Source organism: Proteus sp. STS61-E (assembly GCF_040932335.1).
In the GTDB taxonomy this organism is placed as follows: Bacteria; Pseudomonadota; Gammaproteobacteria; order Enterobacterales; family Enterobacteriaceae; genus Proteus; species Proteus mirabilis_B.
On sequence record NZ_JBFQGE010000008.1, the window covers coordinates 1 to 57,671 of the forward strand.

Sequence of the window (57,671 nt, forward strand, 5' to 3'; positions counted from 1 at the left end):
GTTAAATAACATTAATTGCGCAAAGAATACGCGGAGCGGTAGTTCAGTTGGTTAGAATACCTGCCTGTCACGCAGGGGGTCGCGGGTTCGAGTCCCGTCCGTTCCGCCAACTATTTAGGGGCGTAGTTCAATTGGTAGAGCACCGGTCTCCAAAACCGGGTGTTGGGAGTTCGAGCCTCTCCGCCCCTGCCAGTTACCAATTAAGTAATAACAAAATTTATACTTCTTTGTAGCCCAGTTAATTAACTGGGCTTTTTGTTATTTGTATATTCTCAATATTTACTACTCTAAACACTCATCAATTAACCTACTAATACACTCTCTTTACCAATATTTATCGGTAATATTCCCTGTTATATATTATGAATTCTAGAGATAAAACTTAAATCCAAAAGTTCTTCGTTAATATTATGAATAACTATAGAGTGAATTTAAGTTTTATTGGTTGTTTATCGGCTGTTTTAATAACTGTTGTATCAATACTTGTTGATCACTCGTATTTAGCCAAACCGCGAATAAAGGTTTTTGAATAATTTCTGTTGTTGCAGGCGCAAGATCTGAATGGAGATCGAGCCAATGTGTAGGTAGAAATGCAACTGCTTGAGTTGTTTTCATTAACTGATAAGCAATCATTGCGGAGTTAGTGGTCAAAATAGGATCAATTTTTTGCGCTGCACCATTAGGAAGAAAAGGCTGAAAATCAGCGCTCCATTCAATTTTGATAAATTGTGCTATTTCTTCTATTTTATTTGATGCTATTTTCATCAGCTGGAAAGTAATATCACCAATAATTTTACTTTCTAATTCATCCATTTTCGGTGCTTCAGTCGTAAAAAGAAGATCAAGCTCTCTTGCATGAAGTTGTTTTACAAGAGATTGCCTTGTAGAGACTCTAGATTCGATTCTGAGCTCTTTTCTTTCTAGATAAGATTCCTGTAACCAAGATGTTAGATATGCTTCCCAGAGTGATGCTGTAGCGCCAATTGATAGCTCTGAATGTTGAGAAGCATGGCTAATCTCTTTTTTAGCGAGAAGCCATGTATTCATTAACGATTCAGCATAAGGAATAAGCCTCTCACCCGCGACAGTTAGACGAATATTATTACGATGGCGAGTAAACAGATTTGTACCTAATTGTGTTTCCAATTGCCGTATTCTAAAACTAACCGCAGACTGGGTTAAATAAAGAGATTCAGCGGCTCGTCCAAAGTGTCTAGTCTTACTGACTTCCAAAAAGGTTTTCAGTAATTCGGTATCCACATCTATCTCCAAAAAAATTTGTCGTTACGATTTAAATATTTTGTTTTACAGAACCGCATGACTATCTAATACTCCGCGCCATAAGTATGACGATAGAGAATTAGGAGTGTGTCAGATGGCAGAAAGTTTTATCACGACTAATCGTTTTTTTGACAATAAACATTATCCGCGTGGTTTTTCTCGTCATGGCGATTTCACTATCAAGGAATCCCAGATATTGGAACGTCATGGTCAAGCCTTTAATGAGCTTGATTTAGGCAAACGAGAGCCTACAACTGAAGCGGAAAAATTATTTGTTGCCATGTGTCGTGGCGAACGAGAAGCAGCAACGGTCGAAGAAAAAATTTGGAAAAAATATACTAGTCGTATAAGTCGTCCAAAACGTTTTCATACATTATCGGGTGGAAAGCCGCAGCTCGATCCATCTGATGACTATACCGACTCTGATGATTAATATCATTAGTTTTAGTTAAAAGGGGCGTATTTTCGCTCCTTTTTATTTACCCATCTAGTTGCTTTTGTAAATAGATCATTAACCTATCCATTGCACGAAAGCTTAATGCTTCAATTAAATGATTTCTTTGTATTTTCTCTTCGTTTGCAAGATCTGCAATAGTCCTCGATACCCTTAAAATCTTATGCCAAGCTCGTATTGATAATCCTAATTTATTTAGAGTGTCTTCAAGAAAAGTTGCATCACTAGTACTCAACGAGCAATAGCATTCAATCTCTTTTCCGGTTAAATAAGTATTCACTTTTCCACATCGTGCAAATTGCTTTTCTCTTGCCTTTAGAACACGTTCTCTAATTGCAGTACTACTTTCCGTGGTAAATGTAGGATGAATAAGCGCGCCTTGAGGAAGCAGTGGCATTTCGACAGATAAATCAAACCTATCTAAAAAAGGTCCAGAAACCTTGCTTAAATAGCGCAGGATCTGTTTTATTGGTACTCGATTGTGATTACCTTGATAGTGCCCTGTTGGGCTTGGATTTAATGCACCGACTAATAATACGTTGGCTGGGTAGCTTATTTTGGCTTTTGCTCGTGAAATAGTAATTTCTCTAGCATCTAGAGGTTCTCGTAATGCATCGAGTACACGTCGTTCGAATTCAGGCAGTTCATCTAAAAATAAAATACCGTGATGTGCTAATGTAATTTCTCCTGGCTTAGGAAGAGAACCTCCTCCCGTTAAAGCAACAGCAGAGGAAGTATGATGCGGGGCTCTAAATGGTCTTGTAGGCCATTTTCTTTCATCAAATGTCACTCCTCTTAAACTACTAATGATTAATACATCAAGTGCTTCTTTAGCAGTTAAAGGTGGAAGAAGTGTACTTATCCTTTGCGCCAACATTGTTTTACCTGTTCCTGGTGGCCCAAGAAATAAAATGTTGTGATTTCCTGCTGCTGTGATTTCTGCTGCCCTTTTTGCATTATTTTGACCAATTATATCGCTCATATCTTTATTATCTTGATTTTCAATTTCATCATTAATAATAAAACTTTCTGTTTCAATTAATGGCGTATTATTTTCTAGGTGGTGGCAAATTTCTAAAAGATGAGAGGCTAATAAAGCCGATTTGTTGGGTAATAATGAAGCTTCAGTTTGATGTTCTGTTGATACAATGCATATTCGATGATCTTTTGAAGCACTAAGAATTGATGGAATAACCGCATTAACGCGTTGTAATTTACCAGAAAGTGCAAGCTCTCCAATAAACTCATAACACTCTAATTTATTTGATGTTAATTGTTCAGATGCAATGAGTATTGCCAGCGCAATAGGTAAATCATAACGCGCACCTTCTTTGGGTAAATCGGCAGGTGATAGATTAATTGTTATTCTTTTTGCAGGATAAGTATATCCGCTATTAATGAGCGCACTTCTTACTCTGTCTTTTGCTTCTTTTACGACAGTCTCTGGTAATCCAACTAATGTTAATCCGGGTAATCCCTGACTAATATGAGCCTCAATAGTAATAAGCGGAGCTGATATTCCTAAAGAGGCACGTGTATATATTATTGCTAATGCCATTTTTTATTCTCCATTATTTTTCTCTTTTTAAATTATTTTTTCTTTTGTGTTAAATGGAGAGTTAAATAAATGCGAAGCATCTCGAAAATAACGTAACATGTTGAAATATAGTAATTAATTATAATGATAAATAATTTAATAAATTAATATAAATATAATAAAAAACCTGTTCTCTTTTTTACTTTAAATAATGACGTGTAATAGTAGAAAAAACAAAATAACGGGTTCTTTATTAGCATTAATAACTAAAAAATAAATATTTTATAGATAGATGTTCTGATGGTGATTTGTGGTATAAAAATATTCATTAAATTCATGTTGTTACGATTATTTTTAAAATAAACGTTGTCAATTCTAAAATATCATGATAACTCTAAAAGGACAGAGTGAAAGAAAACACAACACAACAAACATTTTAAATAAGAAAAGAAGTTATAAAACTATGAATACTATCGTCCTAGTGATTAGCCTAATTATTGTCAGCGTGGTGGTGATTATTAACCCACCGTGCGGGGCTGCACTAGGACGAAGAAAGGCTAACTAAACTAGCCGGATCTCTTAAAAACCCCCGCACCGAAAGGCGCGGGGGTTTTTTTTGAGCCTGAGTTTGAAAAAGAGATTAAATAGAAAATAAATTCAAATTAAACAAGAAGTTAAGGTGGCAGGGTGAGAGAATGAATGGAGCACAGTGGTTAGTACAGGCATTACGAAAACATCAAGTCGAAACAGTCTTTGGTTACCCTGGTGGTGCGATCATGCCTGTTTACGATGCCCTTTATGATGGCGGTGTTGAACATGTTTTATGTCGCCATGAACAAGGTGCTGCAATTGCTGCTATTGGTTTTGCTCGCTCTACAGGTACAACGGGTGTTTGTATCGCGACATCAGGCCCAGGCGCTACTAATGTTATCACTGGACTTGCTGATGCATTGTTAGATTCTGTGCCTGTTGTTGCTATCACAGGGCAAGTTGCCTCCGATTTGATTGGTACTGATGCATTCCAAGAAATTGATGTTTTAGGTCTTTCGTTAGCGTGTACAAAACATAGTTTTTTAGTTTCGACTGTTGATGAATTACCAAGAGTGTTATCAGAAGCATTTTCTATCGCATCTCAAGGTCGCCCTGGACCTGTTTTAATTGATATTCCTAAAGATGTTCAATTGGCTGATGCTTCCCATTTATCAAGTTATGAATTGCCAGAAGAGCAAGAGTTTCCTTACCCAACACAAGAGCTGGCTCAAGCTAAGCAGATGTTAGCGAAGGCACAAAAACCTATTTTGTATGTAGGTGGTGGTGTTGCCATGAGTAATGCTGTGGAAACGTTAAGAGAGTTTGTGACGCAAACAGAAATGCCCGTAGTCTCCACTTTAAAAGGATTAGGCTGTGCTGATGCATTAGATGCCAATTATTTAGGCATGTTAGGTATGCATGGTACTAAAGCGGCAAATTATGCTGTTCAGCGTAGTGATTTATTAATTGCTGTTGGCGCACGTTTTGATGATCGCGTAACGGGACGATTAAATACTTTTGCACCTAATGCCAAGGTTATCCATATCGATATCGACCATGCAGAATTAAATAAATTGAAACAGGCGCATGTTGCGTTATTGGGGGATGCGAAAGTGTTGTTACCAGCTTTATCTCAGCCATTATCTATCGCAGATTGGCAACAAGAGGTTCAAGAATTAAAAGCAGAACACGCGTGGCGTTATGATCATCCCGGCTCTGCAATTTATGCACCGTTATTATTAAAACAATTATCAGATGCAAAACCTGAAAATACTGTTGTGACAACAGATGTAGGTCAACATCAAATGTGGTCAGCACAACATATGACATTTGATGCACCTGAAAATTTTATTACTTCAAGTGGTTTAGGCACTATGGGATTTGGTATCCCTGCGGCAGTAGGCGCTCAGATTGCTAGACCTGATGCATGTGTTATCTGCGTATCAGGCGACGGCTCTTTTATGATGAATGTGCAGGAGTTGGGCACAATTAAACGTAAGCAATTACCTATCAAATTGGTGTTATTAGATAACCAACGTCTTGGTATGGTTCGCCAATGGCAAGAGCTGTTTTTTGAACAACGTTATAGCGAAACAATTTTAACAGACAATCCAGACTTTGTTGCCTTAGCTAAAGCTTTTGATATTCCAGGGCAACGCATCACAGAAAAAGCACAAGTTGCTGATGCAATAAAATGTTTATTAGAGAGCGATGGCCCTTATTTATTACAGGTATCTATCGATGACGCAGAAAATGTCTGGCCTTTAGTTCCGCCGGGCGCAAGTAATGATGAGATGATGGAGAAATCAAAATGAACCAACACAATATCACAATTGAAGCCCGTTTTTGTCCAGAGATCTTAGAACGTATCCTGAGAGTTATCCGTCATCGTGGTTTTCATATATGCTCAATGAATATGAATATCACAGAGAGCAACAATATTAATTTAAGTCTGACGGTGAGTAGTCAGCGACCATTAGAACTTCTGTGCAGCCAGTTAACAAAATTAGCTGATGTTGCAGGTATTCAAGTATCACATCAACAGAAAGAAAAATTACGGTTCATGAATGCACTAAGTGCCATGTAAGGATAAAAGAATGACAAAGCAAGCTGATTATATTTGGTTTAACGGTGAAATGGTTCCATGGGCTGAGGCAAAAGTTCATGTGATGTCTCACGCATTACATTATGGTACTTCCGTATTTGAAGGTGTGCGTTGTTACAATTCTCATAAAGGTCCTGTGGTATTTCGCCATCGTGAGCATATGCAACGTTTACATGACTCAGCCAAAATCTATCGTATGCCTGTTGAGCAAAGCGTTGATGAGTTAATGGAAGCATGTCGTGAAACCTTACGTAAAAACAAATTAGTCAGTGCTTATATTCGTCCATTAGTTTTTATTGGCGATGTCGGTATGGGAGTTAATCCGCCAGCAGGCTATAAAACGGATGTGATTATTGCTGCATTCCCGTGGGGAGCCTATCTCGGTGAAGAAGCTTTAGATAAAGGTATTGATGCAATGGTTTCCTCTTGGCACCGCGCGGCACCAAATACTATCCCAACCGCTGCTAAAGCTGGTGGTAACTATTTATCCTCATTATTAGTGGGAAGTGAAGCTCGTCGCCACGGTTACCAAGAAGGGATTGCATTAGATGTTCATGGCTATTTATCAGAAGGTGCGGGTGAAAACTTATTTGAAGTAAAAGATGGTGTTATTTTTACACCTCCATTTACTTCATCAGCCCTGCCAGGGATCACGCGTGATGCGATCATCAAATTAGCAAAAGATCTAGGTTATGAAGTGCGTGAACAAGTGCTTTCTCGTGAATCACTTTATCTTGCAGACGAAGTCTTTATGTCAGGCACTGCCGCAGAGATAACACCAGTACGTAGTGTTGATGGTATTCAAGTAGGTATCGGACGTTGTGGCCCAGTGACCAAAGCAATTCAAAAAGCCTTCTTTGGTCTGTTTACGGGTGAAACAGAAGATAAATACGGCTGGTTAGATCCAATCAATTCATAAACATAATCAAATAAATTTGTTTAGCGGGTAGATCGTTCCCTACTCGCTTTCTTTATCGCAGGAGTGTGAAAAATGCCTAAATACCGTTCAGCGACAACGACACACGGTCGTAATATGGCTGGAGCCCGTGCCTTATGGCGTGCAACAGGAATGACTGATGCTGATTTTGGTAAACCCATTATCGCAGTTGTGAACTCATTTACGCAATTTGTACCGGGTCATGTGCATCTGCGGGATTTAGGAAAACTCGTTGCTGAGCAAATTGAAGCCGCTGGTGGTGTCGCTAAAGAATTTAATACCATTGCGGTTGATGATGGTATCGCAATGGGACACGGTGGCATGCTTTACTCTTTGCCATCCCGTGAACTTATCGCAGACTCTGTTGAATATATGGTTAATGCGCACTGTGCTGATGCGATGGTGTGTATCTCAAACTGCGACAAGATCACCCCAGGGATGTTAATGGCGTCTTTACGTTTAAATATTCCGGTTATTTTTGTTTCTGGTGGCCCTATGGAAGCGGGAAAAACGAAGCTTTCAGACCAACTGATCAAATTAGATCTGGTTGATGCCATGATCCAAGGAGCGAATCCAAATGTCAGCGATGCTGATAGTGAGCAAATCGAACGCTCGGCTTGCCCAACATGCGGATCTTGTTCAGGTATGTTTACCGCAAACTCAATGAACTGTTTAACAGAAGCTCTGGGATTATCTCAACCGGGAAATGGCTCATTACTTGCAACACACGCAGATCGTGAAACGCTGTTTATCAACGCAGGTAAGCGCATTGTTGAATTAACCAAGCGCTATTATGAAAAAGATGATGAATCTGCATTACCGCGCAATATCGCTAAAAAAGAAGCCTTTGAAAATGCGATGATCTTAGACATTGCAATGGGTGGCTCGACAAATACAGTTCTGCATTTATTGGCTGCTGCGCAAGAAGGTGAGGTTGACTTCACAATGGAAGATATCGACAGGCTTTCTCGCCAAGTACCTCATTTATGTAAAGTGGCACCAAGTACACAAAAATATCATATGGAAGATGTTCACCGCGCAGGTGGGGTCATGGGTATTTTAGGTGAATTAGATAGAGCCGGCTTACTTAACCGTAATGTAGATAATATCTTAGGGCTAACTTTGCCAGAAACATTAGCGCAATATGACGTGATGTTAACGCAAGATGAGCAAGTAAAATCGATGTTCCAAGCAGGTCCTGCGGGTATTCGTACCACGAAAGCATTTTCTCAAAATTGCCGTTGGCCAACCTTAGATACCGATCGTGAAAACGGATGTATCCGCAGTAAAGAACATGCTTATAGCCAAGATGGTGGATTAGCGGTTTTATCCGGTAACTTAGCAGTAGATGGCTGTATTGTTAAAACAGCAGGCGTTGATGAAGACAACTTAATTTTTAGTGGTCCCGCAAAAGTATATGAAAGCCAAGATGATGCTGTTGAAGCTATCTTAGGTGGAAAGGTAGTGGCAGGCGATGTGGTTATTATTCGCTACGAAGGCCCTAAAGGTGGACCGGGTATGCAAGAGATGCTGTATCCAACCTCTTATTTAAAATCAATGGGATTAGGTAAAGCTTGCGCACTTATCACTGACGGACGTTTCTCTGGTGGAACATCAGGTTTATCTATCGGACATGTTTCACCTGAAGCAGCAAATGGTGGCGTCATTGGTTTAGTGGAAGAGGGCGATATCGTCTCTATCAATATTCCAACTCGTGAGATCTCATTAAAGGTAGATGATAAAACGTTATCTGCTCGCCGTGATGCACAAAATGCCCGTGGTGATAAAGCATGGACACCACAAAATAGACAGCGCCAAGTTTCGTTCGCCTTACGCGCTTACGCCTCTTTAGCCACTAGTGCCGATAAAGGTGCGGTGCGTGATAAATCTAAATTAGGGGGCTAAAAATGGCTGCCTTTAGACCTTTAAATTCAGCGCCAAGTAGTGCTGAATATTTAAAAGCGGCGCTGAGTGCGCCGGTTTATGAAGCCGCAATAGTCACCCCGCTCCAAGAGATGATAAAAATCTCTGAGCGTTTAGAAAATACAATTTTAGTTAAGCGTGAAGACAGACAGCCTGTTCATAGCTTTAAATTACGTGGTGCTTACACCATGATTGCAGGGCTGACTCCTGAGCAAAAAGAGAAAGGTGTTGTGACAGCTTCTGCGGGTAACCACGCTCAAGGTGTTGCACTATCAGCAAATCGAATGGGTGTAAAGGCATTAATCGTGATGCCAGTGGCAACGGCGGATATTAAAGTCGATGCTGTTCGCCAATTTGGTGGAGAAGCTTTGCTTTATGGTGCCAACTTTGATGAAGCAAAAGCGAAAGCTATCGCGCTGTCTGAAGAGATGGGATACACATTTGTTCCGCCTTTTGATCATCCTGCTGTCATTGCAGGGCAGGCAACGCTAGCAATGGAACTCTTACAACAAGATGTTCATCTTGACCGTATTTTCGTACCGGTTGGTGGTGGTGGTTTAATTGCTGGGGTGGCGGTATTAATCAAACAGCTTATGCCAGAAATTAAGGTTATCGGTGTTGAAGCAGAAGATGCCGCATGTTTAAAAGCCGCATTAGAGGCAGGACACCCTGTTGAATTAGCTCGAGTAGGCTTATTTGCAGAAGGTGTTGCCGTTAAGCGTATTGGTGATGAAACTTTTCGTTTATGCCAAAAATATGTTGATGATGTCATTACTGTTGATAGTGATGAAATTTGTGCCGCAGTAAAAGATTTATTTGAAGATGTGCGTGCAATTGCAGAGCCTTCAGGCGCGTTGGCATTGGCTGGGCTTAAAAAATACGTTGAAAAGCACCAGATCAAAGGTGAGCGTCTAGCGCATGTGCTTTCTGGCGCAAATGTGAATTTCCATGGACTACGTTATGTCTCTGAACGCTGTGAATTAGGCGAAAAACGCGAAGCATTACTTGCTGTGACGATCCCTGAACAAAAGGGTAGTTTTTTACGTTTCTGTCAGATCTTAGGTCAACGCGTTGTCACGGAATTTAATTATCGTTATAGCGATGCTGATCCTGAAAATGCACGTATTTTTGTTGGTGTTCGTTTAAGCCAAGGACTTGCAGAGCGCAAAGAAATTTTGCGTGAACTTACGACTGCTGGTTATCAAGTGGCTGATTTGTCTGATGATGAAATGGCAAAACTTCATGTGCGTTATATGGTCGGTGGTCGTCCTAATAAACCGCTTAAAGAGCGTTTATTTAGTTTTGAGTTTCCTGAATCACCGGGCGCTTTAATGAAGTTTTTAAAAACATTAGGGACTTATTGGAATATCACGTTATTCCACTATCGTAGTCATGGTACCGATTATGGGCGTGTGCTGGTGGCATTTGAACTACCCGAAACAGAAGGACGTTTCGAGCGGCATTTAGATGCATTAGGCTATGAATATCATGATGAGACAGGAAATCCTTCTTTTCAGCTATTCCTGTCACCACAAACGGCAAACTTAGTCGTGGAGTAATCGCCAAAAAGCACTGATCACAGGCTCTTGAAGGCGTTTGTGTAATCCACAAACGCCTAATTCGAAAGGTTCTACCATTGAAATATTATCCAATGAAGAGATGCGATTACGAACGGGCTCAGGGCAGTTATCAACGACAACTTGTGGGATAAGTGCAATACCACAACCTAACGCAACCATTGAGACAATCGCTTCATGCCCTGAAACAGTCGCATAAATTAAAGGATTATGGATACGGTGGCGTTTAAACCATAACGCAATTCGTTGTCGCGATGGGCCATGTTCAGGAATGATAAATGGAATATTGAGCCAATCAGGTTTCTCTTGTGTTGCAAGATGGCGAACATTACACGGTAGTGCGGGCGCAATCAGTACTAATGGAATTTCGCCTATTTTTTCAAAACAGATATTTTCAGGAAGCTTTTCAGGTTTTCCTGCAATACCTAAATCAGCTTCATCAGATTGCACTTTATCGACCGCATCAGCCGCATCTCCTGTGGTGAGCTTTATTTCAACTAATGGATTTTCTGCACGAAAGCGGTCAAGAATAGGTGGCAAATGGCTGTAAGCCGCTGTTACAGAACAAAACAGACGCAGTTCGCCGGAAAGGCTGGGGCTATTTTGATTTAACGTGTGCTTAAGTTGCTTATATTGCAATAAGGTTTGTTGAGCATAGCGTTTTAGCTGTTCGCCCGCATCGGTGAGAGTCACCTGTCGGTTATCACGTAAAAACAGGGGATGGCCTAAGCTTTCTTCAAGACGTTGAATTTGACGAGAGAGCGTAGAAGGGCTGACGTGCATCGCTTGTGCGGTCTTGGTGAAGTGACAACTTTCAGCTAAATGCAGGAAGAGCTTGAGATCACGAATATCCATTGTCAGCCACCTTAGGCGATAAAAAAGAACGTTGCATTTTTTGCAACACTATCTTGTAAATATATCAATTTAAGCAATGGCTTTCATCCCATATAGTAAAGTCATGCAACACCTCACGGAGAGTGAGGACAATAATAGCAAACACATACACAACGATTTTGGAGTCTTCTATGACAAATTATTTTAATACATTGAATCTGCGTCAGCAGTTGTCGCAATTAGGTAAATGTCGCTTTATGTCACGTGAAGAATTTGCTGATGAAGCAAATTACCTGAAAGGCAAAAAAGTCGTTATTGTTGGTTGTGGCGCTCAAGGTCTTAACCAAGGTTTAAATATGCGTGATTCAGGTTTGAATATCGCGTATGCCTTACGCCAAGAAGCAATTGATGAAAAACGTGCATCATGGCGTCGTGCAACCGAAAACGGTTTTGAGGTTGGAACTTATGAAGCGTTGATCCCTCAAGCAGATTTAGTTGTTAACTTAACGCCAGACAAACAACACTCCGCTGTTGTTCAAGCTGTTCAACCATTGATGAAATCAGGTGCAGCATTAGGTTACTCTCATGGTTTTAATATCGTTGAAGTTGGCGAAAAAATTCGTGATGACATCACCGTTGTTATGGTTGCACCAAAATGTCCGGGTACCGAAGTTCGTGAAGAATATAAGCGTGGTTTTGGTGTTCCAACACTGATTGCAGTTCACCCTGAAAATGATGCAAAAGGCGAAGGTATGGCCATTGCGAAAGCATGGGCTGCTGCAACAGGTGGTCATCGTGCGGGTGTTTTAGAGTCATCTTTCGTTGCTGAAGTAAAATCAGACTTAATGGGTGAGCAAACTATTCTGTGCGGTATGTTACAAGCTGGCTCGCTGTTATGTTACGACAAGATGGTTGCTGATGGTGTTGAGCCAGGTTATGCAGGTAAGTTGCTCCAATTTGGTTGGGAAACGATTACAGAAGCACTGAAACAAGGTGGCATCACCTTGATGATGGACAGATTATCTAACCCTGCAAAAATGCGTGCTTATGCATTATCAGAGCAACTGAAAGAGATCATGGCTCCACTGTTTGCAAAACACATGGACGATATCATTTCAGGTAAATTCTCTGAAACAATGATGGCTGATTGGGCAAATGATGATAAAAACTTGCTGACATGGCGTGAAGAGACCGGAGCAAGCGCATTTGAAAATTATCCTGAATATGAGGGTAAAATCAGTGAGCAAGAGTACTTTGATCACGGTGTGTTAATGGTTGCAATGGTTAAAGCTGGCGTTGAATTAGCTTTTGATACCATGATTGAAGCAGGGATCTTTGCAGAGTCAGCTTATTATGAATCACTGCATGAGCTGCCATTAATCGCGAATACCATTGCTCGTAAGCGTTTATATGAAATGAACGTAGTTATTTCTGATACCGCAGAATATGGTAACTATTTGTTCTCATTTGCTGTTGTTCCTATGCTGAAAGAGTTTATGACAACATTGCAAGCTGGCGATTTAGCGAAGAAAGTTCAAGATAATGGAACAGATAACGCACAATTACGTGATATCAATGAAGCAATTCGTCAGCACCCAATTGAAACCGTAGGTAAAACGTTGCGTGGGTATATGACGGATATGAAGAAGATTGCTGTTGCCAACTAATTTTTCGTCGCTCTTTACGCGATAAGTGCGTTGGCTATACTCGGTTACCCAAGCCACATACCGACTGATTTTTCGTCGCTCTTTACGCGATAAGTGCGTTGGCTACACTCGGTTACCCAAGTCACATACTTATGTATGCTCCTTGGGATAACCTCTTTTGCCGCCTTCTTCTCACGCAAATAGCTTAGAAAAATAAGTGAAAAGTGAAGATTGAATTTTTTCGAAAACCGTATTTCTAAATGGAGTGCGGTTTTTTTTTATAGTGTGAAAAAATTGAAAGAGGGAATACTCAAGACTTTGATCGCTTTCTGCTACAATTATCCCCCGTTATATTCTTGGTTAATGAAGTTTGGAAAAAGTATGCGATTAAATCCTGGTCAACAAAAAGCAGTGGAATATGTGTCAGGCCCTTGTTTGGTCTTGGCAGGTGCGGGATCGGGTAAAACTCGGGTTATTACCAATAAAATTGCACACCTTATTCGTCAATGCCAATATCCAGCAAAGCAAATTGCGGCAGTGACGTTTACCAATAAAGCCGCGCGTGAAATGAAAGAGCGTGTGGCTCAGACCTTAGGTCGCCAAGAAGCGAAAGGATTAATGATCTCAACGTTCCATACATTGGGATTAGAAATTATTAAACGCGAATATAAAGCGTTAGGAATTAAAGCTAAATTTTCACTGTTTGATGATCAAGACCAATCTGCATTACTTAAAGAATTAACGGCTGATTTATTAGAAGAAGATAAAGATTTACTTTCTCAGTTAAAGAGCCAAATCTCTAACTGGAAAAATGACATGCTTACGCCAGAGCAAGCAATAGGAATGGCGAGATCGCAACAAGATCATACGTTTGCCGAATGCTTTCGACGTTACGAGCAACATCTGCGTAGTTGTAATGTGCTCGACTTTGATGACTTAATTAGCCGACCAACCTTGTTATTGCGCACAAATGAAGAAGTCAGAGAGCGCTGGCAAAGACGTATTCGCTATTTGCTGGTGGATGAATATCAAGATACTAATACAAGCCAATATGAATTGGTCAAATGGCTGGTTGGTGAAAGAGCTCGTTTTACGGTTGTAGGCGATGATGACCAATCAATCTATTCATGGCGTGGTGCTCGCCCTCAAAATTTAGTGCTATTACAAAAAGATTTTCCACAACTTAATGTGATTAAGCTTGAGCAAAATTATCGCTCTTCTGGGCGTATTCTAAAATCAGCGAATATCTTGATTGAAAATAATCCCCATGTTTTTGAAAAACGGTTATTTTCAGAATTAGGTTATGGTGATGAACTGCGGGTTTTAACGGCTAATAATGAAGAGCATGAAGCAGAGCGCGTTGCTGGCGAATTAATTGCTCATCATTTTATTAATAAAACCAATTATAAGGATTACGCGATCCTTTATCGTGGTAATCATCAGTCTCGTATTTTTGAAAAATACTTGATGCAAAATCGCATTCCTTATCGTATTTCGGGTGAAACCTCTTTTTTCTCACGTGAAGAGATAAAAGATATTCTTGCCTATTTGCGAGTGATTACTAATCCTGATGATGATGCGGCATTTTTACGTATCGTGAATAAACCTCGTCGTGAAATCGGGCCTATGACAATTCAAAAATTAGGTGAGTGGGCAAAAGTTCGAGATAAAAGTTTATACAATGCTTGTTTTGATTTGGGATTAGGTCAAACCTTAACAGGTCGAGGCTTAAATTCATTACAAGCATTCTCTCAATGGATGTCACGTATAGTGCAAAAATCAGAACGAGAGCCACTGTTAGCTGTACGTGATTTATTGCATGAAATGGATTATGAAAGTTGGTTATATGAAACCTCAAGTAGCGCAAAAGCTGCTGAAATGAGAATGAAAAATATTAATCAGCTGTTTTTATGGATGAGTGAGATGCTTGAAGGTGATGAATTACATGAACCTATGACGCTTTCTCAAGTCGTTAACCGCTTTACCTTGCGCGATATGATGGAGCGAGGAGAGACAGAAGAAGAGTTAGATCAAGTTCAGTTAATGACATTACATGCCTCTAAAGGTCTTGAGTTTCCTCATGTATTTTTAGTAGGAATGGAAGAGGGCATATTGCCACACCAAAGTAGTATTGATGAAGATAATGTAGAAGAAGAAAGACGTCTTGCTTATGTGGGAATTACTCGAGCACAAAAAACACTTACTTTTACGTTATGTAAAGAAAGGCGTCAATATGGCGAATTAATCAAACCTGATCCAAGCCGTTTTCTTTATGAATTGCCTCAAGATGATTTAAATTGGGATACTAATAAAAAGAAAGTGTTAAGTGCCGAAGAAAAACAAGAGAAAGGGCAAAAAGGTGTTGCGGGATTAAGGGCTATGCTGGCAAGACACAAACCTGAATAATATAAGACTTGGTTAATAAAATTAACCCCTTGGCATATTGATGTTCAAGGGGTTTTTATTTTTGTATAAGTAAAAAAATTAACTTATACGCGAGCTATTTTGTTCTTCAATCATTAAAGACCAATGGACATAGCTCTGAAGTTGGATCTCTTCTTGGAGATTTTCAGCCCGCAATGGATGCTCATTAAGCCATTGATATGGCAGCGTAATAATGAGTTTCTCATCTTCAGTGCGTAATCGTAAAGCAGGGAGGGTATCATCACGGCGACGGCTAGCAAAAATGATGGCTAATCGCAGTAAACGCACCAGTCGATTGGCTTGAGTTATCGGTAGTGCATTTTGATGATTAAGGGGTGCAAGATCGATGATCCCTGTTTGGTTTTTTAGCAAAGAAGCCAATAAACGTCGTTGCGCAGGTGTATATCCCGGTAAATCAAGATGAGAGATCAGATAGCTTGCATGTGAAGGCGCTTGACGGAAATCGACACTTAGTCCAATTTCATGTAATGCGCTGGCGCTGTTAAGCAATTCACGGCACCGATTATCTAACTGCCAACTTTTGCTGACTTGAATAAAAAAGTGTTCTGCAAGTTGTTGAACTCTGTGTGCTTGCTCAATATCAATCTGAAACCGACGTTGGACATTACGAAGAGTACGTTGGCGGATATCTTGCTCAATAGGAAGATGCAACATTCCATAGACTAAGCCTTCTCGTAATGCACCACCTGCTAAGATCATATTATCGATATGCAGTGTTTCAAATATGGCGATTAAGATAGCAAGCCCACTTGGAAACACTAAGGCTCGTTCAAAAGTAAGCCCTTCAATTTCCAGCTCTTCTAGTTTCCCACACTCAATGGCTTTGTGTTTGAGTCGCTCAAGCTTAGGTAAGGTGATTAATTCATCCATACCTTGGGCAATCATGATCTCTTGTAACGCTTGTACAGTACCAGAGGCACCTACACACACTTGCCAGCCTTGCTCAATTAATTTATCTGCCACTGGGGCGAGTATTGCTTTGGCTGCGTCTTGTGCTTTAGCAAAATTTTCTTGAGTTAAAGAGCGGTCAGTAAAATAGCGCTCTAACCAAGTTACACAGCCCATACTTAAGCTCATTAATTGCGTCGTTTTAGCGCCAGTACCTGTAACCAGTTCTGTGCTACCACCACCAATATCGACGACTAAACGTTGCTCTGCACCACCAGTGGTATGTGCAACGCCACGATAGATAAGGCGTGCTTCTTCCTCACCACTAATAACATGAACAGTATTGCCCAATATTTCAGACGCTTTTGCGACAAAAATATCTGCATTTTTAGCAATACGTAATGTGGCTGTTGCTACGACTCTGATTTGTTCAGCCGGAATATCACGTAGATATTCAGAAAAAAGTCGTAAACATTGCCAACCGCGTTCCATTGCCTGCTCTGACAATTCATTTTCACTGTTTAGGCCAGCAGCGAGTCGAACTTTACGTTTCACGCGGGAAAGGACTTGTATAGAGCCCGCGATTTCTCGAACGACTAACATATGAAAACTGTTAGAACCTAAATCAATAGCAGCATAAAGTGATGAGGATTTCAGCATAATTTATGGATGACTCGGGCGTTTATTTCGGTTGTTACGTTGAGTATTATTTCCTCTATTATTTCGCGCCGGCGCATTGTTGCGACGAGGCTGACCTTGGCGAGGACGGTGACGGCGTTTAGGCTCAGGAAGATCAGCTAATAACGCATCACTATTATATTTACTCACAGGAATAGCATGTTGAATATAGGTTTCAATTGCAGGTAAATTCAGTGCATATTCTTCACATGCAAGGCTGATTGAGTTACCACTATTTCCAGCGCGTCCTGTTCTACCAATACGGTGAACATAATCTTCACAATCATCAGGTAAATCATAGTTAAAAACATGTGTCACTGATGGAATATGAAGACCTCTAGCGGCAACGTCAGTAGCAACCAGAATATCAATATTACCTTGGGTAAAATCTTCTAAAATGCGTAGGCGTTTTTTCTGAGGAACATCACCGGTTAATAAACCAACGCGGTGTCCATCTGCAGCAAGGTGCGCCCAAATGTCGTCACAACGATGTTTTGTATTGGCGAAAATGATACAGCGATCTGGCCATTCTTCTTCAATTAATGTTTGAAGAAGACGCATTTTTTCTTCATTTGAAGGATAAAAGAGTTCTTCTTTTATGCTAAAACCTGTTTTTTGCTCAGGTTCTACTTCAACATACTCAGGGTTATTCATTTGCTCAAAAGCCAGTTCTCTTACGCGGTAAGAAAGCGTTGCAGAGAACAGCATATTCATACGCTCAGCCGCAATTGGCATACGACGGAAAATCCAACGAATATCTTTAATAAAGCCGAGATCGTACATTCTGTCAGCTTCATCAAGTACCACTACTTGGATTGCGCTAAGGTTAATATGACCTTGCTTAACATAGTCAATTAAACGACCTGTTGTGCCAATAACGATATCGACACCATTGCTTAATACTTTGAGTTGTTCGTCATAGCCGTCGCCACCGTAGGCGAGACCCATTTTAATCCCTGTGTTTTGCGCAAGCTCTTTAGCATCAGAATAAATCTGTACGGCTAATTCGCGTGTTGGCGCCATAATAAGTGCACGAGGTTGATTAGTTTCATGCCCTTCTTTAGCAGGGTGCGTTAAAAGATAATGAAACGTTGAAGTTAAAAACGCCAACGTTTTGCCTGTTCCTGTTTGGGCTTGCCCGGCAATGTCTTGACCTTTCACAGTGATAGGTAACGTCAATGCCTGAATTTGTGTACAATTAGAGAACCCTTTTTTCTCAAGGGCTTCTATCACTTTTGGATGCAAGGCGAAGTCGGAAAACTTCTTTTCTGTCAAATATGTTTTGCTCATAATGTAATAGAATATCAGTTATGGGTTGCATTACAAAAGTTTATCCGCTGAAATGCAGACAGACTTTTGTTATTTAATGTTACACTGGTACGGTCAATATTATTCTTTGGAGTAGAACAATGAGCGATAAAATCCTTCACTTATCTGACAGCAAATTCGATGCTGATGTATTAAATGCAACCGGCCCTGTGCTCGTTGATTTCTGGGCTGAATGGTGTGGCCCATGTAAAATGATTGCTCCTATTCTAGATGAAGTTGCAACAGAATACGCTGGTAAATTAACAGTTGCGAAGCTAAACATCGATCAAAACCCGCTGACAGCACCAAAATACGGTATTCGCGGCATTCCTACACTGATTTTATTCAAAAACGGTGCAGTTGCTGCAACTAAAGTAGGTGCATTGTCAAAAACTCAACTGAAAGAGTTTTTAGACGAAAATATCTAATTTGATTTAGATATCAAAAATAAAGTAGGACGTTTAGACCTTGTCAGTATTTCTGTTATTGACCGCTAGACGTCCGCTTCGAAGCATGATAAGTTAGCGCCACTTACTTACATAATATATCGGTTCTACTTGTCAATATGATTAGACACGATTAAATAAGTCTGAGATATTGAATATCAAGCGTACAAAGTAATAGAATTGAATAACATGATATGATATTTAATCTAATATGATATTTAATATAAGTAATCTGAATTCATCTAACCAGTCAAGTTGCCTTAGAATAATCTATAGTATTCAAAGGATATAAATTTTTCCAAAATATGTTCCTAACCCATAAGTTGAAAGTACACTCATGCATCGCGAAAATGAATGTCACTTCCCTGGGATAAAGCAGACTGGTCTAATAGTATTAACACTCTCTAACATTATCATTTTAGTTATACCCTTATGTTAGAAAGTTATAATCTGTAATTTTACACATGACGAAACTGACAGCGATTCGCTGTTATACTATTCACGTTCATAGTTCGAGAGTTACCCCGAGTTATTAAGAACCCACCATTATGAATCTTACCGAATTAAAAAATACGCCGGTATCAGAACTGATAGCACTTGGCGAAAATATGGGGCTAGAGAATCTGGCTCGAATGAGAAAGCAAGATATTATTTTCTCTATCTTGAAGCAACACGCGAAAAGTGGAGAAGATATTTTCGGTGACGGTGTGCTGGAAATATTGCAGGATGGCTTCGGCTTCCTACGTTCCGCAGACAGTTCCTACCTTGCTGGTCCCGATGATATCTACGTTTCTCCAAGTCAAATTCGCCGTTTTAACCTTCGCACTGGTGACACCATCGCAGGGAAAATTCGTCCTCCTAAAGAAGGTGAACGTTATTTTGCTCTCCTAAAAGTTAATGAAGTTAACTTTGATAAACCAGAAAATGCTCGCAGTAAAATCCTCTTTGAAAACTTAACACCTTTACATGCTAATAATCGTTTACGCATGGAACGTGGTAATGGTTCAACAGAAGACTTAACCGCGCGTGTTCTTGACTTAGCGGCACCAATTGGCCGTGGTCAACGTGGTCTTATCGTTGCTCCACCAAAAGCAGGTAAAACCATGTTGCTGCAAAACATTGCAGCAAATATTGCTCATAACTATCCAGATTGCGTATTAATGGTACTTCTGATTGATGAACGTCCAGAAGAAGTGACAGAAATGCAACGCTTAGTAAAAGGTGAAGTTATTGCTTCAACCTTTGATGAACCAGCTTCTCGTCACGTACAAGTTGCAGAAATGGTGATTGAAAAAGCGAAGCGTTTAGTTGAGCATAAAAAAGACGTTATCATCCTGTTAGACTCCATCACACGTTTAGCGCGTGCTTATAACACCGTTGTTCCTTCATCAGGTAAAGTGTTAACAGGTGGTGTGGATGCAAACGCATTACATCGTCCTAAACGTTTCTTTGGTGCGGCTCGTAATGTTGAAGAAGGTGGTAGCTTGACTATCATTGCAACAGCATTAGTCGATACGGGTTCTAAGATGGACGAAGTTATCTACGAAGAATTTAAGGGTACAGGTAATATGGAATTACACCTGTCTCGTAAAATTGCTGAAAAACGTGTTTTCCCTGCGATTGATTACAATCGTTCTGGTACACGTAAAGAAGAGTTACTGACGTCTCAAGATGAGCTACAAAAAATGTGGATCTTGCGTAAAATTATTCATCCAATGGGTGAAATTGACGCAATGGAATTCCTCATTAATAAGTTAGCAATGACTAAGACAAATGAAGAATTCTTCGACTTTATGAAACGTTCATAAAGTGTATTAACAAAGTGATTGAGCTGAGAATAGGATTAAAATATTAAAATAGTGTGCTCTGTTACAGAATAAGTAATATCACCTCAATTTATATGCTGTTAAGCTCGTTTACTTTGTAAGAATGACGATATGATGAAAACGCCACAATAGTTGTGGCGTTTTTTGTTTTTTTTATGGGTGTAATTTAATTTTAGATTGCAATATTTTAGCGAGATGTTGGTATATATATTGCATGTTTTAGTAATTGATAAAAATAGCGATGGCATCAATAAAAATAGTTAAGGAAAACTTATAATTGATGAAGGGTGGTGGGTTTTGAATAAACTCGTCGTGGTGAAGCTGGAAAAAAGAATAAAAACACATGGAAGCGTAAAATAACCAGCTATATTTATTATAGAGAACAGTACTGTGGATATACTAAAAATGAGCACAAGCGTTTTTTATGTGTTCTTATTTTCTTTCGCATTTTTATTCTTGGCTCGTAAAATTGCAAAGAAAATTGGACTCGTGGATAAACCGAATTATCGTAAGAAACATCATGGATTGATCCCTTTAGTTGGGGGAATATCAGTCTATTTTGGTATTGTTTTCGCATTTTATATTTCAGATATTTATATTCCTCATAAGGAATTGTATCTGGCATGTGCGGGGCTTCTTGTTTTTATCGGCGCATTAGATGATCGCTTCGATATTAGTGTCAAAATTAGAGCAACAATCCAAGCTTTTGTTGGGATCGTGATGATGGTGGGGGCGGGGTTAAAACTCGATACTCTGGGTCATGCTTTTGGTCCTTGGGAAATGCATTTAGGGCCTTTCGGCTATATTGTTACACTTTTCGCTGTTTGGGCAGCAATCAATGCCTTTAATATGGTTGATGGTATTGATGGGTTATTAGGTGGTCTTTCTTGTGTCTCTTTTGGCGCGCTTGGTATTTTATTATATCAAAGTGGTAATTCAGCTCTCGCATTCTGGTGCTTCTCATTTATCGCGGCAATTTTACCTTATATCCTTCTAAATTTAGGGGTCTGCGGTAAAAAATTCAAAGTCTTTATGGGAGATGCAGGAAGTACACTGATTGGATTTACTATTATTTGGCTATTGGTCGCATCAACACAAACTCAGCCTCGTCCTGTTAAAGCAGTAACTGCATTATGGATAATTGCTATTCCTCTTATGGATATGGTGGCAATTATGTACCGTCGTTTACGTAAAGGGATGAGCCCTTTCTCTCCAGACCGTCAACATATTCACCATTTGATCATGCGTGCAGGTTTTACTTCTCGCCAAGCCTTTATTTTAATTACTGCGGCCGCAGCGTTATTAGCAGCGATTGGTATTATCGGTCAAAACCTATCATTTGTCCCTGAATGGTTTATGTTGGCATTATTCTTGCTTGCATTTGTTATGTATGGTTATTGCATTAAACGCGCGTGGCGAGTCGCTCGTTTTATTAAACGACATAAGCGTCGCTTACGTAGAGCAACACAACAGCATTAATATAAGCAGAGGTTTTTTAACGTGATGAACTCGGAAAATAACGCCTCCCGACAGGGTGAACAGCCAGATAATGAACTCGACATTCGAGGTCTTTTTTGTGCACTTTGGTCAGGCAAAAGCTGGATTATAGGGTTCGCTCTGCTTTTTGCAGTGATTGCACTCGGTGCATCTTATTTGATGCAGCCTAAATGGAGTGCAATCGCAATGACAGAGAAACCAACGATTAATAACTTAGGCAGTTATTATTCGCAATCTCAGTTCTTGCGCAATCTTGATACACAGATTAATCCAGCAGCACAAACCTCAGCTTTAACTATTTCAGATGAAGCTTATCAAGAGTTTATTACTCAAATCGCAGCGTTTGATACACGTCGTGAGTTTTGGTTGCAAACGGATTATTTCAAGCAGCGCAAAGAGAGTGATGAACAGGCTAATGCTGCGTTATTGGATGAGTTAATTAACAATATTCAATTTACGCCTGCTGATGAGAAAAAATTAGTTAATGATCAACTGAAACTCATCGCGGAAACATCAAAAGAAGCGAGCCAATTATTAAATGAGTATATTGCTTTTGCTAATAAAAGAGCATCTACCCATCTTAATGATGAAGTGATAACAGCTTGGGCAACTAGAACTCAATCAATGAAAGCGCTAGTTAAACGTCAAGAAATGGCGGCTCAATCTGCGTATCAACGTCAAATTAACTTATTAGAGCAATCAATCAAAGTGGCTGAGAAACAAGGTATTTCTCAAAAACAAACATCGATTGCGATTGATGAGTTACCAGATTCTAAACTGTTTCTGTTAGGTGTTCCTCTGTTGCAATCACAGCTAGAAACTTTAGTCGCAACAGGTGCTGATTTTGATAGTGATTACGATCAAAATACGGCAATGTTAGCGACCCTTGCTGTGGGCGCAAAATTACAAGATAACTTCCAAACTTACCGCTTTCTACGTACCCCTGAAGATCCTGTGAAACGTGATAGTCCTCGCCGTGCCTTTATGATGGTACTTTGGGGCGCTATTGGTGTTTTAGCGGGTGCAGGTGTTGCATTAGTAAGACGCAGTTCATTAAAAAAATAATAATAATTAAATTTTGTCATTGATGACAATAACGAGACATCAGGTGTTTCGGCACCTGATGTACTGAGTATAAGGGCATATTGCTTTCCCAAAAATAAGCGATATAACAATGAAAAAAAGAGAGCCACTGTGAAAGTGTTGACTGTTTTTGGCACACGCCCTGAAGCGATAAAAATGGCACCTTTAGTGCACGCTTTAGCAAATGATGATTCGTTTGAAGCGAAGGTATGTGTTACGGCCCAACATCGAGAAATGCTTGATCAGGTATTAAATCTTTTTGAGATCAAACCAGATTACGATCTCAATATTATGAAACCAGGACAAGATTTAACGGATATTACCTGTCGTATTTTAGAAGGGTTAAAACCGGTATTAGCGTCATTTCAACCTGATGTTGTTTTGGTACATGGTGATACAACAACGACCATGGCAGCAAGTTTAGCCGCATTTTATCAACGAATTCCTGTTGGTCATGTGGAAGCTGGGTTACGTACTGGCAATCTTTATTCCCCTTGGCCTGAAGAGGCAAACCGTACTATTGCAGGGCATCTTGCAATGTATCATTTCGCACCAACAGAAACTGCAAAATTAAATTTGGTACGAGAAGCGGTTGCGGATAAAAATATTTTTGTCACAGGAAATACAGTAATTGATGCGTTGTTTTGGGTAAGTGACAGAGTGATGGGCAATCAAACACTCTTAAATGAGCTTGCTGTAAACTATCCATTTATTCAACCTGACAAGAAAATGATCTTGGTAACAGGACATCGTCGAGAAAGTTTTGGTGGTGGTTTTGAACGTATCTGCCAAGCTTTAGCTGAAATTGCATTAGCACATCCAGATGTAGAAGTTGTCTATCCTGTTCACTTAAATCCGAATGTGAGTGAACCAGTTCAACGTATCCTTCATGGTATTGATAATATTAAGTTAATACAGCCACAAGATTATCTCCCATTCGTTTATTTAATGAATCATGCTTACCTTATTTTGACCGATTCTGGTGGAATTCAAGAAGAAGCTCCTTCATTAGGTAAGCCAGTTCTTGTAATGAGAGACACAACGGAGCGCCCAGAAGCTGTTGAAGCGGGCTCTGTTCGCTTAGTGGGAACAGATACTAAACGTATTGTTAGCGAAGTAACCTCTTTATTGACAGACGAAAACGCGTATCACCAAATGAGTAAGGCGACAAACCCTTATGGTGATGGTCATGCCTGCCAACGTATTCTTGAAGCATTGAAAAAAAATCAGGTGACATTATGAGTTTTGAAACTATTTCTGTTATCGGCCTCGGCTACATTGGTTTACCTACTGCGGCAGCTTTTGCCTCTCGTAAAAAAAGCGTCATCGGTGTTGATGTTAATCAGCATGCCGTTGATACGATTAATAAAGGTCAAATTCACATTGTTGAGCCTGATCTTGATAAAGTCGTTAAACAAGCGGTTGAAGAGGGCCATTTAAAAGCCTATACCACGCCACAGCCAGCAGATGCTTACCTTATTGCTGTACCTACACCATTTAAAGGTGAGCATGAGCCTGATTTGGCTTATGTTGAAGCAGCCGCACGCTCTATCGCACCTGTATTGAAAAAAGGTGATCTTATTATTCTAGAATCAACCTCACCAGTTGGCTCTACTGAAAAAATGGCTGAGTGGTTAGCGGAAGCTCGTCCAGACTTAACATTCCCTCATCAACAAGGTGAAGATGCTGATATCGATGTGGCTTACTGCCCTGAGCGTGTATTACCGGGTCAAGTGATGATTGAACTTATCCGCAATGACCGTGTTGTGGGTGGTATGAATCGTAAATCATCAGAGCGTGCAAGCGAGTTATACAAAATTTTCCTTGAAGGTGAATGTGTTATCACTAATGCACGTACCGCGGAAATGTGTAAGCTGACTGAAAATAGCTTCCGTGATGTTAATATTGCGTTTGCGAATGAATTATCACTGATCTGTGCTGACCAAGATATTAATGTGTGGGAGCTAATTAGCTTGGCGAATCGCCATCCTCGCGTCAATATTTTACAGCCAGGTCCAGGTGTTGGTGGCCATTGTATCGCTGTTGACCCTTGGTTTATCGTGTCACAAAATCCAAAACAATCTCGTTTAATTCACACTGCGCGTTTGGTCAATGATGGCAAACCAGTGTGGGTTATCGATCAAGTTAAAGCCGCTGTTGCTGATTGTCTTACTGAAACAGGTAAACGCGCAAACGAAATTAAGATTGCCTGCTTTGGTTTAGCCTTTAAGCCTAATATCGATGACTTACGTGAAAGCCCAGCAATGAATATCACTAAACAAGTCGCTGACTGGCACAGTGGTACGACATTCGCAGTTGAACCTAATATTCATGAGTTACCAACAAAACTGAAAGGGATCACAGAATTAGTATCAACAGAACAAGCATTGAAAGACGCGGATATTGTCTTAATGTTAGTTGATCACCAACAGTTTAAAGCGATCCCTGGTAGTAAAGTCACTCAAAAATGGATTGTAGATACTAAAGGAGTATGGCGTTGAAACGCATTCTAGTTACAGGTGGAGCCGGTTTTATCGGCTCTGCTGTTGTTCGACATATTATTGATAACACCAATGACAGCGTTGTTGTGGTGGATAAACTGACTTATGCCGGTAATTTAGAGTCATTAGCAACTGTTGCTGACAGTGAACGCTATGCCTTTGAGCAAGTCGATATCTGTGATAGAGCTGAGCTTGATCGCTTATTTGCTCAATATCAACCCGATGTTGTTATGCACTTAGCAGCGGAAAGCCATGTTGACCGTTCTATCGATGGTCCTGCTGCATTTATTGAAACCAATATTGTGGGTACTTACACCTTATTGGAAGCGGCTCGCCACTTTTGGCAAGTTCTACCTGAAGAGAAGAAAACGGCATTTCGTTTCCACCATATCTCAACAGATGAAGTGTATGGCGATTTAGAAGGTACAGATGATTTCTTTACTGAAACTACGCCTTATGCACCAAGTAGCCCATATTCTGCGTCTAAAGCTTCAAGCGACCATTTAGTTCGTGCTTGGTTGCGTACTTACGGTTTACCAACTGTGATCACGAACTGCTCGAATAACTACGGCCCTTACCACTTTCCTGAAAAATTAATCCCATTAATTATCTTAAATGCGATTTCAGGAAAACCATTACCTGTTTATGGTAAAGGTGAACAGATCCGTGATTGGCTCTATGTTGAAGATCATGCTCGTGCTCTCTATTTAGTCGCAACAACAGCAACACCGGGTAAAACTTACAATATTGGTGGACACAATGAGCGCCGCAATATTGATGTTGTTAAAACGATTTGTGCGCTGTTAGAAGAGTTATATCCAGCAAAACCAGAAGGTGTTGCTCAGTATGTCGATCTCATCACTTATGTGAAAGATAGACCAGGTCATGATCTGCGCTATGCGATTGATGCAGCTAAAATTGAAGCTGAATTAGGCTGGAAACCAGAAGAGACATTTGAGTCTGGCATTCGTAAAACGGTTTTGTGGTATTTAAATAACGAAACTTGGTGGAAACGAGTATTAGATGGCTCTTATGCAGGTGAACGTCTAGGGCTTGGGAACTGATTAAGTAAAGAAGGATAAATGATGAAAGGTATTATTTTAGCGGGTGGTTCGGGTACACGACTGCATCCGATAACCAAAGGGGTATCGAAGCAGTTATTGCCTATCTATGATAAACCCATGATCTATTATCCGCTTTCAGTTCTGATGCTTGCTGGTATTCGAGATATTTTGATCATTACAACACCAGATGACATAACCTCATTTCAGCGCTTGCTGGGTGATGGTTCTGCGTTTGGTGTTCATCTTCAATATAAAATTCAGCCATCTCCTGATGGCTTAGCCCAAGCCTTTATTTTGGGTGAGGAATTTATTGGTGATGATCATTGCTGTTTAGTTTTAGGCGATAATATCTATTTTGGTCAAGGATTTAGTCCAAAACTGAAACAAGTTGCACAACGTGAACGCGGTGCAACAGTCTTTGGTTATCAAGTTATGGACCCTGAACGATTTGGTGTTGTTGAATTTGACGATGATTTTAAAGTGTTATCGATTGAAGAAAAGCCAGAACAACCTAAATCTAATTGGGCTGTCACGGGGCTGTATTTCTACGATAACCGAGTGGTTGATTTTGCCAAACGAGTCAAACCTTCGATTCGTGGTGAATTAGAAATTACGTCGATTAATCAGATGTATCTTGAATGTGGTGAGCTTAACGTTGAACTACTGGGGCGTGGTTTTGCGTGGTTAGATACCGGAACTCACGATAGTTTAATTGAAGCCAGTACCTTTGTTCAAACTGTTGAAAAACGCCAAGGATTTAAAGTGGCGTGCCTTGAAGAGATTGCTTGGCGTAATGGTTGGCTCAGTGATGACCAAGTAAGAGAAAGCGCAAAATCACTGTCTAAAACAGGTTATGGTCGCTATCTATTGGATTTATTACATGTCCGTCCTCGCCAATATTAATTATCTTGAGTGGGAAAGCGAGTATTTCTCCCTCAAAACAGGGCGTCTTGAGTTTGATACACAAGCGCCCGCATTAACAGACGAACAGCTTGATGCTTTTGCGGTGGTTCAAGCTAAAGTCGCATCTCATGAGCTTTCTCTCATCGATAAACTCAGCCAATTAGGTTTTCAATTTGCGGAAGGTGAAATTGATTTTAAACTTTCAATTGGCACAGAAAATGCTTGTAAGAAAACGACTGAATATTGTTTTAGAAAAGCCAATGAAGATGATATCGATTTATTGATGGCAACGGCTTCAGAGGCTTTTGTACAAAGTCGTTTTAGAACACCTTGGTATCAAGAAGGTGATAGCAGTCGTTTTTATGCGTTATGGGTTAAAAAAGCGGTGTTAGGCACATTCGATGATATCTGTTTACTGACTTATGATACTGAAAATAATGTAAGTGGTTTTGTCACTTTACGCCGTCTATCTGAAAGTGAAGCAAGAGTGGGATTACTAGCGGTAATGCCCAACAGAATAGGACAAGGCATTGGTAAACAACTGATGTCGGCCGCGAAGCTTTGGTGTCAACAACAAGGTATTTCCACCTTATATGTTGCAACACAGATCAGCAATATTGCTGCTTCGCGTTTATACACACACAGTGGGGGCTTAATAGAGAGCACCACTTATTGGTTATACAGGGGATAATATGATTCCGTTTAATAAACCACCGGTTGTCGGCACAGAATTAGAATATATGAAACAAGCTATGGAAAGTGGCAAGCTCTGTGGTGATGGCAATTTCACAAAGAAATGTGAAAAGTGGTTAGAAGAACAATTTCATTGTCATAAAACGCTGTTAACACCATCTTGTACAGCATCGCTTGAAATGGCTGCTATCTTATTAGATATCAAGCCTGGCGATGAAGTCATTATGCCAAGTTTTACCTTTGTTTCGACCTCTAATGCGTTTGTATTACGTGGCGCAACGATTGTTTTTGTTGATATTCGTCCAGATACTATGAATATTGATGAAACAAAAATTGAAGCGGCTATTACAGAGAAAACTCGCGCTATTGTTCCCGTTCATTATGCAGGTGTTGCGTGTGAAATGGACACGATTATGGCGATTGCGAAAAAACATAATCTGTTTGTTATCGAAGATGCCGCACAAGGTGTCATGTCAACTTACAAGGGTAAGGCTCTTGGCACGATTGGTCATATTGGTTGCTATAGCTTCCATGAAACTAAAAACTACTCATCAGGCGGTGAGGGTGGTGCAACGTTAATTAACGATCCTGATTTAATCAATCGCGCGGAAGTTATCCGTGAAAAAGGTACCAATCGTAGTCAATTTTTCCGTGGTCAGGTAGATAAATATACTTGGCGTGATATTGGTTCTAGCTACTTAATGTCAGACTTACAAGCGGCTTATTTATGGGCTCAACTTGAAGAAGCTGAAAAAATTAATGAGCGCCGTTTAGCATTTTGGCAGATTTACTATGATGCATTGACTCCATTAGCGGAAAAAGGCTTATTAGCGCTTCCAATCGTTCCTGAAGGCTTAGAACACAATGCGCATATGTTCTATATCAAACTGAAAGATATCGAGCAACGTACCGCGTTTAATGACTACATGAAAGAACATGGCGTTTTAACAGTATTCCACTATGTGTCATTACATACCAGCCCAGCAGGAATGAAGTTTGGTCGCTTTGATGGTGAAGATATTTTCACAACGCAAGAAAGTGAGCGTTTAGTGCGTTTACCTATGTTCTACAACATGACAGAAGAAGAGCAACAAACTGTTATTGGCCATATTCGCGACTTCTTTGCTTAATTATGTCGTTAGCCAAAGCATCAGTTTGGACAGCCGGATCAACCCTGATAAAAATCGGGGCTGGTCTGCTTGTCGTCAAGTTACTTGCAGTCTCTTTTGGGCCAACAGGTGTTGGGTTAGCAGGTAACTTTCGTCAATTAATCACCGTGCTAGGTGTCTTATCTGGTGCGGGTATTTTTAATGGTGTGACGAAATTAATCGCACAATATCAAGATGATGATATTCAACGCAAAAAAGTGTTGGGTACTTCATCATCCATGATTTTGCTGTTTTCCACACTATTAGCTATTTTATTTCTTCTTTTTTCTGCTCCCATTAGCCAAGTGTTATTTGGTGATGATTATCATCAATATCAGGATATTGTAAGAGCCGTTGCTTTTATTCAAATGGGGATAGCATATAGCAACTATTTTCTTGCCATCTTAAAAGGTTATCGTGATGCGGCAGGTAATGCCTTATCAGTGATTGCCGGTAGCATTATTGGTGTTATCGCTTATTATTTGTGCTATTTATTTGCGGGTTATCACGGTGCATTAATTGGGCTTGCATTAGTACCTGCACTTATTTTATTTCCTGCTACATTTTTAGTAGCAAGGCGTAAACGCTTCGCTTTAAGCGAACTGAAACCTCATTGGGATAAGGCGATAGCCAGTCATCTTGGTAAGTTTACCATTATGGCGATACTAACATCGATTACATTACCCGTTGCTTATATCATGATGCGTAACTTACTTGCTGAGCACTATAGCTGGGAAGATGTAGGGATTTGGCAAGGAGTGACCAGTATTTCAGATGCTTATTTGCAATTTATTACCGCATCTTTTTCTGTTTATTTATTGCCAACACTCTCTCGATTAACGCAAAAGAGTGATATTACCAAAGAGATCGTTAAGTCACTGAAGTTTGTATTACCTGCAGTAGCTGCTGCGAGTTTTATGGTGTGGTTATTACGTGATTTTGCGATTTGGTTACTGTTTTCAGATAAATTTGTCGCTATGCGTGATTTATTTGCATGGCAACTTGTTGGTGATGTTTTAAAAGTAGGCGCTTATGTCTTTGGTTATTTGGTCATCGCAAAAGCGGCACTACGTTTTTATATCCTTACAGAAGTAAGCCAGTTTGCCTTATTAACGCTATTTTCGCGTTGGCTTATTCCTGAGCATGGCGCACTAGGTGCCACTCAAGCCTATATGGCAACATATATTATTTACTTCCTTCTCTGTAGTTCTGTTTTCGTGATTTATTGCAGGCGCAAATGACAACTTTGATTTACGTACTAGGTTCAGACATTGTGCATCATAACAACACAATGTTACGGTTTTTTAACGACCACCTCGTGACCGAGGCGGGGTTAACGTATAAACCTCGTTTTATCGTTGCCAGTAAAAATACTTCACTGCAAGAAAGCTACCCAGCTTTAGATATTGAGTGTTTAGCTGATAAAAAGCAGGTTGCACAGAGAGTGGTTACATTGGCAAAAGCCGATACTCACCAACGATTCCTTTTTTTAGGTCAGTTTAATGCGCCTATTTGGCTGGCATTATTGACTGGAAAGATTAAACGTCATCAATTTTGGTGGCATATCTGGGGTGCTGATTTATATCAGGATTCTAAACAGCTAAAATTTAGACTTTTTTATCTTCTTCGTAAACTTGCTCAAAAGCGTGTAGGGCGAGTATTTGGTACACGAGGTGATCTGAATTACTTCGCACAATTTAACGTTAATATTCCAGCTAGTTTGCTCTATTTTCCAACAAGAATGGACCCTGCACTTACAGTGACAGAGAAAGCGCCCATTGATGAACAACAACTGACTATTATTGTTGGGAATTCAGGAGATAGATCGAATCGCCATATTGAAGCTTTACAGGCAATTGCTGAGCAATACGGGACGCGTGCAAAAGTGATTATTCCAATGGGATATCCTGAAAATAATCACGTTTATATTGATGAAGTTACCCAAGCGGCTAATCAGTTACTTCCCTATAATCAGGTTGAAATATTACGTGACAAATTGGCATTTGACGATTATCTCGCGTTATTGAAAACATGCGATTTAGGTTATTTTATTTTCCACCGTCAACAAGGTATCGGCACGCTTTGTCTGCTTATTCAATTTGCTATCCCTTTTGTTATTAGTCGTCAAAATCCATTTTGGCAGGACTTAACTGAGCAAAGTGTTCCTGTTTTTTTCTCAGGGGACAAATTAGATGTTGCGCTGATTGAAGAGGCTAAGCGTCAATTGCTGATGCTTGATCGCCAAAATATTGCCTTCTTTGCGCCTAACTTCACGGATGGTTGGAAAGAGTTAATTGAGATGAGTACAGGAGAGCCGCAATGACATTGGCGGAACTGGGTGGCCTAGCACTTGTTTACTTTATCTCTTTAAGTTTTATTTTATTGCTGACTTATCAAGAGTTTCGTCGAGTTCGCTTTAATTTTAATGTTTTTTTCTCAATGCTCTATCTGCTGACTTTTTATTTTGGTTTCCCACTGACTTGTATGTTGGTATTCCAATTTGATGTCGCAGTTGTACCCGTTGATTCGTTATTATACGCGCTATTAGCCTCTACCAGCTTCTATGCTATTTATTATGTAACTTATAAGGTAAGACTGAGAAAATCGGTTGACGGCCCTTCTAGGTCGCTATTTACGATGAATAGAGTAGAAACCAACCTTACTTGGATTTTATTGGCATTAATTGCGTTTGTAACGGTGGGAATTTTCTTTCTGCAAAATGGCTTTTTACTCTTTAAGCTCAAAACGTATAGCCAAATTTTTTCAAGCCAAGTGTCAGGTGTTGCGCTTAAGCGCTTTTTCTATTTCTTTATCCCAGCAATGCTGGTGGTTTATTTCTTAAAACCCACTCAACAACGCTGGATTTTCTTCCTTTGTGCAACAGTGGGTTTTGGGATCTTAACTTATATTATCGTGGGTGGAACCCGCGCTAATATCATTATCGCTTTTGCGCTGTTTTTGTTTATCGGTATTGTTCGAGGCTGGATAACCTTGTGGATGCTGGTTGCCGCTGGAGTGATGAGTATTGTTGGAATGTTCTGGTTGGCATTAAAACGCTATGGCCTTGATGTGAGCGGTGCCGAGGCATTCTATACTTTCTTGTACCTCACTCGTGATACGTTTTCTCCTTGGGAAAACCTAGCTTTGTTACTTAATAATTATGACAAGATTGAGTTCCAAGGACTTGCACCGATAATTCGTGATTTTTATGTCTTTATTCCTTCTTGGGTATGGCCAGAACGCCCAGATGTAGTGCTGAATTCAGCAAACTATTTCACATGGGAAGTACTTAATTACCATGCAGGTCTTGCCATTTCACCAACCTTAATTGGCTCTCTGGTTGTGATGGGGGGCGTAGCCTTCATCCCATTGGGCGCGATTGTTGTAGGGCTGATTATTAAGTGGTTTGATTGGCTATATCAACAAGGGCTCAATGAAAGCAATCGTTATAAATCAGCTATTTTGCAAGCTTTCTGCTTTGGGGCTATTTTTAATATGATTGTTTTGGCACGAGAAGGTGTTGATTCTTTCGTTTCTCGTGTTGTGTTTTTCTGTTTGATTTTTGGTTTATGTTTGGTGGTTGCCAAACTGCTTTATTGGTTATTTGAAAGCGCGGGATTAGTGCGTAATTACGTGACTCGTCAAATACAAAGTGAACCTCGTTGTTTAGAGAAAAAGGAAAAGTAATGGGACCCAATTCAATTCCGAAGTATTCAATCCGCGGACATAATATCTGGGGATTTCGCGATATGGCTCATTTTCTGGATTATCTCTATGAAGGAGCACAAATAAAAAGTGGCTCTCTGATTGCCATTAATGCAGAAAAAATTCTCACAGCAGAAACAGACTCTGCACTTAATGAGCTACTCAACGAAGCAGATTATCTTTATGCAGACGGTATTAGCGTTGTGCGGGGTATTCGTCGTAAATACCCTGATGCAAATGTTTCTCGTATTGCAGGTGCTGATTTATGGGAAGCGTTAATGGAAAGAGCGGGCAAAGAGGGAACACCAGTTTTTCTTGTCGGTGGTAAGCCTGAAATTCTTTCTCAAACCGAAGATAAGCTTAAAGCACAGTGGAATGTAAATATTGTAGGTAGTCAGAACGGTTACTTTACACCACAAGATAGAGAGGCGTTATTTGAGCGTATAAAGGCCTCTGGTGCGAAGATAGTGACTATTGCGATGGGATCACCTAAGCAAGAGTTGTTTATTCGTGCATGTCGTGAAATTTACCCTGATGCTTTATACATGGGCGTTGGTGGAACTTATGACGTGTTTACAGGCCATGTGAAAAGAGCACCGAAAGCATGGCAAAATCTTGGGTTAGAGTGGTTATATCGTTTGTTATCACAACCAAGCCGAATTAAGCGTCAATTTAAGCTGTTAAAATTCGTTGGGTATTACTATTCCAATAAGTTGTAATAGGGATCGCGTCTTTTTTTGTTAGATGTGACTGATTAAATAATTTATTCCTGCTTTTATCTAGCTTCTTGATTGTTTGATTATTATACTAATGGGGCGTTTAGCGTGTTAAAACGCTCCATTTATCGACGAAATGCACAAACTATCGTCAAACAAACTTTTTTTTTCAAAAAGCACTAGACAGACAGAGCGTAAATCCGTACTATCCTTTCCCGCAACGGCGTGAAGCGCCCGTAGCTCAGCTGGATAGAGCGCTGCCCTCCGGAGGCAGAGGTCTCAGGTTCGAATCCTGTCGGGCGCGCCATTAAAGCGTGCTAAGAGTTACGGTGAAGAACGTTGTTGTAAGAAGTAATAAGATAGCTGTTATGGTGGCTATAGCTCAGTTGGTAGAGCCCTGGATTGTGATTCCAGTTGTCGTGGGTTCGAGTCCCATTAGCCACCCCATCTTATCTTAGTTATTGTTTATGCGAGGGTGGCGGAATTGGTAGACGCGCTAGCTTCAGGTGTTAGTGTTCTAACGGACGTGGGGGTTCAAGTCCCCCCCTTCGCACCAATAAACAAGATAAGAGCAGTGATGCAGACGGCGAGTAGCGCAGCCTGGTAGCGCAACTGGTTTGGGACCAGTGGGTCGGAGGTTCGAATCCTCTCTCGCCGACCAATAAGAAAAAGCCTCGATTATGTCGAGGCTTTTTCGTATCTACGATTTGCCTTTTTAAAAACCGCAACACCATTTCTACTTCTACTTCTACTTCTACTTCTACTTCTACTTCTACTTCTACTTCTACTTCTACTTCTACTTCTACTTCTACTTCTACTTCTACTTCTACTTCTACTTCTATAATCGTTACTCTTTTCATATTTTTTATTTTTGATTATGTGTTCCAGATAAGAAAGCTAAAATGACGTTTTTAACAAGAATGCCGTCCTTGTCACTTAAAGGTTATTAATAATTTAATTTATTGCCGAATTTTAATTTTCATAAAAAGATAGGTAAAATACATAAAATAATTAGTTATAATTATATGAAATATAAGCCTTTTATTTTATCTGTCGGTAAATGCCAACACTTGCTATTTTTAATGTCTCCAATAAGAGACATTTAATGCATTGATTTTAAATGACTAAATAGTTAGTGTGTTTTTCTTGTCGTGAAAAAGAGACGTATATCAGACCCTATATTTTCTTTTCTATTTAGCAATAGCATGGTGAAAGCATAGGTCATAGCTTTTTTATCATTGAAAATGAGTGAAGCCGGAAAGGAAAACCAAAATTCAATAAGTTACCTTATACTTTTTAGATAAAGGGGATGTTCTTAATAAAAAATGAAAAATTGGCATGCTTAATGCAATATCTATCTTGTAGATGCTCATTCCACTCCTTATGACAGCGTATGGCTTCATAAACCTAGGAATGATGCAGAGCCGATTATTCGGTGCCTACGTCCACGTTAACGATGAACATCATTCATCATCAACAGGACGAAACGTTGAGTGAGGCACCATCCGTCTGTAGACCTGATTGTATATTTATGCGCCTGTATAGTTTTATACAGGCGTTTTTTTATATATCAACCACACATCCATTTTGTATTCATCGCATTATCACGCTATTATCCAGCGCAAGGGTAGATTGGAGATAGCATCATTATGATAAATAAACAAAAAGCATATCTTGCACAAGAAAAACTCTTTCTTATAGAGAAGTTTGGCCCATTATTATTCTTTTTGATCCCTCTTATCATGCTCATTATTGGTGGTAAATCATGGGCTAAATATGTGGCTTTTCTTTGTCAGGGGATCGCACTGATTTATATCGTTGTGTTTTATCAGGCGAGAAAACATTACCTGTCATTTAAGCAAGAAAATGAGAAGGGAATACCTACTCGCTTTTATCGTATTGCTTGGGTGTATGTATTTTTGACTTTATGTGTAGAAGTGGTGTTGTTATTTCAACATGGCTTTTAAATCAAATAAAAAAACCCTCAATAATAAAGAGGGTTTTTAAATCAGTTGATCAAACAATTTATGATCACGTTTTTATCGAATGAGCTCACTTGCTTTTTTTAGGCTCTTCAAAAATGACAGAGTCTTTTTTCAGTGTCATTAATAAAGCATCTTTACGCACTTTCGCCGACTCTTCAGATTTTTTCTGTTTATCTAATGCATCAGCAAGCCATGCAAAGTCATGAACATCAGGACGCTGTTTTAACGCATTACGGAAAGCCTCTTCAGCTTGAGCCCATTGCCCTTGTTGCATTGCAATCTGACCTAATGTGCTATTGAGTAATGGCGTTGGCCCATGTTGTTTAATTAATGAATTGAGCACTTTCAAAATAACATTGGCATCTGTATTTTTTAAACGAGGTAATAGTAAGATCAATCGTTCATCATACTGACGTTTAACGCCGTCTAAGATGATCGTTTGAGCAGTATCTGGATCGTTACACTCAATAAGATGTTCTGCTAAAACGACACGCAATGCATTATCGTGATGAACTTTACGCGGCTGCGCTTTCCACCAATTTTTCAGTCCATCGCAGCCATTTTCGGACATTTTCTGTCCCATAATACCGATATAGGCTTTTTGGCGTAATTGCGCTAGTTCATCATCCGTATGTAATGCAATTTTTTGCATAGAAGGAATGATATCAAGCAATGCTTGCCAAGCTGCTGTTCGTGTATAAGCAACTTCTGCAAGACGTAATACTTCTGGATGGCGTGGTGCTTGATTTAATAATTCATCAACCCCTGTACGCGCTGCGTGATTTTCGTTTTGCGCTAATAAAATACGCACTCGTGTGATATCAACAGGAAGCTGATTGGTATCGGCAAGCTCAGCTGCACGCTCAAGGTGTTGCTGAACTCGGAACTCATCACCACGTTGTTGTGCGGCTTCTGCGGCTAATAGGTAGTTTACAACAGGTTGTTCTGCATAATCCGCATTACGGCTCATCAGTTTTTCAACTTCTTTAAAATCACCTTCCGCTAATTTCATTAATGCCATGCTGGTTTGTTTGCGTGCACGATTACGTTTACGGAAAGAAAACCAACTATATGCTTTTGAGCCTGTACCAATAAAACGGCGATAACTCCAACCAATGAGTAACAGTGCCAATTGCAGTAAAACAAACATAATGACAAGGCTGGTCACACTGGTTTCAATATCCCAATCATCAGTTTGTATAAGCACATAACCTTGATGGCCTGCTAAGAGTGGGCCAAAAATGATGCCAGCAATAAGCACCACAAAAAGGAGCAGTATTTTTAACATAAGCTTATTCTCCTTGTTGTGTCACTGGTGTATCAGTCGTTGCGCTATCAGCTGCGGCATCTTGTACGCTTTCTGATGCACTATCAGCCTCTACAGGTTGAGCATCTTGGGCTTCAACAGCTTGCGCTTCAGCCATTTGTGGTTCTGCATACTCATTTTGTGCCAGTAGATTGCGGATTTGCTTTTCTACGCGTTTTTCTAGCAGTGTCGGGCTCTTCAATTCCGATGGCATTGCAAGCGTAATAGGTTGTTTCTCTAATTCAGATACCGTATCTAAAAATGCGGTTGTACTTGGATCAGATGTATCAAAATAAGCTCGTACCCAAGTGGATACCGCTTCCAGAGATTGCTGATAAGTTTCAGTTTGGTGACGAGGTACGGCTTGAGATGCAATTAATAAACGTGAACGGATATTTTCACGTAAATAGACATCTTGGTTAGGTGCTAATAAAGGAACGGCTGCGGTATCACGACGGCGAATGGTAATAAAATCATCCATAAAGCTTTTCCAGCTCTTACTTAGATTTTGTTTCCAATCAGAAAGTGAACCTGAAATGGTTTCGTCGTTTTTATCCATCGGTGAGCCGTTACGCTCTAAACCTGCTAAACGGAGATTATCAATCTGATTCGCTAACTGGTTTAATTGTAAGATGATGCCATCATTATCAATTTTGGTGAGCGCGGCTAAACTGCTGATATCTTCATTAATAGCACGACGGATCTCAAGTAAACTCGGATCGTTCATTTCTGCTAAGCTACTGTCGGCACCTTTCAGTAAACTTACAGCGGTCACAACATCTTGATCATTCCATAACTTACGGCCAGCCATTTTCACCATAAAATCGGCTTGAGCTAATAACCAGCTTTTAACGTCTGCACTGGAAATAGCGGCAAATCGTGTTTGTAGATCTTGAATTTGACGCTCTGTTGTTTGGCGCTCGTTTTGTAATTTATCGATAGTCTGTTTTTGTGAGTTAAACATGCTATCAATATTGTCAAAGCGTTGTTGATAAGTATTTTGAAGTTGTTGTAATTGGGCAAGCTCAGATTTGAGTGATTGATTTTCTACACTCAGCTTTGAAGCTTGTTGATTGGTGTAATAATAAAGGCTACCACCGATTGCTAAAATAACAAGGATAGCAACAGCACTTCCAATTAGACCTGAGCGCTTGTTATTAACAGGTTTGACTTCCTGATAGCGGACATTCTCATCAGCTTTAGCTGCATCTTTTGGCAAGTCATTATCATTCGTATTTTTCTGTTCCGTCATATCGGCGTCTCATTTAGGTTCTATATTAATGCATGAAATAAAGCATCATTATTGGCACTTTCAGCAACGGTGACGGTTTCCCACCCTAATGTTTTTGCTATTGTTGCTAATCGTTCACTGACCACAAGTAAATGGCAGTTTAACAGCCATGCTTTTTTAGATTCAGCGACCAGATCAAAGAGTTGTTGTAACATTTCACCGCTAGTGACAACAAGCGTATCAACCTGTGCTTTTTCCCATTGAAGCGCAAAGTCTTCAGGGGAATAATTAATAAATAGGCGTTGGTAACATTCGCATTCATCAACGATCGCGCCTCGTTGACTCAATGTTGTTGCGAGTAAGTCACGACCACCGTTACCTCTAAGCAGTAATATTCGTTTGTTTTTCACCTGATTAAGTGCAGGAAGTTCAAGAAGATCTTCACTGGTTTCTCCTTGCTCAGGGTAGCAAATTGGAAGACTGCTTAAATGTTGGAAATCTTTCGCTGTGCTTTGACCTATTCCATAATAGGATAGCGTATCTGGCCATGATTGTTGTAATTGATTTAGCTGCCAGTTTGCGTATGACACCGCATTTTTGGAAAGTAAAAATACACAATCACCCGCCCTTAATTCTTTTAGTTTAGCATCTAATAAAGGAAGTTCACGACCTGCGGTGATCTCGATTAAAGGTGCTTGAAAGGCTGTTTTCCCTGCATCTATTAAGCGCTGAGTTAATGCCTCTCCTGCTGGATTGGGGCGAGTGACTAAAATACTCATGCAGGTGTGTTGCCTTGATACACGGCGGTTAAAATAGCTCGCGCACCTTTATCTAAAAGCTCTTCAGCCAATGAGATCCCCGCAGTTTCTGCATCTTCTGGAGTCACTAAACGTTCGCCACGTAAAATAGTTTCACCATCAGGAGAACCGACTAAAGCACGTAACCAAATTTTGTCTTCTTGCCAAATGGCATAACTTCCAATAGGAACTTGGCAACCGCCTTCAAGACGAGTATTCATTGCACGTTCTGCTTTAACGCAAATTGCGGTGCGAGTGTGATTGAGCGCATCTAATAGCTGGCGAGTTTCATTGTCATCTAAGCGGCACTCAATTCCAACAGCCCCTTGTCCAACCGCGGGTAAGGATTGCTCAGCAGATAATGGTGTGCGAATGCGTTCGTTAAGACCTAGGCGCTTTAAGCCAGCAACGGCAAGAATAATGGCATCGTAATCGCCATTATCTAATTTTCCTAAGCGAGTACCTACATTACCTCGTAAATCACGAATAATTAGGTCTGGACGCTGCGCTTTTAATTGGCATTGGCGGCGTAAACTGGATGTACCTACAATGCTACCTGCTGGCAGTTCTTCTAAAGAATCATAATGATTAGAGACAAAAGCATCACGAGGATCTTCGCGTTCACAAATAGTAACTAACCCTAAACCTTCTGGGAAATCAATAGGAACATCTTTCATTGAGTGAACGGCAATATCTGCACGTGATTCAAGTAGAGCAAGTTCTAACTCTTTTACGAATAGCCCTTTGCCGCCTACTTTAGCTAAAGGTGTATCTAGAATGATGTCACCTTTAGTGACCATCGGTACTAATTCGACGACTAAACCTGGATGAGTAAGTTGTAGTTGTTCTTTCACATAAAGTGCCTGCCACATAGCAAGGGGGCTTTGGCGGGTAGCAATACGGATGGTACTTTTTGACATAATAGTATTATCTCTTCCGAGCGATTAGCGGTATTTTTGTTTAGAAATAAGGCATTGTTTTAACACTTTAAGGCTCAATTTTCCAGTTAAGGCGTTTTGTGTCGTGATTACAATGAAAGAAATGAGGTCATCATCGAAAAAGAAAAAAAGAAAAAGGAAATAGAAAATAAGTAAATTATTAATGAATGCTATTGAGTTTAGTTATTTTTAGAATTTTATTCTTCTTATATCTATATAAAAAGTGTGGTTATTTACAAAAATAAAACATTAAGTCAATTTCATTAACATCCAGTAAGTGGAAGATGATGTAAATATCATATTTAATCTGAACATATTGATAAAACAACCATTATTTTAAATTCTCTTATCTTTCTTATTATTTTTTAATATATAAAAACACGATAAATTTTAACAAAATTATTATTAAATAAAAGAAGGAGAAATAATTAAAATAAAGAAAAGAATTTATTTTTGAATTAAATAAATAATTAATAAAAATTAAATATTATTTTAAATATTATTATCGAAATATTAAAAATAGAATTCTTATTTCTATCTGAAACATAAAAAATAATCAAAAAATATAAATAACCTAATATTATCAATCGGTTGCTGTTGTTTTTTGCTTTTTTATCTATTTTTTATGTTTTGTCAAAATTTATTTTCAGTTTCATCATCAAGTAAACAGGGGTTTTTGTGGGGTAAAGGGAGGATTGAGAGATTTTTTTTATCATTTTTTTTATGAGAAAAATAACGTATCTTTATGATTATAATGATATTTATTTGGTGGCTTTACACGATTAAGCGCTTAAATATCACTTTTAGATCTTGGTGCTATATTTTGAGTTCCTCTTTACGCCTTGAGCTCAAGGTGTTAAATTGATCACGTTTCCAAGATTTTGTTAGTAAAGTTTTATCTATTAATATTACCTAACTCAACCTCGGTCACTTATAAACTCAGATTCTACTATCTTCTTAGTATTGTTCAGGCGAAACTCTTGTATCTTTATATTGAAACACTGAAGCAACGGCTGGATGCGATTAATCAACTCAGACTGGAACGAGCATTTGCATCGATGTGTGATGTTTTTAAACAGGTCTATGGTTTAATTCCTGTTTTATTGCATTACCACCATCCTGAGTTGCCCGGCTACATACAAGGAAATGTTCCTCACGGCACATGTTTCTTTGAACCTGATGACATGCAACGTCAATGGGCGAATAAGCTGGTTAACGCATTATGTGATGAGCCAATGAATGGATACGCCAATGGAGAGCTGCCAATTACTGGCATCTATTCAATGGGGAGTACTTCTTCTATTGGTCAAAGTCACTGCTCTGATATTGATATTTGGGTCTGCCATCAATCATGGCTGGATCAAGATGAACGTGCACTTTTACAACGCAAATGCCAATTGATTGAACAATGGGCTGGCGAACTTGGTATTGATGTTACGTTTTTCTTAATTGATGAAAATAGATTTCGTCATCATGCAAGCGGTAGCTTAGGTGGAGAAGATTGTGGCTCTACCCAACATATTCTTTTACTTGATGAGTTTTATCGTACAGCAGTACGCCTAGCAGGTAAGCGCTTGCTATGGGCAATGGTGCCTATTGAAGAAGAGCATCATTATGACGAATATGTTAACTCCCTTTATGCTCAAGGTGTATTAACGCCAAATGAGTGGCTAGATCTAGGGGGATTAGGTGAACTTTCTGCTGAGGAGTACTTTGGCGCAAGTTTATGGCAACTCTATAAAAGTGTCGATTCACCTTATAAAGCGGTACTAAAAAGTATTTTATTAGAAGCCTATTCAGCGGACTACCCTAATGGGAAATTGCTGGCATTAGAAATGAAACAACATCTACACCGCGGCGAAATCGTCAATTACGGTTTAGATGCTTATTGTATGATGCTTGAGCGTGTCACTCGCTATTTGGTTTCTATCAATGATTTAACCCGCCTTGATCTTATCCGTCGCTGTTTCTACCTGAAAGTGTGTGAAAAATTATCTAATGAAAAAACACAAAATGAACCTGAAGGTTGGAGACGACAAGTCTTATCGCAACTAGTCACTCAATGGCAATGGGATAATGAGCGCTTAACGATACTCGATACACGTGATAGTTGGAAAATCGAGCGAGTGCGCGATGCACACAATGAATTATTAGATACGATGATGCAAAGTTATCGTAATCTTATTCGTTTTGCGCGTCGTAATAACTTAAGTGTTAGTGCAAGCCCGCAAGATATAGGTGTCTTAACTCGCAAACTTTATGCTGCGTTTGAGGCATTGCCAGGTAAAGTCACACTGGTTAATCCACAGATATCACCTGATTTATCAGAATCAAATTTAACCTTTATCTATGTACCACAAGGCCGAGCAAATCGTAGCGGATGGTATTTATATAATCGTGCCCCTGATTTTGAAAATATCGTTGGGCATCAACCATTAGAATATAACCGCTATTTAAATAAATTAGTGGCATGGTCTTACTTTAATGGGTTGTTAACGAAAGAGTCTCGAGTTTATATTCATCAAGGAGAATCCTCTTGTGATGAAATTAAACTGCATGAATTAGTTAGGGATATGTCGAGCCATTTCCCAATTCGTTTACCTGCACCAACCCCGAAAGCACTGTATAGCCCTTGTGAAATTCGACATCTCGCAATTATTGTTAATTTGGAAACTGATCCAACAGAGAGTTTTTCTGATCAAGTGGTTCACTTTGATTTTAGAAAATTGGATGTCTTTAGTTTCGGTGAAAAAGAGCAGTGTCTTATTGGTAGCATTGATTTGTTGTATCGTAACTCTTGGAATGAGGTTAGAACCCTTCATTTCAGTGGCACGCAATCTATGTTGGAATCGCTAAAAACGATTTTAGGTAAAATGCACCAGGATGCAGCTCCACCTGCTTCTGTTGAAGTATTTTGTTATAGCCAACATTTGCGTGGTTTAATTCGTACTCGTGTTCAGCAGTTAGTCTCAGAATGTATTGAATTACGTTTATCCACAAATCGTTTGGAACCGGGCCGTTTTAAAGCTTTACGCATTGCTGGGCAAACGTGGGGATTGTTCTTTGAACGCCTCAATGTGTCGGTACAAAAATTAGAAAATGCGATCGAATTTTATGGTGCAATTTCATATAACAAACTTCATGGGTTGCCGGTAAAATTAGATAAAGATGCCCGCTATTTACCTGCGGTGATCGATGGTTTTGCTTGCGAAGGGATTATTCAATTCTTCTTTGAAACCACAGAAGATAATAATGTCTTTAATATCTATATCTTAGATGAAGCAAATCGCGTTGAAATTTATTCCCACTGTGAGGGAAGTAAAGAAGAGTTAGTGAAAGATGTTAGCCGTTTCTACTCTTCATCTCATGACCGATTCACATACGGCTCAAGCTTTATTAATTTTAATCTGCCGCAGTTTTATCAAATTGTGAAAGTGGAAGGATCAACGCAAGTGTTACCTTTTGCTGGCGGGTCCTTTGGTAAATTATCCGATCTGGGAAGTAAAGAAGCTCAACCTGAGATGAATGTTGTTGCCCACGGATTTACAGATTATAAAGCAGTGCAACACTCTTAATTGAGTACAAGCCAATTAATACAAATGGGAGCCTTGATAGCTCCCATTATTGTAGTTAACGGTTGTAGCTAACTGCGCTTCTTAGAAAGAAAACACTTCCCCACTTTGTTCTGTTATCGCTTGTGCTAGCATGGTTAAAAATTCACCGCCACTTCTATCACAAATCCATTGTTCATCTTTCCAATCAAAGTGATAGCCACCAGAGCGTGTTGCTAACCAAACTTGATGAAACGCTTCCTGACGATTAATAATAATTTTACTATTATTTTCAAAGGTTAATGTCATTACACCGCCATTAATTTCACAATCAATATCTGCGTCACCTTCATAATTATCAATAGTTTGTTCTATTTCTGACAAGAGTTCGTCAGCTAATTGGTGAAATTCACTGTCGTTCATCTTCATTTCCTATTTGCTTTTCGAGATCTAACTGCGATTATAGAGGATATTAACCAAATAAATGACAGGCAGATTTCGAATGAAAACGTATTTACGTTGCACTCTTGCTATAATAACACTGATTTCTCTTTCTGGTTGTGGCTTGAAAGGCCCTCTTTATTTCCCTCCTGAAGATACTCAGGCAAAAATGACACAGTCATCCCAGCCAACCCAGCAAGTTGAGAGCGCCTCAACTCAGACCAATTAGTCAATCTTAGAGACGGTAACTTCGTTTCAGGCAGGGGCAAGATGCAATTTTCAAAAATGCATGGTCTTGGTAACGACTTTATGGTGGTCGATGCTGTGACTCAAAATGTTTATTTTTCACCAGAATTAATATGTCGATTAGCGGATCGTCATACTGGTGTTGGGTTTGATCAATTATTGGTGGTTGAAGCACCTTATGATCCCGAACTCGACTTCCATTATCGTATTTTTAATGCAGATGGAAGTGAGGTTACGCAGTGTGGTAATGGTGCTCGTTGCTTTGCTCGATTTGTGAGATTAAAAGGTCTTACAAACAAAAGAGAGATAAAAGTCAGTACACAGTCTGGCAGAATGACCTTGCATGTTATGGATAATGACGATGTGTGCGTCAATATGGGTGAACCTGAATTTGAACCTCAAAAAGTCCCTTTCCGTGCACAAAAGGCAGAAAAAACCTATATTATCAGGGCAATGGAGCGCACTGTATTATGCGGTGTGGTTTCAATGGGAAATCCTCATTGCGTTATTCAGGTTGAAGACATTAAAACAGCAGAAGTTGAGTTGTTAGGGCCTGTGTTAGAGCAACACGAACGTTTCCCTGAACGTGCTAATATTGGTTTTATGCAAATCGTAGACAGAAATAATCTTCATTTGCGGGTGTTTGAACGTGGTGCCGGCGAAACGAAGGCCTGTGGTAGCGGAGCTTGTGCAGCTGTCGCAATTGGTATTTCACAAGGTTTATTAGATAAACGAGTGAAAGTCACCTTACCGGGTGGATCGTTGCTAATTGAATGGAAAGGAGAGGGTAACTCTCTTTATATGACTGGGCCTGCGACACATATTTATGATGGGATCATTCAGTTATAATATTATTTTTTGAGAGGCTATCTGTATGACGGATAAAAATGAGCAGTTCTGTTGCCCTGAAACAAACGAACTTAATGATCAACAAGTGATCCGTTACCTCAGGGAGCATCCTGGCTTTTTTATCCGTAATGCAAGTTATATTGAGCAAATGCAAGTTCCTCATCCCGTCAGAGGAACCGTTTCTTTAGTCGAATGGATAATGTCGCGCCAGCGTAACCGCATCCATTACCTTGAAGAAGATATGCGTTTGTTGATAGAACAAGCCTCCGAAAATGAAGCACTGTTCAGCCAACTCTTATTATTAATTTCTGAATTATCCAACAGTGCTTCTCTTCACGAAATGCTAGAACGCTTAAACCTTTGGGCTAAGGGATTAGGACTTTATTCAGTTCAATTACGCCTATTTACCGATCGCTGGCAATTACAGCCACCTCTAGATGCACAAGATCTCCCCTTATCTCGCCAAGCGTTTGAACATTTTCGTATTCAGCGTATGGGCGATGATAATCACTATTTAGGTACGTTAAATGGACAAGAGATCATGCTATTGATGCCTAATGTACGACGCTCAGGTTCCGTTGCGCTCTCATTGCTAGGGCATTATGGTGACTTGGGGGTGATTATTTTTAATAGCCGAGATAACCAACATTTTCAGGAAGGAATGGGAACAGTGATGCTTGATAAGCTCGCCCATATTTTACCAGAATTGTTACTTCGTTGGATTGCAAGGCAATGAATCAACCAATAGATATTCCAGAAACACTCACCATCGCTATTGAGCAATTCCTGCGTTATATCCAAGTTGAACGCCGATTAAGTCCTGTCACAGTAGAAAACTATCATCGCCAACTGACCGCATTAGCACAAATGATGGTGGCAATGAAAATCACACAATGGGCATCACTTGAAAGCCAACATGTACGTATGTTACTAGCGAAAAGTCATCGTAGTGGGTTACAACCGACTAGCCTTGCTTTGCGCTTTTCGGCATTACGGAGCTTTCTTGATTGGCAAGTAGCACAGGGAATGTTAGAGGTTAATCCAGCAAAAGGTATTCGCACGCCTAAATCTGGTCGTCATCTTCCTAAAAATATGGATGTCGATGAAGTTAGCCAATTGATGAATATCGACTTAAAAGATCCCCTTTCTGTTAGAGATAGAACCATGCTGGAAGTGATGTATGGTGCAGGATTGCGTCTATCAGAATTGACTAACTTAAACATGAGCGATATCGACATAAATGAAGGTGAAGTTCGTGTTTTAGGTAAAGGAAGTAAAGAGCGAAAAGTGCCGTTAGGAAGAAAAGCAATAGAGTGGTTACAAAATTGGTTTCCGATGCGAGAGCTCTATGCACCTGAGGATAAAGCTGTCTTTATCTCAACCCAAAGCGGTAAGCGCTTATCTGTGCGAAGTGTACAAAAACGGTTTGAACTTTGGGGTATTAAACAAGGACTAAGTAGCCATGTGAATCCTCATAAATTACGCCACTCCTTTGCCACGCATTTATTGGAATCGAGTGGTGATTTACGTGCTGTACAAGAGTTATTAGGGCACGCTAATTTATCGACCACGCAAGTCTATACCCACTTAGATTTTCAGCATTTAGCGAAAGTCTATGATGCTGCTCATCCGAGAGCTAAGAGAGAAAAATCATAATGCGCTTTTACAGAACTCTGACGCCAATTGCTGCGATGACTTTTGATTTAGACGACACGTTGTATGACAATGTGCCAGTGATGGACAGAACTGAAAAAGAGACGCTGGATTTTATTCGTCAATATGATCTGCGTTTTAATCATTTCACAGAAAAAGATGTGAATGCCTATAAAAAGCCACTTATAGAAAATAATCCTGATATTTTTCATGATATTACGCAGTGGCGTTGGCTTGCAGCTAGAAATATGCTGTTAGATTACAACTACAGTGAAGCCAAAGCACAACAAGGTGCTGATGAAATTATGGCGCACTTTGCTTATTGGCGTAGTCGCATTAATGTGCCTAAAAATACCCACCAAGTTCTCACTGAATTGGCACAGAAAATTCCATTAATTGCGATTACAAATGGTAATGCAAACCCATTAAGTTGTGGTCTAGGGCAGTATTTTTCACATATTTTAAAAGCTGGCCCTGATGGTCGCTCTAAGCCCTATCCTGATATGTTTGATAAAGCCGCTTCACTGTTAAATCTTCCACATGAAAAAATCCTACATGTGGGTGATCACCTTGTAACAGATGTCGAAGGCGCCGTTAATAGTGGATTGCAAGCGTGCTGGATTAACCTTGATAACCGTAGTTTGTTTGAAGAAGGTGAAACCAGAGTAATGCCACATATTGAAATTACAGATTTAAGCAAACTGATAGAACTAGTTTAATGTGATATTCGGTAAGAATGGTACAGATACACGCGGCTAAAAAAGGCTTTATTTTGCATAGCGCGTGAATTCCTGTTAGTTTGTTGCTTACTCTCTATTTCTGTATATATCCACAGTATTTTCTTCACTAAATGATTGGTAATTATGGACGTCTCATATCTGCTAGAAGGCCTTAACGACAAACAGCGTGAAGCTGTAGCCGCACCTCGTATTAATATGCTGGTGTTAGCTGGTGCAGGCAGTGGTAAAACACGGGTACTGGTACATCGTATCGCTTGGTTATTATCTGTTGAACAAGCTTCTCCTTTTTCGATTATGGCTGTGACGTTTACCAATAAAGCCGCCGCAGAGATGCGCCATCGTATTGAAGACTTAATTGGTACAAGCCAAGGCGGTATGTGGATTGGCACTTTCCATAGCCTTGCTCATCGTTTATTACGCGCACACTATCTTGATGCGAATTTGCCACAAGACTTCCAAATTATTGACAGTGACGATCAATATCGCCTTATTCGTCGTATTGTTAAGTCAATGAATCTTGATGATAAACAATGGCCTGCACGTCAAGGCATGTGGTATATCAACGGTAAAAAAGATGAAGGTTTACGACCACAACATATTCAAACCTATGGTAATCCTGTTGAAACGACATGGTTGAAAGTATATCAGGCATATCAAGAAGCTTGTGATCGTGCAGGGCTGGTGGACTTTGCTGAGCTTTTATTACGCGCTCACGAACTTTGGCTTAATAAACCTCAAATTTTAGAGCATTACCAAAATCGCTTTACCAATATCTTGGTTGATGAATTCCAAGATACTAACCGCATTCAATATGCATGGATAAGAATGCTGGCAGGTCAAACGGGTAAAGTGATGATTGTTGGCGATGACGACCAATCTATTTATGGCTGGCGTGGTGCGCAAGTTGAGAATATTCAAAACTTCTTAAATGAGTTTCCTGGCGCAGAGACTATCCGATTAGAGCAAAATTATCGTTCTACAAGCAATATTCTAAAAGCTGCAAATGCGCTTATTGCCAATAACAGTGACAGGTTAGGTAAAAACTTGTGGACTGAAGGTGCAGAAGGCGAGCCTATTTCGCTGTATTGTGCTTTTAATGATTTAGATGAAGCGCGTTATGTTGTCGGCCGAATTAAGCGCTGGCAAGAAGAAGGCGGTGCGCTAACAGACTGTGCCATTCTTTATCGTAGCAATGCCCAATCTCGTATAATGGAAGAGGCGTTATTACAAGCGGCAATGCCATATCGAATCTATGGTGGTCAGCGTTTCTTCGAGCGTCAAGAAATTAAAGATGCACTCTCTTATATGCGATTAACGGCTAATCGCCACGATGATGCTTCTTTTGAACGTGTTGTGAATACACCAACACGGGGCATTGGTGATAGAACATTAGATATTGTTCGCCAAGTCGCGAGAGATAACCAAATTACCTTATGGGAAAGCGCATTACAGGTTATCGAACATAAAATGTTGGCGGGACGTGCAACCGCTGCAATTCAACGATTCTTAGAACTGATTGAAACACTCGCCTCTGAGACAGCAGATATGCCATTACATGTGCAAACAGACCGAATTATTCGTGATTCAGGTTTAAAAGCGATGTATGAGCAAGAAAAGGGTGAAAAAGCCCAAGCCCGTATTGAAAACTTAGAAGAGCTGGTCACTGCGACTCGTCAATTTAGTTATCAAGATGAAGACGAAGATTTAATGCCACTGCAAGCGTTTCTTTCGCATGCAGCATTAGAATCGGGCGAAAGCCAAGCAGATGCATATCAAGATGCCGTACAGTTAATGACACTTCACTCTGCTAAAGGGCTCGAATTTTCACAAGTCTTTATTGTGGGTGTCGAAGAAGGAATGTTCCCAAGTCAAATGTCGCTAGATGAAGGTGGACGTTTGGAAGAAGAGCGCCGCTTGGCTTATGTCGGTGTCACTCGAGCAATGAAAAAGTTAACACTCACTTACGCTGAAAATCGCCGTTTATATGGGAAAGAAGTCAGCCATCGACCTTCTCGTTTTATTGGTGAGTTACCTAAAGAGTGTGTCGAAGAAGTCCGTTTGCGCGCAACAGTTTCACGCCCTGTTAATCATAGCCGCTTAGGCACGCCGATTATCAGCAATGATAGTGGCTATTCACTTGGGCAACGTGTGAAGCACCCTAAATTTGGTGATGGCACCATTATTAATATTGAAGGTAGCGGTGAGCATTGCCGATTACAAATCGCCTTTAATGGTGAAGGGATCAAATGGCTGGTGGCAGCATTTGCTCGGTTGGAATAAGCCTCGATTTAGAGTGAATTCGCATTACCCCATATAAAAAAACACCCTTACTTATTTGGTAGATAAGTTGGGGTGTTTTTTTTAAGGGAAGTTCAAGTTGGTTACTTAATAATCTCGTTATCTATTCTTGCTTAATGGGATTAATTGATGAAACTCTCTAGTGTCTTCTTTCATACTTACTCTTTTATCGCACCTTGCTCGCGAACTTCGCCTGTCTCTTTTTCTAGTAATGAATTATTGATCGAAAATACTGAGGAAGTTCTTTGTGATATTTATCATCCCAGTGAACCCATCAATGAATTTGAAGAAGATTTGTATTGTAAGCTATTGAGACACCAGCGTGATTTTGTTCCTCGCATCAATCTCTATTACAGTATCGTGATTAACCATATTCAATTGATTCATAACGCAATATCAACGTTATTTAGGCATTCACATCGCTACGCAGAGGAGATATCAAAGAGTGCACATTTATTAAAGAAGAATAAGAAGAAAAAACTCTCTTCCGCTTTTATACAAATCAGCAATTTAGCGGAAGAGCGAGTTTTAGAGGATTAGCTGCGTCTTAAACGGCGTTGTGTATAAAGTGCATCAAGTGTAAAGAGGATCAGTGCAACCCAAATAAAGCCGAAGGTGACTAATCGTTCTGCATCAATTTGTTCGCCATATACCATTGTTGCAAGAATAAACATCAAAGTTGGGCCAATATATTGGAAAAAGCCCAAGGTGGATAAACGCAGATGGTGCGCCGCCTCTGTAAAGAGTAATAACGGTACTGTGGTAATAATACCGGCTGCAATTAACAAGGTATTTAATGACCAACTATTTTCAAGCATATTGCTAGTCGGTGAATGTGTGAAAAATAAGATATAAACTAATGCGACAGGGAATAGCCATAATGTTTCTACCAGCATGCCTGTTTGTGCATCAACACCCAATTTTTTACGCAGTAAGCCATAAAGGCCAAAGGTCACGGCGAGGCTTAATCCAATCACAGGTACTGAACCAAAGTGCCAGAGTTGAATAAATACACCAGTAAATGCTAAACCTACTGCTATCCATTGCATACGACGGAAACGCTCGCTTAAGAAAAGCATGCCAAACAGTACGTTAACCAGTGGGTTAATAAAGTAACCAAGGCTGGCTTCTAGCATATAGCCGTGGTTAACCGCCCATATATAGGTAAGCCAGTTAGTTGCGATAATGACGGCAGTCAGTGCTAAAAGAAGAATTTTTTTAGGTTGACGTATTAATTGGCGTAAATAAGGCCAATGACGACTAATTGTCATTAAAATCAACATAAAAAAGAACGACCATAAAATACGGTGCGTTAAGATCTCTTCTGCAGGCACTTCTTGAATGCTTTTAAAATAGACAGGGGCAATACCCCAGATCAAATAGGCGCCTAAGGCACATAAAACGCCTTTCATCGTGTTTTTCTGGCTCATGCTATCTCTGGAATTGATGGAAAGGAAAAGTGTGACGGGGTTATCATACCCAATGACATTATCTAATGTGTCATTAGGCATGCATTTTTACAAGTAATTAATACTAATCTAAGTATCATTGCACGCAATGAATTCTAACAAAGGCTTAACCTACAATATAGGTTGCTGTTCCACTGGCAATATGAACTTGTTTTTCATTATGTAATTCAACACGAGCAACAGACACTTTATTGCCACTGCGTAAAATATGGCTACTCGCTGTAAAACATTCCCCACGCCCTGGTCTTAAATAATCAACACGTAAGTCGATTGTGCCCATGTTAGCGAGTTTCTGTTCAAGTTGCTCTTGGGATATTGGTGCTAAACGTGTTAATGCGTTACCGACACAAACTAATCCCGCACTGACATCAAGTACAGAAGCAATGAGCCCGCCATGTAAGATACGTTGAGCAATATTACCGACCAGTTTATCTTGATACCGAAATTGAATTTCAGCGTAGTCTTGTTCAAAGCGAACTAGCTCTAAGCCGATTAATTGATTAAAGGGCATCTTATAAACAAAAACATGACCAATTAGTGTTTGAGCCTCTTCTAATGTTAACTGTTTTTCCATTTTTAGAACCCCTGATATCACGTCATTAAGTTAATACTATGTTAATAATACATGACAAAATCGTAATTGCACATTCGTGCTATAAATATAATGGTGTAAAAATATACGAGATTTAATGGCGATTACGTGTAAAATATGGACGCTAAAGTGTAATAAAGCACATATATAAGAACTAATTCTAAAGTAAGTACTAACTTCTATATTATTCAATAATGAAACAGGATAATTAACTATGCGTTACATCCGTTCTTTACTTGCGGTGGTTTTATTCTATCCAGCATGGGGATTTGCATCCGAAATACAAGCATCATCATCTCCTGCACCGCTTGTTCAGGGCAGTATCATTTCTGGTTTATTACAAGAATACGACTCACCTTTTGTTCTTTATCCTTATGAATCCAATTATATTATTTACACTGATACCTCTGATATGAATAAAGAGGCTATTCAAAGTTATGATTGGGGCAATAAGGCTAAAAAAGATGAGGTGAAATTCCAGCTTAGTTTGGCCTTCCCTTTATGGCGAGGTATTGCGGGTGAAAACTCTGTTTTAGCGGCATCTTATACCCAACGCTCTTGGTGGCAATTAAGTAATAAGAAAGAATCTGCCCCTTTCCGCGAGACAAACTATGAACCGCAACTTTTTCTAGGTTGGGCAACAGACTATAAATTTGCAGGTTGGACTCTTCGTGAAATAGAAACCGGCTTTAACCACGAATCGAATGGTCGTTCTGATCCAACATCTCGTAGCTGGAACCGTGCTTATGCGCGTTTTATGGTACAAAAAGGCAATTTACAGCTTGATCTAAAACCTTGGTATCGCTTTAGTGAAAGTGCTCAACGTGATGATAATCCAGAGATTAATCGCTATATGGGATATTACCGTTTAAAAGCGGGCTATCGATTAGGCGAAAGTGTGATCACTGCGACTGGGCGTTATAACTGGAACAGTGGTTATGGGGCGGCTGAATTAGGTTGGAGCTACCCAATTACTAAGCATGTGCGCTTTTATACCCAAGTATTTAGTGGTTATGGCGAATCAATGATTGATTATAACTTTCGTCAAACACGAGTCGGTGTTGGCGTGATGCTTAATGATATGCTGTAATTTTCCCCGTTCTGGGTTAGCATAGCGCTATAAATGATGATGGCACCTTCAACATTGGTGCCTTTTCTTTTACTCCTCATCATAGTTTTTATCAGCAGCTTTTCAGAGGAACGGTGTGTCCACAGCAGAAGTTCTTAATTCAATGCCATCAGCACAAGCTATTTTGCGAGAAACCTTTGGTTATCAGCAATTTCGCCCTGGTCAGCAAGAAATCATCCATACCATTACAACTGGAAGAGATTGTCTAGTTGTGATGCCGACAGGGGGTGGTAAATCCCTTTGTTATCAAATTCCCGCATTATTACTTGATGGGCTGACAGTGGTTGTTTCTCCACTCATCTCACTGATGAAAGATCAGGTTGATCAACTTTGCCTTCATGGTATTGAAGCTGCTTATTTAAATTCAACCCAAACGCGTGAAGAACAGTTTGATGTTCAAATGCGTTGTCAAAAGGGTGAAATAAAACTGCTGTATATTGCTCCTGAGCGTTTAATGATGGAGAGTTTTCTTCATCAGTTAGTGCAATGGAAACCCGCATTACTCGCTGTTGATGAAGCTCACTGTATTTCACAATGGGGGCATGATTTTCGTCCTGAATATCGTGGCATAGGGTTATTAAGACAATATCTTCCTGATGTTCCCATTATTGCTCTGACGGCAACGGCGGATAATACAACACGTTACGATATTATTAATCAGCTAGTGTTGCGTGATCCGTTAATTCATATCAGCAGTTTCGATAGACCGAATATCCGCTACACTTTAGTAGAGAAATACAAACCACTTGATCAGCTTTGGCTATTTATTCGTGGTCAGAAAGGAAAGTCAGGCATTATTTACTGTAATAGCCGCAGTAAAGTCGAAGAAACAGCAGAGCGTCTGAGTAAACGAGGATTAAGCATCGCGGGTTATCATGCCGGAATGGAAATTGCACAACGTGCGAAAGTACAAGAAGCTTTTCAGCGTGATGATTTACAAATTGTGGTTGCCACTGTCGCGTTTGGTATGGGAATAAACAAACCCAATGTCCGATTTGTCGTTCACTTTGATATTCCGCGAAATATTGAATCTTATTACCAAGAAACAGGGCGTGCTGGGCGAGATGGATTGCCCGCAGAAGCCGTATTATTTTACGATCCTGCCGATATGGCGTGGTTGCGTCGTTGTTTAGATGAAAAGCCAGAAAGCGACCAAAAAGCAATTGAAATGCATAAGCTTAATGCAATGGGAGCATTTGCTGAAGCTCAAACATGCCGACGCTTAGTGTTACTAAACTACTTCGATGAACATCGACAAAATGCTTGTGGTAACTGCGATATTTGCCTTGACCCTCCTAAGCAATATGATGGTTTAGTGGATGCGCAAAAGGCATTGTCTTGTATTTATCGTACTGGTCAGCACTTTGGTATTGGTTATATTGTTGAAATCTTAAGAGGCGCGAATAATCAGCGTATTCGAGATTCAGGACACGATACATTACCTGTTTATGGTATTGGTAAAGCGCAAAGTCATGAACATTGGGTGAGTGTTATTCGTCAGCTTATTCACTTAGGTATGGTGACTCAAAATATTGTTCATCGCTCTGCATTGCAACTGACAGAGATGGCAAGACCGATCTTACGTGGCGAAGTACCATTACAATTAGCCGTACCAAGATTATTAAGCCCGACAAAAAGCCGTAATCAACAAACAAAAAATGCCCATAGACAGTACGATAGAAAATTATTTGCGAAACTACGTAAATTACGTAAATCTATTGCTGATGAAGAAAATATTCCGCCATTTGTCGTCTTTAATGATGTCACATTAATTGAAATGGCAGAGCAGTGCCCCGTTTATCCAGATGAACTGTTATTAATAAACGGTGTTGGACAACGAAAACTAGAACGATTTGGACCCGCTTTTATGACTCTCATCCGTGACCATATTGAGGGCTTCGAATAACACCAATAAGGAGAGCCAATGACAACCACTCTGTTTAAATATTCGTGGTTATCGCGTGAAAAGCAGTTTTCTGCATTTACGAACGGCGTCTTATTGGATTTTTGGGGACTGCGTGAAGAGGGCGAATTTATTGGTGTTGATGGCGCAAAAATTCGCTATGTTCATTGGCGTTCACCATCGCACAATAAAGCACTGGTTATTGCTTCAGGCCGTAGTGAAAGCTATGTAAAGTACCCTGAAGTTGCATTCGATTTCTTTCACTCAGGCTATGATGTTTTTCTTCTCGACCATCGAGGACAAGGGCTTTCTGACAGACTATTAGAAGATACGCAAAAAGGGCATGTAGAGAAATTCAGTGATTATATTGATGATTTCTCGACGTTCGTTGATACGATAGTGTTGCCTTTTCAATACCAACATTATTTTGCGTTAGCTCACTCAATGGGCGGTGCTATCTTAGCGGGATATCTTCTAAAGCAAACTCATGTTTTTAAAGCTGCGGCATTAAGTGCGCCGATGTTTGGTATTAAATTACCCATACCTCGCTGGGTGGCTAATTTTTTAGTTAACCGAGCAGAACAAAGTCAATCTGAAAGGAATAACTACGCGGTATCCACAGGTAAATGGTTTCCACTGCCATTTATCCTTAATGTGTTAACACATAGCCATGAGCGATATCGTCGATATTTACGTTATTATGCTGATTTTCCAGAACTACGATTAGGCGGACCGACTTATCATTGGATGGGGGAAAGCCTAAAAATGGGAGATTGGTTAATTGAACATGCGGGAGAGATTAATACCCCTCTATTAGTGCTCGAAGCAGAGCATGATAAGGTGGTAGATAATCAAGAGCTAAGGGCTTTCTGTGAACGTTATAGTCAGTCCAGAACAAGAGAAGAAAAGCAAAAACTGCCACTGGTGATTGAGGGTGCGCATCATGAAATCTTGTTCGAAATAGATAAGCTACGCTCACAAGCATTAAATGAAATCTGTGAGTTTTATGATAAGCATTTATTTTAATCAGGAACGTGTATGTATTCGATAGTTGCTTCAGATCTGGATGGCACGCTGTTATCACCTAATCATGTATTAACTCCCTATACGCAAGAAACTCTGCACTTACTTATTAATAAAGGCGTGCATTTTGTATTCGCAACAGGTCGTCATCATGTTGATGTTGCTCAAATTCGTGATGGGTTAGGCATTAACGCTTATATGATAACGTCTAATGGTGCGCGAGTGCATAACACTCATGGCGACCTTATTTTTAGCCAAGATCTTGAGCCTGAAATTGCTTATGATTTGGCTCTTATGGTTTTTGATCACCCTGAAATTGAAACTAATATTTATGCTGGTGACTATTGGTATGTTAATAAAGAGATGCCAGGGGCTTGTGAGTTTTTTCGAGAATCAGACTTTGGCTATGAGTTATATTGTAAAACAGGATTTCCGACCACCAATGTTTGTAAGGTCTTTTTTACCTCTGATGATCATGAGCTATTACTGAAGCTAGAGAATGAAATCAATCAGCTCTGGGGTGATAAGGTTAATGTGAGTTTCTCACTGCGTAATTGCTTAGAAGTGATGGCAGGGGGCGTATCTAAAGGTGAGGCACTAGAGAGAGTGGCTGAACTGATGCAACACTCTGCAAAAGATGCTATCGCATTTGGTGATGGTATGAATGACAAAGAGATGCTACAGATGGCGGGTAAAGGCTGCATTATGGAAAATGCGCACCAGACATTAAAAGATCTGCTACCCAATATGGAAGTCATTGGTACCAACGCGGATGAAGCAGTTCCTCATTATTTACGTAAGCTATACCAAGTGTGATCCCAGCTAAAAGAAAAGGCGAACAATATATGTTGTTCGCCTTTTTGTATTTTTACATTAATTGAAGTAGAACTTATAACCCGCCCACTTCTCTTGGTGTTGCTCGCATTGAGCTACGAATTGTATTACCCATCATATCCACTCTTGCTTGGAATGGTGGGAACGGTAATGGGATACCATGTTCTGCAAAGGCTAAGAGAATATTTTGATGGATTTCGTGTCTTGCTGGCATTCTATGCCCCATTTCTGCGGCATAAACACGTAATTCGAAAATCTGAATACCTTGTTGTAAATCGACCAGATAAACTTCAGGTGCTGGGTTTTCTAAAATCATTGTAGAGCGTTTAGAGGCTTCTAATAACACATTCGTTACTTGCTCACTGTTGCAGTCTGCTGGCGCAGGGATAGTCATTACGATACGAGTGACGGAATCTGACAGTGACCAGTTAATAAATTGCTCTGTAATAAAAGCTTTATTCGGTACGATAATTTCTTTTCTATCCCAGTCGGTCAACGTAGTTGCCCGTGTGTTGATCTTAGAAATATTCCCCGTCAAATTACGAATGGTGACGGTATCGCCAATACGGATTGGTTTTTCAAATAAGATCATCAATCCTGAAATGATATTGGCAAAAATTTCTTGTAAACCAAAACCTAACCCGACACCCATTGCCGCTACTAGCCACTGTAATTTTGACCATTCAATCCCTAATAAAGAGAAGCCCACAATACTACCAATTAAAGTGATGGTGTATTTGGTCATGGTAGTAATGGCGTAACCTGTACCCGGTGTTAAATCAAGATGCTGTAAAATAGCCAGCTCAAGTAAAGCAGGGAGGTTTCGAACTAGTTGAGTTGTGATAATAATGACAAGGATAGCCACTAAAATAGAGCCCATCGTGATAGGTTGTACCGTGTTAACGCCATTTACCGATGAGGTGACATCCCAAAGTCGGATATTATCGACGAAAGAGAATGC

Annotated in this window: 49 protein-coding genes and 6 tRNA genes (1 of these 55 running past the window's edge); 42 read left to right on the top strand and 13 right to left on the bottom strand. The window is 39.9% G+C overall.

Going from position 1 to position 57,671, the window contains the following annotated elements:
- Positions 1-32: 32 nt before the first annotated feature.
- Positions 33-109 (top strand) — tRNA-Asp (locus AB4J89_RS16390).
- Positions 110-116: 7 nt separating this feature from the next.
- Positions 117-192: transfer RNA gene (locus tag AB4J89_RS16395), tRNA-Trp, on the top strand.
- Positions 193-438: 246 nt separating this feature from the next.
- Here AB4J89_RS16395 and hdfR read toward each other — a convergent pair.
- Positions 439-1,260, bottom strand: a complete 822-nt coding sequence (gene hdfR, locus AB4J89_RS16400) for an HTH-type transcriptional regulator HdfR (protein ID WP_311755557.1) — start codon at positions 1,258-1,260, stop codon at positions 439-441.
- A gap of 115 nt (positions 1,261-1,375) precedes the next feature.
- Between hdfR and AB4J89_RS16405 the strand changes: the two genes are divergently transcribed.
- A complete protein-coding gene (locus AB4J89_RS16405) occupies positions 1,376-1,714 on the top strand; it encodes a DUF413 domain-containing protein (RefSeq protein ID WP_036939631.1) in 339 nt (112 codons plus the stop codon).
- A gap of 46 nt (positions 1,715-1,760) precedes the next feature.
- Here the strand turns inward: AB4J89_RS16405 and AB4J89_RS16410 are convergent, their stop codons facing one another.
- Complete coding sequence (locus AB4J89_RS16410; protein ID WP_368469967.1) at positions 1,761-3,293, bottom strand: YifB family Mg chelatase-like AAA ATPase; 1,533 nt, start codon at positions 3,291-3,293, stop codon at positions 1,761-1,763.
- 442 nt (positions 3,294-3,735) lie between these two features.
- Between AB4J89_RS16410 and ilvL the strand changes: the two genes are divergently transcribed.
- From ilvL to ilvA, 6 genes are all read left to right on the top strand, one after another.
- Positions 3,736-3,837 (top strand): ilv operon leader peptide, encoded by a 102-nt coding sequence (ilvL, locus tag AB4J89_RS16415; RefSeq protein ID WP_071788577.1) that lies wholly within the window; start codon positions 3,736-3,738, stop codon positions 3,835-3,837.
- A 130-nt stretch (positions 3,838-3,967) separates the two neighbouring features.
- Positions 3,968-5,617, top strand: coding sequence for an acetolactate synthase 2 catalytic subunit (gene ilvG / locus AB4J89_RS16420; RefSeq protein ID WP_368469970.1), 1,650 nt, complete (start codon positions 3,968-3,970; stop codon positions 5,615-5,617).
- Positions 5,614-5,889, top strand: a complete 276-nt coding sequence (gene ilvM, locus AB4J89_RS16425) for an acetolactate synthase 2 small subunit (protein WP_023583660.1) — start codon at positions 5,614-5,616, stop codon at positions 5,887-5,889. The genes ilvG and ilvM overlap by 4 nt, the downstream gene beginning before the upstream one ends.
- Before the next feature lie 10 nt (positions 5,890-5,899).
- Entirely contained in the window at positions 5,900-6,826 is a 927-nt protein-coding gene (gene ilvE, locus AB4J89_RS16430; RefSeq protein ID WP_023583659.1) for a branched-chain-amino-acid transaminase, read from the top strand.
- 72 nt (positions 6,827-6,898) lie between these two features.
- On the top strand, positions 6,899-8,749 hold the full coding sequence (gene ilvD, locus AB4J89_RS16435) for a dihydroxy-acid dehydratase (protein ID WP_088494045.1): 1,851 nt from the start codon (positions 6,899-6,901) through the stop codon (positions 8,747-8,749).
- 2 nt (positions 8,750-8,751) lie between these two features.
- The gene (gene ilvA / locus AB4J89_RS16440; RefSeq protein ID WP_088494044.1) at positions 8,752-10,326 is read left to right on the top strand and encodes a threonine ammonia-lyase, biosynthetic; all 1,575 of its coding nucleotides are present in this window, start codon (positions 8,752-8,754) and stop codon (positions 10,324-10,326) included.
- Here ilvA and ilvY read toward each other — a convergent pair.
- Positions 10,312-11,199 (bottom strand): HTH-type transcriptional activator IlvY, encoded by an 888-nt coding sequence (ilvY, locus tag AB4J89_RS16445; RefSeq protein ID WP_075674047.1) that lies wholly within the window; start codon positions 11,197-11,199, stop codon positions 10,312-10,314. The two genes, ilvA and ilvY, sit on opposite strands and share 15 nt — an antisense overlap.
- 170 nt (positions 11,200-11,369) lie before the next feature.
- Here ilvY and ilvC point away from each other — a divergent pair, with 170 nt between their 5' ends.
- Positions 11,370-12,845 (top strand): ketol-acid reductoisomerase, encoded by a 1,476-nt coding sequence (ilvC, locus tag AB4J89_RS16450; RefSeq protein ID WP_311755560.1) that lies wholly within the window; start codon positions 11,370-11,372, stop codon positions 12,843-12,845.
- 360 nt (positions 12,846-13,205) lie between these two features.
- Complete coding sequence (gene rep / locus AB4J89_RS16455) at positions 13,206-15,230, top strand: DNA helicase Rep (RefSeq protein WP_088494042.1); 2,025 nt, start codon at positions 13,206-13,208, stop codon at positions 15,228-15,230.
- Positions 15,231-15,308: 78 nt separating this feature from the next.
- Here the strand turns inward: rep and gppA are convergent, their stop codons facing one another.
- Entirely contained in the window at positions 15,309-16,817 is a 1,509-nt protein-coding gene (gene gppA, locus AB4J89_RS16460) for a guanosine-5'-triphosphate,3'-diphosphate diphosphatase (RefSeq protein ID WP_270756056.1), read from the bottom strand.
- 3 nt (positions 16,818-16,820) lie between these two features.
- Positions 16,821-18,125 carry an ATP-dependent RNA helicase RhlB gene (gene rhlB, locus AB4J89_RS16465; protein ID WP_088494040.1) on the bottom strand — a complete coding sequence of 435 codons (1,305 nt, stop codon included), beginning with the start codon at positions 18,123-18,125 and terminating at the stop codon, positions 16,821-16,823.
- A 119-nt stretch (positions 18,126-18,244) separates the two neighbouring features.
- Here rhlB and trxA point away from each other — a divergent pair, with 119 nt between their 5' ends.
- The 19 genes from trxA to AB4J89_RS16560 all read left to right on the top strand — a co-directional run bounded on the left by trxA (position 18,245) and on the right by AB4J89_RS16560 (position 35,692).
- On the top strand, positions 18,245-18,571 hold the full coding sequence (gene trxA, locus AB4J89_RS16470) for a thioredoxin TrxA (RefSeq protein ID WP_006535838.1): 327 nt from the start codon (positions 18,245-18,247) through the stop codon (positions 18,569-18,571).
- Between the two features lie 566 nt (positions 18,572-19,137).
- A complete protein-coding gene (rho, locus tag AB4J89_RS16475) occupies positions 19,138-20,397 on the top strand; it encodes a transcription termination factor Rho (protein ID WP_023583649.1) in 1,260 nt (419 codons plus the stop codon).
- A gap of 408 nt (positions 20,398-20,805) precedes the next feature.
- Entirely contained in the window at positions 20,806-21,894 is a 1,089-nt protein-coding gene (wecA, locus tag AB4J89_RS16480) for a UDP-N-acetylglucosamine--undecaprenyl-phosphate N-acetylglucosaminephosphotransferase (protein WP_088494039.1), read from the top strand.
- 24 nt (positions 21,895-21,918) lie between these two features.
- Positions 21,919-22,977, top strand: a complete 1,059-nt coding sequence (gene wzzE, locus AB4J89_RS16485) for an ECA polysaccharide chain length modulation protein (RefSeq protein WP_102949429.1) — start codon at positions 21,919-21,921, stop codon at positions 22,975-22,977.
- Positions 22,978-23,106: 129 nt separating this feature from the next.
- Positions 23,107-24,237, top strand: coding sequence for a non-hydrolyzing UDP-N-acetylglucosamine 2-epimerase (wecB, locus tag AB4J89_RS16490; RefSeq protein ID WP_069369918.1), 1,131 nt, complete (start codon positions 23,107-23,109; stop codon positions 24,235-24,237).
- Positions 24,234-25,496 carry a UDP-N-acetyl-D-mannosamine dehydrogenase gene (gene wecC, locus AB4J89_RS16495; RefSeq protein WP_098941404.1) on the top strand — a complete coding sequence of 421 codons (1,263 nt, stop codon included), beginning with the start codon at positions 24,234-24,236 and terminating at the stop codon, positions 25,494-25,496. The genes wecB and wecC overlap by 4 nt, the downstream gene beginning before the upstream one ends.
- Positions 25,493-26,560: a dTDP-glucose 4,6-dehydratase gene (rffG, locus tag AB4J89_RS16500; RefSeq protein ID WP_098944023.1), complete on the top strand. Its 1,068-nt coding sequence runs from the start codon at positions 25,493-25,495 to the stop codon at positions 26,558-26,560. The genes wecC and rffG overlap by 4 nt, the downstream gene beginning before the upstream one ends.
- 21 nt (positions 26,561-26,581) lie before the next feature.
- On the top strand, positions 26,582-27,463 hold the full coding sequence (gene rfbA / locus AB4J89_RS16505) for a glucose-1-phosphate thymidylyltransferase RfbA (RefSeq protein WP_088494036.1): 882 nt from the start codon (positions 26,582-26,584) through the stop codon (positions 27,461-27,463).
- Positions 27,441-28,154 carry a dTDP-4-amino-4,6-dideoxy-D-galactose acyltransferase gene (gene rffC / locus AB4J89_RS16510; protein ID WP_368469977.1) on the top strand — a complete coding sequence of 238 codons (714 nt, stop codon included), beginning with the start codon at positions 27,441-27,443 and terminating at the stop codon, positions 28,152-28,154. The genes rfbA and rffC overlap by 23 nt, the downstream gene beginning before the upstream one ends.
- 1 nt (position 28,155) lies before the next feature.
- Positions 28,156-29,286 carry a dTDP-4-amino-4,6-dideoxygalactose transaminase gene (rffA, locus tag AB4J89_RS16515; RefSeq protein WP_088494034.1) on the top strand — a complete coding sequence of 377 codons (1,131 nt, stop codon included), beginning with the start codon at positions 28,156-28,158 and terminating at the stop codon, positions 29,284-29,286.
- 2 nt (positions 29,287-29,288) lie between these two features.
- Positions 29,289-30,545, top strand: coding sequence for a lipid III flippase WzxE (gene wzxE, locus AB4J89_RS16520; RefSeq protein ID WP_368469979.1), 1,257 nt, complete (start codon positions 29,289-29,291; stop codon positions 30,543-30,545).
- Complete coding sequence (locus AB4J89_RS16525) at positions 30,542-31,627, top strand: TDP-N-acetylfucosamine:lipid II N-acetylfucosaminyltransferase (RefSeq protein ID WP_088494032.1); 1,086 nt, start codon at positions 30,542-30,544, stop codon at positions 31,625-31,627. The genes wzxE and AB4J89_RS16525 overlap by 4 nt, the downstream gene beginning before the upstream one ends.
- Positions 31,624-32,991: an ECA oligosaccharide polymerase gene (wzyE, locus tag AB4J89_RS16530; RefSeq protein ID WP_102949428.1), complete on the top strand. Its 1,368-nt coding sequence runs from the start codon at positions 31,624-31,626 to the stop codon at positions 32,989-32,991. Before AB4J89_RS16525 ends, wzyE begins: the two co-directional genes overlap by 4 nt.
- On the top strand, positions 32,991-33,728 hold the full coding sequence (wecG, locus tag AB4J89_RS16535; RefSeq protein ID WP_088494031.1) for a lipopolysaccharide N-acetylmannosaminouronosyltransferase: 738 nt from the start codon (positions 32,991-32,993) through the stop codon (positions 33,726-33,728). The genes wzyE and wecG overlap by 1 nt, the downstream gene beginning before the upstream one ends.
- Before the next feature lie 227 nt (positions 33,729-33,955).
- Positions 33,956-34,032 (top strand) — tRNA-Arg (locus AB4J89_RS16540).
- A 64-nt stretch (positions 34,033-34,096) separates the two neighbouring features.
- Positions 34,097-34,172, top strand: a tRNA-His gene (locus tag AB4J89_RS16545).
- A gap of 22 nt (positions 34,173-34,194) precedes the next feature.
- Positions 34,195-34,281, top strand: a tRNA-Leu gene (locus tag AB4J89_RS16550).
- 28 nt (positions 34,282-34,309) lie between these two features.
- Positions 34,310-34,386 (top strand) — tRNA-Pro (locus AB4J89_RS16555).
- Positions 34,387-35,374: 988 nt separating this feature from the next.
- The gene (locus AB4J89_RS16560) at positions 35,375-35,692 is read left to right on the top strand and encodes a hypothetical protein (protein WP_088494030.1); all 318 of its coding nucleotides are present in this window, start codon (positions 35,375-35,377) and stop codon (positions 35,690-35,692) included.
- An 85-nt stretch (positions 35,693-35,777) separates the two neighbouring features.
- Here the strand turns inward: AB4J89_RS16560 and hemY are convergent, their stop codons facing one another.
- From hemY to hemC, 4 genes are read right to left on the bottom strand one after another with little or no spacing between them, the layout of a single operon-like run.
- On the bottom strand, positions 35,778-36,998 hold the full coding sequence (hemY, locus tag AB4J89_RS16565) for a protoheme IX biogenesis protein HemY (protein WP_270756075.1): 1,221 nt from the start codon (positions 36,996-36,998) through the stop codon (positions 35,778-35,780).
- Between the two features lie 4 nt (positions 36,999-37,002).
- Complete coding sequence (gene hemX / locus AB4J89_RS16570) at positions 37,003-38,268, bottom strand: uroporphyrinogen-III C-methyltransferase (RefSeq protein ID WP_368469983.1); 1,266 nt, start codon at positions 38,266-38,268, stop codon at positions 37,003-37,005.
- Between the two features lie 20 nt (positions 38,269-38,288).
- Positions 38,289-39,026, bottom strand: coding sequence for a uroporphyrinogen-III synthase (gene hemD / locus AB4J89_RS16575; protein ID WP_088494027.1), 738 nt, complete (start codon positions 39,024-39,026; stop codon positions 38,289-38,291).
- Positions 39,023-39,964 (bottom strand): hydroxymethylbilane synthase, encoded by a 942-nt coding sequence (gene hemC, locus AB4J89_RS16580; RefSeq protein WP_088494026.1) that lies wholly within the window; start codon positions 39,962-39,964, stop codon positions 39,023-39,025. The genes hemD and hemC overlap by 4 nt, the downstream gene beginning before the upstream one ends.
- 998 nt (positions 39,965-40,962) lie before the next feature.
- On the opposite strand from hemC, the gene AB4J89_RS16585 reads away from it, so the two are divergent.
- Complete coding sequence (locus AB4J89_RS16585; protein ID WP_088494025.1) at positions 40,963-43,557, top strand: class I adenylate cyclase; 2,595 nt, start codon at positions 40,963-40,965, stop codon at positions 43,555-43,557.
- A gap of 81 nt (positions 43,558-43,638) precedes the next feature.
- Here the strand turns inward: AB4J89_RS16585 and cyaY are convergent, their stop codons facing one another.
- On the bottom strand, positions 43,639-43,956 hold the full coding sequence (cyaY, locus tag AB4J89_RS16590) for an iron donor protein CyaY (protein ID WP_349474637.1): 318 nt from the start codon (positions 43,954-43,956) through the stop codon (positions 43,639-43,641).
- 79 nt (positions 43,957-44,035) lie between these two features.
- Here cyaY and AB4J89_RS16595 point away from each other — a divergent pair, with 79 nt between their 5' ends.
- The 7 genes from AB4J89_RS16595 (at position 44,036) to AB4J89_RS16625 (ending at position 50,300) form a co-directional block, all read left to right on the top strand.
- The gene (locus AB4J89_RS16595) at positions 44,036-44,203 is read left to right on the top strand and encodes a lipoprotein (protein ID WP_071788576.1); all 168 of its coding nucleotides are present in this window, start codon (positions 44,036-44,038) and stop codon (positions 44,201-44,203) included.
- A 41-nt stretch (positions 44,204-44,244) separates the two neighbouring features.
- A complete protein-coding gene (gene dapF, locus AB4J89_RS16600; RefSeq protein WP_088494023.1) occupies positions 44,245-45,069 on the top strand; it encodes a diaminopimelate epimerase in 825 nt (274 codons plus the stop codon).
- A 25-nt stretch (positions 45,070-45,094) separates the two neighbouring features.
- On the top strand, positions 45,095-45,805 hold the full coding sequence (locus AB4J89_RS16605) for a DUF484 domain-containing protein (RefSeq protein WP_088494022.1): 711 nt from the start codon (positions 45,095-45,097) through the stop codon (positions 45,803-45,805).
- Positions 45,802-46,725: a tyrosine recombinase XerC gene (gene xerC, locus AB4J89_RS16610; protein WP_368469987.1), complete on the top strand. Its 924-nt coding sequence runs from the start codon at positions 45,802-45,804 to the stop codon at positions 46,723-46,725. The genes AB4J89_RS16605 and xerC overlap by 4 nt, the downstream gene beginning before the upstream one ends.
- Positions 46,725-47,441, top strand: a complete 717-nt coding sequence (gene yigB, locus AB4J89_RS16615) for a 5-amino-6-(5-phospho-D-ribitylamino)uracil phosphatase YigB (protein ID WP_088494020.1) — start codon at positions 46,725-46,727, stop codon at positions 47,439-47,441. Before xerC ends, yigB begins: the two co-directional genes overlap by 1 nt.
- Before the next feature lie 144 nt (positions 47,442-47,585).
- Complete coding sequence (gene uvrD, locus AB4J89_RS16620) at positions 47,586-49,742, top strand: DNA helicase II (protein ID WP_088494019.1); 2,157 nt, start codon at positions 47,586-47,588, stop codon at positions 49,740-49,742.
- A gap of 147 nt (positions 49,743-49,889) precedes the next feature.
- The gene (locus AB4J89_RS16625; protein WP_088494018.1) at positions 49,890-50,300 is read left to right on the top strand and encodes a hypothetical protein; all 411 of its coding nucleotides are present in this window, start codon (positions 49,890-49,892) and stop codon (positions 50,298-50,300) included.
- On the opposite strand, the gene rarD is transcribed toward AB4J89_RS16625, so the two are convergent.
- Positions 50,297-51,190: an EamA family transporter RarD gene (gene rarD / locus AB4J89_RS16630; RefSeq protein WP_088494017.1), complete on the bottom strand. Its 894-nt coding sequence runs from the start codon at positions 51,188-51,190 to the stop codon at positions 50,297-50,299. The two genes, AB4J89_RS16625 and rarD, sit on opposite strands and share 4 nt — an antisense overlap.
- 145 nt (positions 51,191-51,335) lie before the next feature.
- A complete protein-coding gene (locus tag AB4J89_RS16635; RefSeq protein WP_075672777.1) occupies positions 51,336-51,803 on the bottom strand; it encodes a thioesterase family protein in 468 nt (155 codons plus the stop codon).
- A 232-nt stretch (positions 51,804-52,035) separates the two neighbouring features.
- On the opposite strand from AB4J89_RS16635, the gene pldA reads away from it, so the two are divergent.
- The 4 genes from pldA (at position 52,036) to yigL (ending at position 56,692) form a co-directional block, all read left to right on the top strand.
- Positions 52,036-52,911, top strand: coding sequence for a phospholipase A (pldA, locus tag AB4J89_RS16640; RefSeq protein WP_088494016.1), 876 nt, complete (start codon positions 52,036-52,038; stop codon positions 52,909-52,911).
- A gap of 115 nt (positions 52,912-53,026) precedes the next feature.
- On the top strand, positions 53,027-54,856 hold the full coding sequence (gene recQ / locus AB4J89_RS16645) for an ATP-dependent DNA helicase RecQ (protein WP_088494015.1): 1,830 nt from the start codon (positions 53,027-53,029) through the stop codon (positions 54,854-54,856).
- 18 nt (positions 54,857-54,874) lie between these two features.
- The gene (gene pldB / locus AB4J89_RS16650) at positions 54,875-55,879 is read left to right on the top strand and encodes a lysophospholipase L2 (RefSeq protein ID WP_088494014.1); all 1,005 of its coding nucleotides are present in this window, start codon (positions 54,875-54,877) and stop codon (positions 55,877-55,879) included.
- Between the two features lie 12 nt (positions 55,880-55,891).
- Positions 55,892-56,692 (top strand): sugar/pyridoxal phosphate phosphatase YigL, encoded by an 801-nt coding sequence (gene yigL / locus AB4J89_RS16655; protein WP_088494013.1) that lies wholly within the window; start codon positions 55,892-55,894, stop codon positions 56,690-56,692.
- Between the two features lie 73 nt (positions 56,693-56,765).
- Here yigL and mscM read toward each other — a convergent pair whose 3' ends face one another.
- A protein-coding gene (gene mscM, locus AB4J89_RS16660) for a miniconductance mechanosensitive channel MscM (RefSeq protein ID WP_088494012.1) crosses the window boundary here: on the bottom strand, positions 56,766-57,671 show its end. 2,430 nt of this gene lie beyond the right edge of the window; 906 of the gene's 3,336 nt are visible here — the last part of the coding sequence; its start codon lies off the right edge, out of view — the gene reads right to left on this strand; its stop codon occupies positions 56,766-56,768.

Excerpts from the sequence above, each read along its gene's own strand:
- rho (WP_023583649.1), top strand. The coding sequence starts at position 19,138 with ATGAATCTTACCGAATTAAAAAATACGCCGGTATCAGAACTGATAGCA.
- wecG (WP_088494031.1), top strand. The coding sequence starts at position 32,991 with ATGGGACCCAATTCAATTCCGAAGTATTCAATCCGCGGACATAATATC.
- rffA (WP_088494034.1), top strand. The coding sequence starts at position 28,156 with ATGATTCCGTTTAATAAACCACCGGTTGTCGGCACAGAATTAGAATAT.
- ilvG (WP_368469970.1), top strand. The coding sequence starts at position 3,968 with ATGAATGGAGCACAGTGGTTAGTACAGGCATTACGAAAACATCAAGTC.
- AB4J89_RS16525 (WP_088494032.1), top strand. The coding sequence starts at position 30,542 with ATGACAACTTTGATTTACGTACTAGGTTCAGACATTGTGCATCATAAC.
- gppA (WP_270756056.1), bottom strand. The coding sequence starts at position 16,817 with ATGCTGAAATCCTCATCACTTTATGCTGCTATTGATTTAGGTTCTAAC.
- hemX (WP_368469983.1), bottom strand. The coding sequence starts at position 38,268 with ATGACGGAACAGAAAAATACGAATGATAATGACTTGCCAAAAGATGCA.
- AB4J89_RS16625 (WP_088494018.1), top strand. The coding sequence starts at position 49,890 with ATGAAACTCTCTAGTGTCTTCTTTCATACTTACTCTTTTATCGCACCT.
- ilvD (WP_088494045.1), top strand. The coding sequence starts at position 6,899 with ATGCCTAAATACCGTTCAGCGACAACGACACACGGTCGTAATATGGCT.
- yigL (WP_088494013.1), top strand. The coding sequence starts at position 55,892 with ATGTATTCGATAGTTGCTTCAGATCTGGATGGCACGCTGTTATCACCT.
- AB4J89_RS16635 (WP_075672777.1), bottom strand. The coding sequence starts at position 51,803 with ATGGAAAAACAGTTAACATTAGAAGAGGCTCAAACACTAATTGGTCAT.
- rffC (WP_368469977.1), top strand. The coding sequence starts at position 27,441 with ATGTCCGTCCTCGCCAATATTAATTATCTTGAGTGGGAAAGCGAGTAT.
- AB4J89_RS16605 (WP_088494022.1), top strand. The coding sequence starts at position 45,095 with ATGACGGATAAAAATGAGCAGTTCTGTTGCCCTGAAACAAACGAACTT.
- AB4J89_RS16560 (WP_088494030.1), top strand. The coding sequence starts at position 35,375 with ATGATAAATAAACAAAAAGCATATCTTGCACAAGAAAAACTCTTTCTT.
- cyaY (WP_349474637.1), bottom strand. The coding sequence starts at position 43,956 with ATGAACGACAGTGAATTTCACCAATTAGCTGACGAACTCTTGTCAGAA.
- dapF (WP_088494023.1), top strand. The coding sequence starts at position 44,245 with ATGCAATTTTCAAAAATGCATGGTCTTGGTAACGACTTTATGGTGGTC.
- ilvA (WP_088494044.1), top strand. The coding sequence starts at position 8,752 with ATGGCTGCCTTTAGACCTTTAAATTCAGCGCCAAGTAGTGCTGAATAT.
- wzxE (WP_368469979.1), top strand. The coding sequence starts at position 29,289 with ATGTCGTTAGCCAAAGCATCAGTTTGGACAGCCGGATCAACCCTGATA.
- AB4J89_RS16410 (WP_368469967.1), bottom strand. The coding sequence starts at position 3,293 with ATGGCATTAGCAATAATATATACACGTGCCTCTTTAGGAATATCAGCT.
- pldB (WP_088494014.1), top strand. The coding sequence starts at position 54,875 with ATGACAACCACTCTGTTTAAATATTCGTGGTTATCGCGTGAAAAGCAG.
- AB4J89_RS16595 (WP_071788576.1), top strand. The coding sequence starts at position 44,036 with ATGAAAACGTATTTACGTTGCACTCTTGCTATAATAACACTGATTTCT.
- ilvC (WP_311755560.1), top strand. The coding sequence starts at position 11,370 with ATGACAAATTATTTTAATACATTGAATCTGCGTCAGCAGTTGTCGCAA.
- ilvM (WP_023583660.1), top strand. The coding sequence starts at position 5,614 with ATGAACCAACACAATATCACAATTGAAGCCCGTTTTTGTCCAGAGATC.
- rarD (WP_088494017.1), bottom strand. The coding sequence starts at position 51,190 with ATGAGCCAGAAAAACACGATGAAAGGCGTTTTATGTGCCTTAGGCGCC.
- uvrD (WP_088494019.1), top strand. The coding sequence starts at position 47,586 with ATGGACGTCTCATATCTGCTAGAAGGCCTTAACGACAAACAGCGTGAA.
- hemD (WP_088494027.1), bottom strand. The coding sequence starts at position 39,026 with ATGAGTATTTTAGTCACTCGCCCCAATCCAGCAGGAGAGGCATTAACT.
- hemC (WP_088494026.1), bottom strand. The coding sequence starts at position 39,964 with ATGTCAAAAAGTACCATCCGTATTGCTACCCGCCAAAGCCCCCTTGCT.
- wecC (WP_098941404.1), top strand. The coding sequence starts at position 24,234 with ATGAGTTTTGAAACTATTTCTGTTATCGGCCTCGGCTACATTGGTTTA.
- pldA (WP_088494016.1), top strand. The coding sequence starts at position 52,036 with ATGCGTTACATCCGTTCTTTACTTGCGGTGGTTTTATTCTATCCAGCA.
- rfbA (WP_088494036.1), top strand. The coding sequence starts at position 26,582 with ATGAAAGGTATTATTTTAGCGGGTGGTTCGGGTACACGACTGCATCCG.
- ilvL (WP_071788577.1), top strand. The coding sequence starts at position 3,736 with ATGAATACTATCGTCCTAGTGATTAGCCTAATTATTGTCAGCGTGGTG.
- wzyE (WP_102949428.1), top strand. The coding sequence starts at position 31,624 with ATGACATTGGCGGAACTGGGTGGCCTAGCACTTGTTTACTTTATCTCT.
- yigB (WP_088494020.1), top strand. The coding sequence starts at position 46,725 with ATGCGCTTTTACAGAACTCTGACGCCAATTGCTGCGATGACTTTTGAT.
- AB4J89_RS16405 (WP_036939631.1), top strand. The coding sequence starts at position 1,376 with ATGGCAGAAAGTTTTATCACGACTAATCGTTTTTTTGACAATAAACAT.
- hemY (WP_270756075.1), bottom strand. The coding sequence starts at position 36,998 with ATGTTAAAAATACTGCTCCTTTTTGTGGTGCTTATTGCTGGCATCATT.
- wzzE (WP_102949429.1), top strand. The coding sequence starts at position 21,919 with ATGAACTCGGAAAATAACGCCTCCCGACAGGGTGAACAGCCAGATAAT.
- rhlB (WP_088494040.1), bottom strand. The coding sequence starts at position 18,125 with ATGAGCAAAACATATTTGACAGAAAAGAAGTTTTCCGACTTCGCCTTG.
- ilvE (WP_023583659.1), top strand. The coding sequence starts at position 5,900 with ATGACAAAGCAAGCTGATTATATTTGGTTTAACGGTGAAATGGTTCCA.
- trxA (WP_006535838.1), top strand. The coding sequence starts at position 18,245 with ATGAGCGATAAAATCCTTCACTTATCTGACAGCAAATTCGATGCTGAT.
- ilvY (WP_075674047.1), bottom strand. The coding sequence starts at position 11,199 with ATGGATATTCGTGATCTCAAGCTCTTCCTGCATTTAGCTGAAAGTTGT.
- xerC (WP_368469987.1), top strand. The coding sequence starts at position 45,802 with ATGAATCAACCAATAGATATTCCAGAAACACTCACCATCGCTATTGAG.
- rep (WP_088494042.1), top strand. The coding sequence starts at position 13,206 with ATGCGATTAAATCCTGGTCAACAAAAAGCAGTGGAATATGTGTCAGGC.